This is a genomic window from Pseudomonas sp. 1176_21 (genome assembly GCF_052850635.1).
The window spans coordinates 457,094-511,883 of sequence record NZ_VXCV01000003.1 but is presented as its reverse complement, the minus strand read 5'-3'; the positions used below and the strand labels follow the sequence as shown (position 1 = coordinate 511,883).

The following is a 54,790-nucleotide window of genomic DNA, read 5'->3' as shown; positions in this document are numbered from 1 at the left end:
GCACCCGCACGTTGCGACCCAGCGTGCTGCGATCCAGGCCCATGGACTCGGCCAGCACCGAGATGCTGGGCTGATCGAGACGCTGCAGATGCCGCAGCAGGGAAAACTGGGCGACATTGATGCCGAAGCCCACAAGGGCTTCGTCATAGTGCCGGCTGACCCCACGGGCGGCCCGGCGCAGATGAGTACAGATGCAATGGCTCTTCAACATAGATGCGTGTATATACCCGTAGTTATCAGGATGCAAGCGTTCAGTGGGGTACGCCATTGAGGGCAAGGCGTTTTCGAATCGGTTCCAACAGGCTGGAGGGCGTGCGCTTGAGCGGGTCCGGCAGGCCCTTTTCGATCGCCTGCCAATAAGCCCACGGCACTTTGGCGCTGCCCAGCTCGTAGTCCATCCCGTCCCAACTGTCTTCGCGAAAGCTGTAGAAGGCCCAGTGCACCTGCTGGCGATCGAGGGTGCCCAGTACATCCTCCAGATAGGCGGTACAGCCCGCCCAGCGGCGCATGCAGCCGAACTCGCCGGCCACCAGGCGATTGGCCGGCACCGCGTGCCTGCCGGCCCAGTCCAGCGGGCGCTGCAGATACTGCTGCACCCGGGCCTTGTTCCATTGCGCAACGCTGCCGCCAAAGGGCGCGGGCCCAGGGTAGGCATAGGGCGTGGCGCGCTCCAGGTTGGGCGCGCTGGTGGCCGCGTAGGGTTCGTACATGTGAAAGCTGTAGAGCAGGCGCTGGTCGTCGAGCGCGCCAGGCCAGTACTCGAAGGCATCGGCTGCGGCGTGCCAGCCGGCATCGAGCATGATCGGGGTAAGTGGATCGACTTCGCGTATCGCCGCCACCAACTGGCGATACAGCGCCGGCAGGTCGCGGGTGCTGCCCTGCTGCTGTCGGTACCAGGCGCGCATCTGCTCGGCGCTGGCGTGCTCGGCCAGGCCGCCGAGTTTCTCGGGCGCCGGTTCGTTGATCAGGTTGTAGGCCGCCACGGCAGGATGGTCCTTGAGCGCCCGCGCCAGGTCACGCCAGAAGTCGGCGGCCTGGGCCCAGTAGGCCTTGTCCTGCCAGAGCCGGTCATCGAACTGGCCGGCGTTGTTCTGTGCCCAGCGCATGCCGGGCAGTGAGAGGGGCGTGATAACGACCTTGAGGCCTGCGGCGTGCGCGCGGTCCAGGGTGGCCTTGAGCGTGGCAAGGTCGGCGGCCGGCAGCCCTTGGTAGGTATCGGCATTACCGAGCAGAAAATCACGCTGCGCCGCTTGCCACTTGTCATAGGACAACCGCACCCAGCTCGCCCCGTAGCCGTGCAGCGCCTCGAAATAGGCCTGGTCGGGCGGCAGGCGGTTGAAGCTGTTGCCGCCATGGCGCGGCGTGTTCCAGAAGTCGATCAGGTCGGCGGCGTGGGCCGGCAGGGACGAACAGGCGACAAGGCAGGCCAGCAGTTGGTTGCGCATCGGGGCACCCCGCAAAGACAGAGGGACGTAAGGCTAGCGCTTGCGAAGGCTGACCACGCGCTGCATTCAGTTGCAAAACACTACGGATTCATGACCGCAGCGAAGAGCTCCTGATGGCCCCTTCAGAGTGCCAGGCTTACCACCACCGCCAGCTCCAGCAGCTCCAGCAACGCCCCTGCTGTATCCCCGGTGGTGCCCCCCAGGCGCTTGAGCATCACCTGGCGCAGCAGCGCGAACACCAGCAGCGCCACGCCCACGGCCAGGATACCGTTCCATCCCGCCAGCACCAGGCACCCCAAACCGGTCGCCAGCAACACCGCCTTGGCTTCGCCACGTGGCAGATGCTCGGCCAGCGCCTGTCCCAGGCCGCCTGCGCGCACATACGGCGTGCACAGGAACAACCCCAGCATCGCCGCCCGCCCCAGTACCGGTGCCAGTAGCAGGCCCACCGCCTGCCCGCTGTCGACCAGCGCGAGCATCGCGCAGAACTTGAGCAGCAGCACCAGTACCAGCGTCACCACCGCAATCGGCCCGCTGCGCGGGTCCTTCATGATCGTCAGGGTGCGTTCGCGATCGCCGAACCCGCCCAGCCAGGCATCGGCGCTGTCGGCCAGGCCATCCAGGTGCAACGCACCGCTCAACCACACCCAGATGCACAGCAGCAGGGCCGCCTGCAGCATCGGCGGGCTGTCCGCCAGCAGCGCGCTGGCCGCCCACAGCACCCCGCCGAACAACAGCCCCACCAGCGGGTAGCACAGCAGGGAGCGCCCCATCTGCTCGGGCGCGGGCATGCCCGCCAGGCGCACCGGCAGGCTGCTGAGAAACTGCAGGGCAATCCAGAACGCCTGCATCAGGCGGCTTCCGTGAAACGACCGTCGGCCGCGCAATGCAGACGGTGCACCGCGCCGTGCCCGACCACCACCTGCAGCAGCTGCTCGCGCGGCAGGCCGCGGGCACGGGCCAGCAGCAGGCGCATCACGCCGCCGTGGGTCACCAGCAGCACGCGCTCGCCGGCGTGGGCCTGATACGCCCGCGCCATGGCCGCCAGCACCCGCTCGGCAAACGCCGTGACCGGCTCGCCACCCGGCGGCGTGAAGGCATAAGGGTCGGCCCAGAACAGCCCCAGGCCCTGTTCGTCGGTAAGCATGAGGTCGGCGGTGCTGCGCCCCTCCCAGTCGCCGAAGTGCAGCTCCTGCAGGCCGGCCTCCAGTTGCATGGGCACGCCCACCTGACCGGCAAGTTCTTCGGCAAATCGCGCGCAGCGCTGCAGCGGCGAGCTGATGATCCGCGTCCACGGCCCGCCCTCGACCACAGCCGCACGCATCTGCGCCCAGCCAAGTTCGGTCAGCGCGTCGTCCAGGCTGCCGCGCAGCCCACCGCCCAGTTCGGTTTCACCATGACGCAGCAGGTCGACGATCATGTATCGCGGTCCGCCACCGCCGCCTCGGCGAAGGTCGCCATCTGCCCGTGCAGGTCGCAGGCCATGCGCAGCAGCGGTACCGCCAGCGCCGCCCCGCTGCCCTCGCCCAGGCGCAGGCCCAGCTCCAGCAGCGGTTGCGCCTGCAACGCTTCGAGCACCCGCTGGTGTCCGGGCTCGGCGCCGCGATGACCGAACAGCAGCCAGGCCCGGCAACCGGGGTTGATGCGCGTTGCAACCAGCGCCGCCACGGTGCAGATAAAACCGTCCACCAGCACCACGATGCCTTGCTGCGCGCACGCCAGGTACGCCCCCACCAGCGCGGCAATCTCGAAGCCGCCAAAGCACAACAGCTGCTCCAATGGGTCGTCGGCCAGCGCCGCGTGGGTGAGCAGCGCGCGCTCGATCACGCGGGTCTTGTGTTCGACACCGGCAGCATTCAGGCCAGTGCCGGGGCCGGTCAGCTCGCCAGGGGTGCATTTGAGCAATGCACTGGCCACCGCACTGGCAGAGGCCGTGTTGCCGATGCCCATTTCGCCGCCGATGAACAGTTGCGCCCCGGCGTCACGCGCACGCAAGGCGCTCTCGCGCCCGGCCTGCAGCGCCAGGCGCCCCTGCTCGGCGGTCATTGCCGGCACCTGGGCGAAGTTGGCGGTGCCCGCCCCGATGCGCAGATGGCGTACACCGGCAAGTTCCAGGGTCAGGTCGACCGTCCCCAGGTCGACCACCTCCAGCTGCGCACCCAACTGGCGGGCCAGCACGCTGATGGCTGCGCCGCCGCCGACGAAGTTCTGCAGCATCTGCCGCGTGACCACCTGCGGATAGGCCGAAACCCCCTCGGCCACCACGCCGTGATCGCCCGCGAAAATCGCGATCCATACCTGCCGCACGCCAGGCTTGAGCTTGCCCTGCAAGCCGGCCAGCTCCACCGCAACCTGCTCCAGCCGGCCCAGTGAGCCGGCTGGCTTGGTCAGCTCGCGCTGGCGCTCCAGCGCCTGTTCGCGCACAGCCAGGTTGATCGGCTGACACGCGTTCTGCCACCAGTTTTGACTCATGTTCAGGCTCCCTTGAGCGTAAGTGGCAGGCCGGCAACGGTCAGCACCACGTGCTGGCAACGTTCGGCAATGGCCTGATGCAGCCAGCCGGCTTCATCGACGTAACGACGGGTCAGCTCGCCCATGGGCACCACGCCCAGGCCGGTCTCGTTGCTGACCAGGATGATTTCACCCGGCAACTGCGCCAGGCAGTCCAGCAGTGCATCGCGCTCGGCGGCCAGGCGCTCGGGGTCCTCGAGCATCAGCAGGTTGGTCAGCCACAGGGTCAGGCAGTCCACCAGCAGGCAACGCTCGGGCGCGGCGGTTTCGCGCAGCACCTGCGCCAGCGCCAGCGGCTCCTCGATCAGCGCCCACTCGGCAGGGCGACGCGCACGGTGCAGTTGCACGCGAGCATTCATTTCACCGTCCAGCGGCTCGCTGGTGGCGATATAGGTCACCGCCAGCGCGCTGTCGACGGCGTATTGTTCGGCCAGGCGGCTCTTGCCCGATCGGGCGCCGCCAAGAATCAGCTTGAGCATGTCAGTCCAGCCCGCAGAGTTGACGAAGCCGGGCGCCGTCCAGGTGCGTGTCCACCAGGTCGGCCAGGCGTTCGATGTCCAGTTCACGCAGAGCATGGTAGTCCACCTGCTGCACATCGTTCAGGCCAGCCCAGCGCAGCAGCGCCGTGCACGAATGCGGCGACTCGAACAGGCCGTGCAGGTAGGTGGCCAGGATCTGCCCGTCGGCGCTGACCGCGCCATCGCTGCGACCGTCGGCCAACTGTACGGCGGGCTGCGCCAGCGCCGGCCCGCGGGTGACCCCGGCATGGATCTCGTAGCCACTGACGGGCGCCTGCTCCAGGTTCAGCGTGCCGCTGACATTGCGCAGCTGCTTCTCGGCCTCCAGCTGCGTGCTGTAGTCCAGCCAGCCCAGGCCCGCGCTGCTGCCGGCGGCGCCTTCAAGGCCCAGTGGGTCATGCACGTAGGTCCCGAGCATCTGCAGGCCACCACAGATGCCCAGCAGTTTGCCGCCGTAGCGCAGGTGGCGGGTTATCGCCTCTTCCCAGCCGCGCTCGCGCAGGTGCGCCAGGTCGCTGCGCACGCTCTTGGAGCCCGGCAGGATGATCAGGTCGGCCGGCGGTATCGCGTCGCCCGGCCCGATGAACTGCAGATCCACCTGCGGATGCAGGCGCAGCGGGTCGAAGTCGGTATGGTTGCTGATGCGCGGCAGCACCGGCACGATCACCTTGAGCACCTGCGCGGCTTTCTGGCCCTGGCGCCGGTCCAGGCCATCCTCGGCTTCCAGATGCAGGTCCAGCACATACGGCAGCACGCCCAGCACCGGCTTGCCGGTACGCGCCTCGAGCCAGTCCAGGCCGGGCTGCAGCAGGGCGATGTCGCCACGAAAGCGGTTGATCACGAAGCCCTTGACCCGCGCCTGCTCGCTGGGCGACAGCAGCTCCAGGGTGCCGACCAGGTGTGCGAACACCCCGCCGCGGTTGATATCGGCGATCAGGATCACCGGGCAGTCGACCGCCTCGGCAAACCCCATGTTGGCGATGTCCCCGGCCCGCAGGTTGATTTCGGCCGGCGAGCCCGCGCCCTCCACCATCACCACCGGGTAGGCGTCGCTCAGGCGCTGGTGCGAGGCCAGTACCGCCTGCATGGCGATGGCCTTGTAGTCGTGATAGGCCACCGCGTTCATGCTGGTGACCGCGCGGCCATGCACGATCACCTGGGCTCCGGTCTCGCTGTTGGGCTTGAGCAGTACCGGGTTCATGTCGGTATGCGGCGCCAGCCCGGCGGCCTGGGCCTGCACCGCCTGGGCACGGCCGATTTCGCCGCCGTCGGCCGTCACCGCACTGTTGAGTGCCATGTTCTGCGGCTTGAACGGCACGACACCCACGCCCTGGCGCGCCAGCCAGCGGCACAGCGCGGTCACCAGGGTGCTCTTGCCGGCATCGGAGGTGGTGCCTTGCACCATCAGGGTGGTCATGGGTGTTCCTTGCGGTAGTCGTCCAGCGCCTGGACCAGGCGCTGCCAATCGGTGTCGGTGGCCGGCAGGCCGAAACGCAGGCTGCCCAGGTGCTCGAACAGGCGCAGCAGGATGCCGCGCCGCGCCATGAACTGGTGCAACTGCGCGGCGTGGGCAAGCTCCAGGTACTGGAACAGGTCGCAGCCGCCGGCCGGCGTGAAGCCGGCAGCATCGAGTACCTGCGCCAGGCGTGTGCTGGCCTCGGCGCAGCGGGTGATCTGGCGCTGCTGGGCGCCATGGTCGAGCAGGCAGGCCTGGCCCAGCATCCGCGTGGGCCCGGCGATCGACCAGGGCCCCAGTTGTTCGGCCAGCAGCTGCAGCAGTTGGCGTTCGGCCAGCACGAAGCCCAGGCGTACACCGGCCAGGCCGAAGAACTTGCCGAACGAGCGCAGCACGATCAGCCCGTTGCGCCAGGTTTCGGCGGCGATGCTGTGTTGCGGGGTGTTGTCCATGAACGCTTCATCCACCACCAGCCAGCCACCGCGCTGGGCCAGGCGGGCGTGCCAGCCCAGCAGGCGCTCGGCGCTCAACAGGCGCCCGGTGGGGTTGTTGGGGTTGACCACCACCAGCACATCGAGGCTGTCGAGAAAGAACTCCACCTCGGCCTCGCCGACTTCACGCACGCGGTGCCCGGCGCGCCGCCAGCCCTCGGCATGTTCGGCGTAGCACGGCGACAGCACACCGACCTTGCCACTGCGACGCAAGCGCGGCAGGGCCTGGATGGCGGCCTGGGACCCGGCCACCGGCAGCAGTTGCGGCACGCCGTAGTACTCGCGGGCCGCCTGCTCCAGGCCATCGTCGGTTTCGGGCAGGCGTGCCCAGGCGCGCAACGGGATCTCGGGGATCGCGAAGGGCCACGGCGCGATGCCGCTGGACAGGTCGACCCAGTCCTGCACTGCGATGCCGTACTCCAGCACCGCCCGTTGCAAACGACCACCGTGTTCAAGCATAGAATTGCGCCCCCACGCACAACAGCAGCAACCACAACCACACGCCCTTGCACACCAGTTGCCAACCACGCTCGATGGCGTCAGCATCGGCCGGCGGGCCTTCGCCCAGTTGCGGGCGCTGGTGCAGCTCGCCGTGGTACACCGCCGCGCCGCCCAGCTCGACACCCAGCGCACCGGCGCCAGCTGCCATCACCGGGCCGGCGTTGGGGCTGTCCCACAACGGCGCCTGACGGCGCCAGCAGCTCAGTGCCAGGCGCGTCCTGCCCAGCACCGCGTAGGTCAGGGCCACCAGCCGCGCCGGAATATAGTTGAGCAGATCGTCGATGCGCGCTGCGGCCCAGCCAAAGCGCTCGAAGCGCTCGTTGCGATAGCCCCACATGGCATCCAGGGTATTGCTCAGGCGATACAGCACCACACCTGGCGCCCCCGCCACCACGAACCAGAACAGGGCGGCGAACACTGCATCACTACCGTTCTCCAGCACCGATTCGGTGGCGGCACGCGCCACGGCGGTGTCATCCAGTTCGTCGGTTTCACGGCTGACCAGGTAGCCCACGCGGCGGCGCGCTTCGTCCAGGTCGCCGCCACGCAGCGCCTCGGCCACGGGCCGTACATGTTCGCCAAGGCTACGCAGGCCCAGCGCGCAGTACAGCGCCAGTATCTCCACCAGCCAGCCGATGTAGGGCAGCCACGACAGCACAGTCACCAGCAAAGTCAGGGGCACCACCGCCAGAAACCACGCGGTGACGCCATGGCTGCGCCAGCCACGACCGCCGGCATTGAAGCGTTGTTCCAGGCGTCCGGCATAACGGCCGAACGCGACCAGCGGGTGCGCACGCCGGGGCTCGCCCAGCAAGGCATCCAGCGCCACCCCGGCCACACTCAGCAAGGCCACACTCATCAACGCTCTCCCCAATGGTTTTCGTAGAGCATCTCGCTCAATGGCCGCTCGCGGGCCCAGCCTTCGAGCACCAGCATGGGCGCCTCGTAGAACGCCTCGACCGGGCCCAGGCACAGTACCGCCAGCGGTTTGGCACCGGCCGGCATGCCCAGCAGGTCGGCCAGTGCCTGCGGTTCGAACAGCGACACCCAGCCCATGCCCAGGCCCTCGGCACGGGCCGCCAGCCACAGGTTCTGGATGGCGCACGACAGCGAGGCCAGGTCCATTTCCGGCAAGGTGCGACGGCCGAAGATGTGCGCCTCGCGCCCGTCCATCAGCGCCGCCACCAGCACCTCGGCGCAATCGTTGATGCCCTCGACCTTGAGCCGCATGAAATCGTCAGAACGCTGCCCCAGTGCCTCGGCGGTGCGCACCCGCTCCTGCTCCACCAGCGCCTGGATCTGCTGGCGCAGCTCGCGACGGGTGATGCGGATGAAACGCCAGGGCTGCATCAGACCCACGCTCGGGGCCTGGTGCGCCGCCTGCAGCAGGCGTGCCAGCAGCTCGGGGGCCACCTCGCCGCCGCTGAAATGGCGCATGTCGCGACGTTCGCCGATGGCGCGGTAGACCGCCGCGCGCTCGGCGTCGTTGAAGGCCTGGTCGCTCATGGTGCCAGCAGCGCCGCCAGCGCAGACGGGTTGGACGGGAAGTAGAAATGCACATACGAGGCCGTCAGCCGGCCGCAACGGTACACCGCCTCGGCGCCGCGCCCGCCGTTGGGGCTTTGCCCGCGGGCGATGGGTTCGAGCGCGGTGCTGGTCAGCGAATGGTGATAGGTATGCCCGCGCAGGGTGCCCTCGGGCAGCTCTACCGCTTGCAGGGCCAGGGCCGCCAGGCGCTTCTGCATCACCGCCTCGCCCGGCAGCAGGCCGGCCAGTTCGGCCCGTTCGCCGGCCACATCGGTCAGTGCATCGAGCAGGTAGAGCATGCCGCCGCATTCGGCCAGCAAGGGCTTGCCGGCCTGGTGATGGGCCCGGATCGCCGCCAGCATCGGCGTGTTGGCGGCCAGCGCATGGTGGTGCAGCTCAGGGTAGCCGCCGGGCAGGTACAGGCTGTCGCAGTCTGGCAGCAGGCGGTCGTGGATCGGCGAGAAGAAGCTCAGCTGTGCGCCCATCTCGCGCAACAGGTCCAGGCTGGCGCCATAGGTGAATGCGAAGGCTTCGTCGCGCGCCACGCCGATCCGCACGCCGGCCAGCAGTGGCTCGATGCTGCGCGGCTGCGGCGCATCGAAGGCCACCGCCGGCGGCAGGGCCGACTCGCAGCTGTCGCCCAGGGCGTTGGCGGCGGCGTCCAGGCGCAGGTCCAGGTCGGTCAGTTCACTGGCCTGCACCAGGCCCAGGTGGCGGCTGGGCAGTTCGATGCCGGTTTCCCGCGACAGCCCGCCGTACCAGCGCAGGCCTTCGGTCAGGCTGCCTTCGAGCAGTTGCGCGTGACGCAGCGAGCCCACACGGTTGGCCAGCACGCCGGCAAACGGCAGGTCGGGCTGGTAGCGCGCCAGGCCCAGGGCCAGCGCGCCGAAGGTCTGGGCCATGGCCGTGCCGTCGATCACCGCCAGCACCGGCACGCCGAAATGCCGCGCCAGGTCGGCGCTGGACGGCGTACCGTCGAACAGCCCCATCACCCCTTCGATCAGGATCAGGTCGGCGTCGGCGGCGGCTTCCCACAGCAGGCGCCGGCTTTCCTCGGCGCCGACCATCCACAGGTCCAGCTGGTACACCGGGGCGCCACTGGCGCGCTCCAGAATCATCGGGTCGAGAAAGTCCGGGCCACACTTGAACACCCGGACCTTGCGCCCCTGGTTGCGGTGCAGGCGCGCCAGTGCGGCCGTCACCGTGGTCTTGCCCTGGCCAGATGCAGGTGCCGCGATCAGCACCGCCGGGCAATGACGGGTTTGCCTCATAGTTCCACGCCCTTCTGGGCACGGATGCCGGCCTGGAAGGCATGCTTGACCATGCCCATCTCGGTCACGGTGTCGGCCAGCTCGATCATCTCGGGCTTGGCGCCGCGGCCGGTGACGATCACATGCTGCATCGGTGGGCGTGCCTGCAGGTCGCCGAGCACCTGATCGAGGTCGAGGTAGCCGTGCTTGAGGGCGATGTTGAGCTCATCGAGCACTACAAAACCGATGGCCGGGTCCTGCAGCAACTGGCGCGAAACCGCCCAGGCAGCCTCGGCGGCGGCGATGTCGCGCTGGCGGTCCTGGGTTTCCCAGGTAAAGCCCTCGCCCATCACGTGGTAGCGCACCTGTTCGGGGAAGCGGCGGAAGAACAGCTCCTCGCCGGTGCTGTTGCGGCCCTTGATGAACTGCACCACGCCACATTGCATGCCGTGGCCCAGGGCCCGCGCCAGCATGCCGAAGGCCGAGCTGCTCTTGCCCTTGCCGTTGCCGCTGAGTACCAGCAGCAGGCCGCATTCGTTGGGCGAGTTGGCAATGCGTTCGTCGATTACCGCTTTTTTGCGCAGCATGCGCGCCAGATGGCGTTCGTCGCGATCGGTGGTGTCGGTCATCGGAGGCTCCGTGGGCAACTGGCGCGCACAGGGACCGGGGGGATCGAGTCGGCGCGACAGCAGGTTGGCGATGGCACACGGAAAACGCGCAGGCCCTGCCACTGGCCGGGAGAACCGCGCATCACCCTCCGTGATGCCGTTGATCTGTGACAGGCCGGTCTCCGGGCTCATGGGCGGGTCTGTTCGACCCGGATCGCGCGCCTTCCCGGGCTGTTGCACCCAGTGGCCCTGCGCGATCCCGACTCATTTACCGTTGCGGGGGCAGCGCCGGAATCGCACGTTGCACGTGCCCACCGGCTTCCCTGTTTCACCCTGCCGGCACCTTGGCCGCAGAGCACCTGAAACAAGTCGCGAAGGTTAGAGGGTTGGGCCATGAGCGTCAATCAAAGGCGCTGCGAAGCGGTCTGGATCAATGGCATTTATGTCATCTTGTGTCACACTCACTGCAGTGATATCACATAGCCATTATCCGCACCTCTCCGATCCACAATAACAATGGAGCACGGCATGCAAGGTCTGATCATCAACAACCCGCGTCTGGAGTTCCTGCGCCCCGCCCTGGAACGTTGGGCCGAGTGCCTGGAGCGCTACAACCAGACCCTGGGCGACAGCGACGCCCCCTACTGGCAAGGCGTGCAAAGCAACCTTGGCGTGCTGGGCGCGGCGGCCTGGCAGGCGGAGCTGGTGACCTTGCAGGGTGCGCAGACCAAGAAGCAGCGCGACGAAGGCGAGCGTGCGGCGCACTGCGACCTGGTGATCGCCAGCAAGGAAGAGACCGCCTACCTGCAAGCCACCCAGCGCTGGCCACGGGTCGGCAAGCTCGACCTCACCGATGCCCTGCAGGAGAGCGTCGCCCAGGCTCGCCTGGTGGGCTATGCCAGCCAGCTCAAGGTTGCCGCGCTGTTCGTCAGCCCGTACAAGGCCGGGCAACACGCCAGCCCCGAAGAGCTTCAGGACCTGGTCGACGACCTGCAAAAGCACAATGCATGCGCCATCGCCTGGGTGTTCCCCTATGGCTACCGCAAGCTGCACGACGACGTGGGTCGCTACCACCCCGGCATCGCGCTGCTGCTCAAGCAGGCCTGAGCCCCTGTCGAGGGAACCTCGTCGACGTGCCCGCCTCTACCTTACTGGGCACGGCCAACTTCGCGAGGGACACCGATCATGGGCAACATGCGCATTGCTGTACTGCTGGCACTCACCACCGGGCTGGTGGCCTGCGGCGAGAACGCCCGCCTGGACGTCACCGATGGCACCGGCCCGTCGCCGCGCCTGCCCGAACCGAACAAGACCCTGATCCCCACGGTAAACATCGCGCCGGCCATCGGCTGGCCAGAGGGCGGCAAACCCAAGGCTGCGGCAGGCACCCAGGTGGTGGCCTTCGCCGACAAGCTCGACCACCCGCGCTGGCTGTACGTGCTGCCCAACGGCGACGTGCTGGTGGCCGAGACCAACGCGCCACCCAAGCCCGATGACGGCAAGGGCATCAAGGGCTGGGTGATGGGCAAGGTGATGGGCCGCGCCGGTGCCGGAGTGCCCAGCCCCAACCGCATCACCCTGCTGCGTGACAGCGACAAGGACGGCGTGGCCGACACCCGCACCACCTTCATCGAGGGGCTGAACTCGCCGTTCGGCATGGCCCTGGTGGGCAACGACTTCTATGTGGCCGACACCGATCGGCTGTTGCGCTTCACCTACGAGCCAGGCGCCACCCGCCTGCAGGGCAGCGGCACCAAGGTGGTCGACCTGCCGGGCGGCACGCTCAACCACCACTGGACCAAGAACGTGATCGCCAGCCCCGACGGCAAGAAGCTGTACGTGACCGTGGGCTCCAACAGCAACGTGGCCGAGAACGGCATGGAGCAGGAGAAAGGCCGCGCCGCGATCTGGGAGGTCGACCCGGCCACCGGCAGCCAGCGCCTGTTCGCCACCGGCCTGCGCAACCCCAACGGCCTGGCCTGGGAACCCCATAGCCAGCAGCTGTGGACGGCGGTGAACGAACGTGACGAGATCGGCAGCGACCTGGTGCCGGACTACATCACGTCGGTGAAGGACGGCGCCTTCTATGGCTGGCCCTACAGCTATTACGGGCAGCATGTGGATGAACGCGTACAACCGCAGGATGCAAAGCTGGTGGCCAGCGCGATTGCGCCGGACTATGCGGTGGGGCCGCACACCGCCTCGCTGGGGCTGGCGTTTACCGTGCCGAACGCCTTGCCGGCGCCATTCGACCAGGGCGCGTTCATCGGCCAGCACGGCTCATGGAACCGCAAGCCGCACAGTGGCTACAAGGTGATCTTCGTGCCGTTCAGCACGGCAGGCAAACCGTCGGGCAAGCCCATTGATCTGCTGACCGGGTTTCTCGACGAGGACGGCAAGGCCATGGGGCGCCCAGTCGGTGTGGTGAACGATCAGCGTGGCGGGGTGCTGGTGGCCGACGATGTGGGCAATGTGATCTGGCGGGTAAGCAAGGCGCAGTAGCACTGCGCTGACGTGTTCGCCGGCAAGGTCGGCTCCTGCTGGAGCCGGCTTTGCAGGCCACGCTGTCAGGGATTGCGCGCCAGGTGCGCCGGCTGCAGCACGCGCTTGGCGTTGAGGTAGGTCTTCTGCCAGTAGCTGTTGGACAGGTAGTCCAGGCGCACCGTACCGCCCGTTGACGGTGCATGCACGAAACGCCCCTCGCCCACGTAGATACCGGCATGGCTTACCTGGGTGCCGCCATTGGTGGCGAAGAACACCAGGTCGCCCGACTGCAACGCACCCTTGTCGATGTCCGGGGCACGAATGCCGATCATCTCGCGGGTTGAGCGCGGCAGGGCGATACCCGCCGCGTCCCGGTACACGTAGCCAATCAGCCCGCTGCAATCGAACCCCGAGTCCGGGGTATTGCCGCCCCAGCGGTAAGGCGTGCCCACCAGGCCCAGGGCCCGGAACAGCACATCCTCGGCCACTGGCGAGAAATACACCTGGGGCGCCATCACCTTCGGCTCGACCACCTGAGGTTTCTGCGGGGCATGGCTGGAGCAGGCACCCAGCAGGGCCGCCAGGGAAAGTACAGCAACGCGCGCGAGTATCGACATAGTCAGAACATCCTGTCTGAAGCCGCCCGACCCCAAGTCGGAAATAGGTGAGAAATTAGATTAGACGTTTTCTGTAAACACGCACGGCGGCGAGCTTTTCAGCTACGCCGCCGTGCGGGACATCACGCGCAGACTCAGTTACGCGACAGGGTAGTCGGTGCCATGGCCAGCGCGCGCTTGGCTTCGATGAAGGTCTTGCTCCAGTAGCGGTCACCGAGATTGTCGATGCGCACGCCACCGCTGCGGCGGCTGCTGGAGTGGATGAACTGATCGTCGCCCAGATAGATGCCGGCGTGGCTGACGCGGCCGCGACCATTGGTGCTGAAGAACAGCAGGTCGCCTGGCTTGAGCTTGTTGCGCGCAACCAGCGGGGCTTTCACGTTGATCATTTCGCGGGTGGAGCGCGGCAGGTTCATGCCGGCCTCTTCGCGGAACAGGTAGCCGATGAAGCCGCTGCAGTCGAAGCCGGATTTCTCCGAGGTGCCGCCGAAACGGTAGCGGGTACCGATCAGGGACATGCCACGTTCGAGAATGTTGTCGGCCAGGGCTGGCAGTTCGTAGGGCTTGGTGCTGGAGGAGAACGCTTCCAGGTCCTGCTCGGTGGCCAGCTCTTCTTCGAACACCGACGCGGCGGTGGAAGGCTTGGCGGCAGCCTGGGCAGCAACTGGAGCGGGAGCCTGCTGGTGGGTGACGGGACCGGTGGTCGCGCAGCCGAACAGCAAGGTCACAAGTGCGAGGGGCACGAGGGGTGCGAAGCGATTTAGCATGGGCACGACCGTGGCTTGAATTTGATGAAGCCGAGACTATGCCTTCTATCGGATCGATTTGCAAATTCAATCGAAAAAAATGTGACTTTTATGTGCCGAGGCTCTGGGCCGGCCCTACCAGCCCAATGTCTCTTTCAAAAACGGGATGGTCAGCTTGCGCTGCGCCTGCAGTGAAGCCTGGTCGAGGCGTTCGAGCAGGTCGAACAGTGCGCTCATGCTGCGCGTGCCTCGGGTCAGGATGAAATGCCCGACTTCGTCGGTGAGGTGCAGGCCCCGGCGCGAGGCGCGCAATTGCAGGGCACGCAGCTTGTCTTCATCCGACAGGGCGCGCATCTGGAAGATCAGCGCCAGGGTCAGGCGCGACTTCAGGTCGGCCAGCTTGATCGGCAATTCCCGTGGGGAGCTGGACGCTGCCAGCAGCAAGCGGCGGCCGCTGTCGCGCAGGCGGTTGAACAGGTGGAACATGGCCTCTTCCCAGTCCGGCTTGCCGGCAATCACATGCAGGTCGTCCAGGCACACCAGTTCGTACTGTTCCAGGTTGTCGAGCAGTTCCACGCCGCGATCGAGCAGTTGCGCCAGAGGCAGGTACACCGCAGGCTCGCCCAGTTGCTCGAAGCGCAGGCACGCGGCCTGCAGCAGGTGGGTACGCCCTACGCCCTGCTTGCCCCACAGGTAGATCAGGCTTTCGGTCCAGCCGGCGTCGGCTTCGCAGAGTCGCTCGACGTAGCCCAATGCGGCGGCGTTGGCACCCGGATAGTAGTTGATGAAGGTGGCGTCATCACGCAGACGCACACCCAGGGGCAACTGGATCGGTTTCATGCTGGCTGGGCAGTCCCGAGGAACCGCAAGGGGCCTTTGGTGAAAAGTCCGCAAAGTCTATACCCGTGACGCCAACCGCACAATGCGTTAGCAAAATCAAAGGCTTGCGCGGCATATGGGGCAGGCATGGGTCAATCCTCCAGCAGTTCCTCTGCACTCAGGCGAAACAGCTCCACGGTGTTGATGCTCGCCCCTTCGAGCGAGCCTTCCTTATCCAGTACCTGGTTGGCCGCGTTCATCTCCGAACTGCGCCCGGCAACGCGCTGGAAGGTGCTGCGCGGTAGTGCGGCGCTCCAGCCATTCTCGAAGGTGTTGTAGGCCAGGGTCAGCGCCGCGGTGAAGTAGTGCTGATTGGCGACCGGGATCCGCACCGCATTGTCGTCCTGGTCATAGGCCGTGAAATGACTGGGCAGCGCCTTGAGCCCCAGACGCTTGAGCACCACCCAGGAAAATGCCGAGGGTACGAACATCGTGAGCTTCTCGGCCCCGTGCCGCGAGTAGCCCTGCTGCTGCAGGGCCGCTGCCACCTCATCCTCGTCGAGGTCATCGGCCAGCAGCGGCAATGCATCCATCACGCCTGCCAATGCACAGGCGTGGTCGGTTTCATGTTCCATCACTCAGGGTGTCCTTCAAAGGTCCGGGTCGATTTCACCAGCATACATGTCCGACTCTTTATAGAGGTCGTGCATGTGCCGCAGCAACACCATGATCACCGCCGCCACCGGCAGCGCCAGCAGCACCCCGGTGAACCCGAACAGCTCGCCGCCGGCCAGGATCGCGAAGATCACCGCCACCGGGTGCAGACCGATGCGGTCGCCCACCAGCAACGGCGTGAGCACCATGCCTTCAAGCGCCTGGCCCACCATGAACACCGCGACGATGCCCAGCATCGGGTACAGGTCGCCGCCGAACTGGAACATGCCGGCGATCAATGCCGCGCCGATGCCGATGATGAAACCCATGTACGGCACGATGGCCGCAAGCCCGGCCATGATACCGATCAGCAGGCCCAGTTCGAGGCCCACCAGCATCAACCCGGCGGCGTAGATCACCCCCAGCGCCAGCATCACCAGCAACTGCCCGCGCACGAACGCACCGAGCACCTCGTGGCATTCCAGGGCCAGCGACACCACCTGCTCTTCGCGCTGGCGCGGCAACAGGCGGCGCAGCTTGGCCATCATCAGGTCCCAGTCGCGCAGCAGGTAGAAGCCCACCACCGGGATCAGCACCATGTTGGCCAACCAGCCGATCAGCGCCAGCCCGGACGCGGTAGCCTGGCTGAGCACGATGCCGACGATGTCGGTGGTCTGGCCCATGTGCTCGCTGATCGCCGACTTGATCTTGTCGAACTTCCAAAAGCCATCGGCCAGCCCCAGGCGCGTCTGCACCCACGGCAGCGCCACGTGCTGCAACCAGTCGAGCATCTGTGGTGCCAGCTCGTACAGGCGCACCAACTGCTTGGCCAGCATCGGGATCAGCACCAGCAGCATCGCCATGAACACCAGGGTGAACAGGGCGAACACCACCACCACGCCCCAGGTGCGTGACAGCCCGGCGCGCTCCAGCCGGTCCACCAGCGGGTCGGCCAGGTACGCCAGGCCGATACCTATAAGGAAGGGCGAGAGGATCCCGTGCAAGAAGTACAGCAGCGTGCCGATTACCAGCACTCCCAACACCCATACCCAACGGCGTGTATCCATCATTCAGTCACGCTCCCTGCCAACGAAACCGCAAACCGGTGAACGGTGCGGGCGCAGCCACCTGGGCCTCGCCTGGGGCTGCGGGTGCGACCGGCGCAGGGGCGGCGGCCTCTGCCGGCACCTCCTGCAGCCTGGCCAGGCCCAGTTGCGCACGCACCTGTTCGGGGGTGCCGCTGACGGTGTAGGTCAGGGTATCGCCGTCCACATAGGTCAGGCGCCCGCCCAGCGGCTCAAGGGTCTGCAAAAGCTGCGCATAGCGCTCCAGGGTCATGCCCTGCACCTGTATCTGGTTTTCGCCACCGGTGCCCGGCCGCGCGACAAAGCGCGGCGCCAGGCGCGTGCTGACGGCCAGCATCACCGCGTCGGCCAGGGCGGCCTGATCGGCGCCTTCGACCTTGCCCTGCTCACGCTGGTCGCCCAGCCACAGGCGCCAGGTGCCCTGCCATTTGCCCTCGCCCTCGGTGGCATGCACCGCCAGCAACGCATCGGCCGCGTAGCGCTCGGAGGCCTCGCGCAGGGGCGCGGGGTCGGTGCCTTCGAGGTTCTTGGCAGTGGCCACCAGTTGCTCGTTCAGGTCGCCCATGGGCAGGCGCAGCGGCAAGCCACGGTGTTGCGCGGCGCGGCGCAGCGGTTCAGCGCTGCTCTGGCCATCGCCCACCAGGCTCGAACCGCCCACGCTGTCGTTCAACCACCAGCCGAGGATGGCCGGCCGGTTGCTGCCCCACAGGGCCAGCCCGGCCTGGCGCAGCGCCCGGTCGGTGCTGCCGGGGTCGAAATCCACCAGCACGGTTTCCGGCGGGCCGGCCTCGAAACCGAACTGGCTGATGATTTGCTGCGGGTCCTTGCGTAGCCCTGCCAGGCCCGCACTCTGCGGCGCCTTGGGGTCGCCCGTGAGGCGCACCACCAGGGTACTCAGGGCATTCTGGGTGGCCTGGGCGCGGGGTTCGGTGCCCTCGCCGCTGACCGGCTCGCGCACCTGATAAAGGCCAGTGAGGGTTTCGGCCTGAACGCTCAGGCCAAACAGGGCAAGGCAGCCAACGGCCAGGTATGAACGCAAACGCATGGAGGATTCCTGTCCAGGTAAATAGAAAGCGCGGTCAGTGAAAAGTGAAGCTCTGACCACCCCCGCGGGTAAAACATTCAGCCCTGCGGTCAAATTTCATTACCTATACCTTATACAGCCCATGGCGCGGCAACCAGCGGCCATACCGAATCAATGTTTTTATGTCGAATGAGGCCCTGCCCGTCGGCCTGAGGATGGCCGCTACCGGGTAACCCTGATAAAATCGCGCGCCTTCGCAGACCGGCGACGCTCAGGCAGCAGGAAAACCCTCGCAATGCCTGGCAGGTGCCGGTCGATTCCCCCGAATCCCTCCCCCTAAAGGCCTGGATCATGAGCAAGCAACCCTCCCTGAGCTACAAGGACGCCGGTGTAGACATCGACGCCGGTGAAGCATTGGTCGAACGCATCAAAGGCGTCGCCAAGCGCACGGCGCGCCCGGAAGTCATGGGCGGCCTGGGGGGCTTCGGCGCCCTCTGCGAAATTCCGGCCGGCTACAAGCAGCCGGTGCTGGTTTCGGGCACCGACGGCGTGGGCACCAAGCTGCGCCTGGCACTGAACCTGAACAAGCACGACACCATCGGCCAGGACCTGGTCGCCATGTGCGTCAACGACCTGGTGGTGTGCGGCGCCGAGCCGCTGTTCTTCCTCGACTACTACGCCACCGGCAAGCTCAACGTCGACACCGCGGCTGACGTGGTCACCGGCATCGGCGCCGGCTGCGAACTGGCAGGCTGCTCGCTGGTAGGCGGCGAAACCGCTGAAATGCCGGGCATGTACGAAGGCGAAGACTACGACCTGGCCGGCTTCTGCGTCGGCGTGGTGGAAAAGGCCGAGATCATCGACGGCTCCAAGGTGGCTGCCGGTGACGCCCTGATCGCCCTGCCATCGTCGGGCCCGCACTCCAACGGTTACTCGCTGATCCGCAAGATCATCGAAGTGGCCGGCGCCGACATCCAGAACGTCCAGCTCGACGGCAAGCCGCTGACCGAACTGCTGATGGCCCCGACCCGCATCTACGTCAAGCCGCTGCTCAAGCTGATCAAGGACACCGGCGCGGTCAAGGCCATGGCCCACATCACCGGTGGCGGCCTGCTCGACAACATCCCGCGCGTGCTGCCAAAAGGCGCCCAGGCCGTGGTCGACGTGGCCAGCTGGCAGCGCCCGGCGGTATTCGACTGGCTGCAGCAGCAGGGCAACGTCGACGAGACCGAAATGCACCGCGTACTCAACTGCGGCGTGGGCATGGTGATCTGCGTGGGTCAGGATCAGGTCGACAACGCCCTGAACGTGTTGCGCGAAGCCGGCGAGCAGCCTTGGGTGATCGGCCAGATCGCCACCGCTGCCGAAGGCGCCGCCCAGGTCGAGCTGAAGAACCTCAAGGCGCACTGATGCCGAGCACGTCTTGTGATGTAGTGGTGCTGCTTTCCGGCACCGGCAGCAACCTGCAGGCCCTGATCGACAGTACCCGCACCGGCGACAGCCCGGTGCGGATCCGCGCGGTGATCTCCAACCGCGCCGATGCCTACGGCCTGCAGCGCGCCCGCGATGCGGGCATCGACACCGCCGTGCTCGACCACAAGGCCTTCGACGGCCGCGAGGCCTTCGACGCGGCGCTGGTCGAGCTGATCGACGGCTTTGCCCCGCAGCTGGTGGTGCTGGCCGGCTTCATGCGTATCCTCAGTGCCGGTTTCGTGCGCCATTACCACGGCCGCCTGCTCAATATCCACCCTTCCCTGCTGCCCAAGTACAAGGGCCTGCATACCCACCAGCGGGCGCTGGAAGCCGGGGATGCCGAGCATGGCTGCAGTGTGCACTTCGTCACCGAGGAACTCGATGGCGGGCCACTGGTCGTACAGGCTGTGATACCGGTAGTCTCGGATGACACGCCGGCGCAACTGGCCCAGAGGGTTCACAGCCAGGAACACCTGATTTATCCGCTGGCGGTGCGCTGGTTCGCCGAAGGCCGTTTGCGCCTTGGCGAGCACGGTGCTCTACTGGATGGCCAGCCCTTGGCGGCCAGCGGCCACTTGATTCGACCCTAGGAGATTTTATGCGTCGTGCCCTGCTCTTCGCACTTGCCGTGCTTGCACTGCCGCTTCAGGCAGCCGATCTGAAGCCTTTTTCGGCCAGCTACACCGCCGACTGGAAGCAACTGCCCATGAGCGGCACCGCCGAGCGCAGCCTGGCCAAGAACGCCAACGGGACCTGGAGCCTCAACTTCAAGGCCTCGATGATGATTGCCAGCCTGACCGAACAAAGTACCCTGCGCCTGGACAAGGACACCCTGCTCCCGCAGACCTACCACTTCGAACGTGGCGGCCTGGGCAAGGCCAAGAAGGTCGACCTGGACTTCGACTGGTCGAGCAAGAAGATCACCGGCTCCGACCGTGGCGACGCGGTCAACCTGCCGCTCAACCGCGGCGTGCTGGACAAGTCGTCCTACCAGCTGGCCCTGCAGCATGACGTGGCAGCCGGCAAGAAGAGCATGACCTACCAGGTGGTGGATGGCGACGAGATCGACACCTACGACTTCCGCGTGCTGGGTACCGAGAAGGTCAGCACCAAGACCGGCCAGGTCGATGCGATCAAGGTCGAGCGCGTGCGCGACCCGAGCCAGAGCAAGCGCGTCACCGAGCTGTGGTTCGCCAAGGACTGGGACTACCTGCTGGTGCAACTGCGCCAGGTCGAGACCGACGGCAAGGAGTACGTGATCGTGCTGCAGGACGGCACGGTCGACGGCAAGTCGGTCAAGGGCAGCTGACAGGCCGCTAGCGTGCATTACCCGAAACCCCGCCTTGTGCGGGGTTTTGTTTTTGTGGCGTGGCCCTCCCTGCAGACACCAGCCTTGCTGGCGAAGGAGTCGCCTCGACCGTGCGGCATGAAAGATGTTTCATGCGCCAAGCATTTACTTAGGCTGCTAACAAATTCTATAAAAGAGACCTGCGACACGGTGCCGCAGTTAACTGGATTTGGAGTTAGCAGATGACTGTCAAAGTAACTGAGCGCGATGAATCGAAACTGTCCCACGAAGGCCTGGCCGCAGGCGTGCGTATCTGGGATGTGCATCAGCAGGACCAGCTGGTCGGCATGTTCCACAACGAACAGGAAGCCCACAGCTACCGGATCGAACTGGAGTACCTCGAAGCCAAGCGCCAACCCCAGTAATTCCCCGTCTTCAGAAACAGCAAACCCCGCCGAGGCGGGGTTTGTCGTGTCTAGCCCAGCAGGCTTACCACATCAGGTCATCCGGGATGACGTAGGCGGCGTACGGGTCGTCCGCATCCGGCGCTTCGACCTGGGTGTTGAGCAGCACGATGCGCTGCGGGTCGCGCTCCTGGATCTTCAGCGCGGCCTCGCGCGGGATCACCTCGTAGCCACCGCCATGCTGCACGATCGCCAGCGAGCCGCTGCTCAGCTTGCTGCGCATCAACGCGTTGACCGACAGGCGCTTGACCTTCTTGTCGTCGACGAAGTTGTAGTAGTCCTCGGTGGTCAGCTTGGGCAGGCGCGACACCTCGATCAACTGCTTGACCTGGGCGGCACGGGCCTTCTGCTCGGCCTTTTCCTGCTGCTGGCGGTTGAGCTCCTGGTCACGCTTGGCCTTCTCGGCCATGGCTTCCTTGGCCAGGCGCTGCTGGGTGTCGTCGACTTCGACCTGGCCTTTGTGCTCCAGGCGTTTCTGTTTCTTCTGTTCTTTGCTGACCTGCTTGACCTGCTTCTGGTTGACCAGGCCGGCTTTGAGCAGTTGGTCACGAAGGGAAAGGCTCATCGGTGTTCACTCACTTATGCAACAGCTCAGCCGCAGCTGGGCAGGTTCTTTTCCTGACGTTTGGCTTCGCCCCAGAGCGCGTCCAAGTCTTCGAGGGTGCAATCTTCAATCGGACGCCCCATGTCGCGCAATGCCTGTTCGATAAAACGGAAACGTCGTTCGAACTTGCGATTGGCACCACGCAGGGCGTTTTCCGGGTCCAGCTTGAGGTGACGGGCCAGGTTGACGGTGGCGAACAGCAAATCGCCCACCTCGTCGGCCAGCGCCGCCGGGTCGTTGTCGGCCATGGCCTGGAGTACTTCGTCCAGCTCCTCGCGCACCTTGTCCAGCACCGGCAACGGGTCGTCCCAGTCGAATCCGACCTGGGCCGCACGCTTTTGCAGTTTGGCCGCACGCGACAGGGCCGGCAAGGCCGCCGGCACGTCGTCGAGCAGCGACAGTTGTTCGGGCTCGCCCTTTTCGGCGCGCTCCTGGGCCTTGATCTCTTCCCAGCGCTGCTTGACCTGTTCTTCATCGAGCCGTGGCAGGTCCAGCGGCGCATGGAGCTCGCCGGTGGGGAATACGTGCGGGTGGCGACGGATCAGCTTGCGGGTGATGCTGTCGATCACCCCGGCGAATTCGAAACGGCCCTCTTCACGGGCCAGCTGGGCGTAATACACCACCTGGAACAGCAGGTCGCCCAGTTCGCCCTGCAAGTGTTCGAAGTCGCTGCGCTCGATGGCGTCGGCCACCTCGTAGGCTTCTTCGAGGGTGTGCGGGATGATCGTGGCGTAGGTCTGCCTGAGGTCCCACGGGCAGCCGTACTGCGGGTCGCGCAGGCGGGCCATGAGGTGGAGCAGGTCGTCTAGGGTGTACATCGTGTGCTCTCTGTTCGGCAGGTCTGGCCTCATCGCGGGTCAAGCCCGCTCCCACAAGGATCCTGCAGGAGCGGGCCTGCCCGCAATGGCGCCCTCAAGGCGTACGGTTGCGCCGCGTCTCGATGATGTTGGGCAACTGCGAAATGCGCCCCAGCAAGCGCCCCAGGGCGTCCAGGCCCGGGATCTCGATGGTCAGCGACATCAGCGCGGTGTTGTCCTCCTTGTTCGAACGGGTATTCACCGCCAGCACGTTGATGCGCTCGTTGAGCAGCACCTGCGACACGTCACGCAGCAGGCCCGGGCGGTCATACGCACGCACGATGATGTCCACCGGGTAGGTCTGCACCGGCACCGGGCCCCAGCTGACCTGGATGATGCGCTCCGGCTCGCGACCGGCCAGTTGCAGCACCGAGGCGCAGTCCTGGCGGTGAATGGTCACCCCACGACCCACGGTGATGTAGCCGACGATGGCATCGCCCGGCAGCGGCTGGCAGCACCCGGCCATCTGCGTCAGCAGGTTGCCAACGCCCTGGATCTGGATATCCCCGCGCTTGCCCGGCTTGTAGCCGGTGGCCTTGCGCGGCACCAGCTCGATGTGGTCGATGCGGTCCGGCTCCACCAGTTGCTGCGCGGCGTTGACCAGGTGCGCCAGGCGCAGGTCGCCGGCGCCCAGCGAGGCGAACATGTCTTCGGCAGTCTTGAGGTTGGCCTTTTCGGCCAGGCGCTCGAAGTCCACCTGCGGCAGGCCCAGACGGTTGAGTTCGCGCTCGAGCAGGGTCTTGCCGGCGGCGACGTTCTGGTCGCGGGCCTGCAGCTTGAACCAGTGCACGATCTTGGCCCGCGCCCGCGAGGTGGTGACGTAGCCCAGGTTCGAGTTCAGCCAGTCGCGGCTCGGGTTGCCGTGCTTGCTGGTGATGATCTCCACCTGCTCGCCGGTCTGCAGGCTGTAGTTGAGCGGCACGATGCGCCCGTTGATCTTGGCGCCCCGGCAGTTGTGGCCGATCTCGGTGTGCACGCGGTAGGCGAAGTCCAGCGGCGTGGCGCCCTTGGGCAGGTCGATGGCGTGGCCGTCGGGGGTGAACACGTACACCCGGTCCGGCTCGATATCCACGCGCAGCTGTTCGGCCAGGCCGCCGATGTCCCCCAGTTCCTCGTGCCATTCCAGCACCTGGCGCAGCCACGAGATCTTCTCCTCGTAGTGGTTGGAGCTGGGCTTGACGTCGGTGCCCTTGTAGCGCCAGTGCGCGCAAACGCCCAGTTCGGCCTCCTCGTGCATGGCATGGGTGCGGATCTGCACCTCCAGCACCTTGCCCTCGGGGCCGATCACCGCGGTGTGCAGCGAGCGGTAGCCGTTCTCCTTGGGGTTGGCGATGTAGTCGTCGAACTCCTTGGGGATGTGCCGCCACAGGGTATGCACGATGCCCAGCGCGGTGTAGCAGTCGCGCATCTCGGGCACCAGCACGCGCACGGCGCGCACGTCGTAGATCTGGCTGAACTCCAGGCCCTTGCGCTGCATCTTGCGCCAGATCGAATAGATATGTTTGGCCCGGCCGCTGATATCGGCCTTGACGCCCGTGGCCAGCAGCTCGTTCTGCAGCTGGTTCATCACGTCGCTGATGAAGCGCTCGCGGTCGAGCCGGCGCTCGTGCAGCAGCTTGGCGATCTGTTTGTACTGATCGGGTTCCAGGTAGCGGAACGAGAGGTCTTCGAGCTCCCATTTGATGTGGCCGATGCCCAGGCGGTGGGCCAGCGGCGCGTAGATGTCGAACACCTCGCGGGCCACGCGGTTGCGCTTCTCGTCGTCGGCGCCCTTCACCGCACGAATGGCGCAGGTTCGTTCGGCCAGCTTGATCAGCGCCACGCGCACGTCGTCGACCATCGCCACGAGCATCTTGCGCAGGTTCTCGACCTGCGCCTGCGAGCCCAGCACCAGCGAATGGCGCGGGCTGAGGCTGGCACTGATGGCCGCCATGCGCAGCACGCCGTCGATCAGCTTGGACACCACCGGGCCGAAACGCTGGCCCACCTCGGCCAGGGTCACCTTGCCTTCACGCACCGCACGGTAGATGACCGCCGCCACGAGGGAGTCCTGGTCGAGCTTGAGGTCGGCGAGAATCTCGGCGATCTCCAGGCCCGCCTGGAAGCTCGAGGTACCGTCGGCCCAGGAATGCTTGGCCGGGTTACCTTTTTTCTCTATATCCTGAGCGAACTCGCAGGCCGCCTTGAGGGCTTCCCGGTCCAGCGCCAGGTCGACGCTGACCACATGATCCAGCCATGCTTCGAGATTGATACTGCCGTCGGTGTTGACCGGCTGGTGCACTCTCACCTGTACCATCTTTGTTTACCTTTCCCTACAGCGCATGCTCATGCGCTTGAAAACACGGGTGTCGCCCCTGCCAGATCGAAGGGGCTACACCGGGCGGGCCAGCGTCGCTAACCCACCTCGAATAACGCCATGGCCTCGACATGCGCAGTCTGCGGAAACATGTCGAGGATCCCGGCACATTTTAACCGGTACCCCTGCTTGACCAGCTCGACGGTGTCGCGGGCCAGCGTCGCCGGGTTGCACGACACGTAGACCAGACGTCGGGCGCCAAGTGCGGCGATGTTGCGCACCACCTCGAAGGCACCGTCGCGCGGTGGGTCCAAGAGTACCGCACAAAAGCCTCCTGCCGCCCAGCCTGAAGTCGCCAGAGGCTGGGATAAATCGGCCTGAAAAAACTGCGTGTTATGCAGTTTGTTGCGTTGGGCATTGGCCGCGGCCCGATCGACCATGGCCTGCACCCCTTCCACCGCCACCACTTCGCGGGCCTGCCGGGCCAGCGGCAGGGCAAAGTTGCCAAGGCCGCAGAACAGGTCCAGTACACGCTCGTCGGCCTGTGGCGCAAGCCATGCCAGGGCCTGCTCGATCATCGCGGTGTTGACCTGGGCATTGACCTGCACGAAGTCACCTGGCCTGTAGGCCAATTCCAGATTCCACGGTTCCAGGGTAAACCCTAGCGTGTCCGCTGGATTGGCCGGGGCCGGTTGCCCCTCACCTTGTAACCAGAGTTGTACACCCGCCTCGCTGCAGAACGCCTGCAAACGTGCCAGGTCGGCCTCGACCAGTGGCGCGGTATGGCGCAGCAGCAGTGCCAGGGCGGTGCCGCTGAACAGCTCCACGTGCCCCACCACCTGTGGCTTGCTCAGGCTCTGCAACAGCAGCGGCAGGTGACGCAGTATCGACTGCAAGGGTTGTACCAGCACCGGGCAGTCGTCGATGGCGACGATGTCCTGGCTGGCTTCGGCGCGAAAGCCCACGTCGAGCTTCCGGGCCTTGGCGTCCCAGCGCACCGCCACGCGGGCGCGCCGGCGGTAACCGAATTCGGGGCCGGACAACGGCGCGGCCCACTGCTCGGGCACCACGCCGGCGACCCGCTGCAACTGCTCGGCCAGCAGGCGCTGCTTGAGTTCGAGCTGAGCGGCATGGGGCAGGTGCTGCAGGTTGCAGCCGCCACAGCGATCGAAGTGCTTGCACGGCGCCGGGCGCCGCGCCTCGCTGGCGCTGAACACACGCTCCAGGCGTGCCTCGACCACCTTGCCGTGGGCATTGAGTACCCGTGCCTCGACCTCTTCACCGGCCAGGGCGCCGCTAACGAACCAGGTGCGCCCTTCGAAGAAGGCGATGCCGCGGCCGTCACCGGCCAGGCGCTCGATGCTCAGGCGCTGCTTCTTGCCCGTTGGCACCTGGGGCGCACGGGTACCACCGGTCGGCTGGAAGCGCAGACCGCCATTGCGTTTGGCCTTGGACATCAGTTGGCCGCGTCGAAGATGCCGGTCGACAGGTAACGGTCGCCACGGTCACAGATGATCGCCACCATTACCGCGTTTTCCAGCTCGCGCGACAGGCGCAGCATGGCCGCCACCGCACCACCGGAGGACACGCCACAGAAAATGCCCTCTTCGCGGGCCAGCCGGCGGGTGGTTTCTTCGGCTTCGCTCTGGGCCATGTCGACCACACGGTCGACGCGGCTGGCGTCAAAGATCTTCGGCAGGTACTCGTGGGGCCAGCGGCGGATCCCGGGGATCGCCGAGCCTTCCATCGGTTGCAGGCCGACGATCTGCACGTTGGGGTTCTGCTCCTTGAGGTAGCGCGAGCAGCCCATGATGGTGCCCGTGGTGCCCATGGAGCTGACGAAATGGGTGATGCTGCCGCCGGTCTGCTGCCAGATTTCCGGGCCGGTGCTGACGTAGTGGGCTTCGGGGTTGTCACCGTTGCCGAACTGGTCGAGCACCTGGCCACGGCCTTCGGCCTGCAGGCGCTCGGCGAGGTCGCGGGCGCCCTCCATGCCTTCTTCCTTGCTGACCAGGATCAGCTCGGCGCCGTAGGCGGTCATGGCAGCCTTGCGTTCGGCGCTGGAGTTGTCGGGCATGATCAGGATCATCTTGTAGCCCTTGATCGCCGCTGCCATCGCCAGGGCGATACCGGTGTTGCCGGAGGTCGCCTCGATCAGCGTGGCGCCTGGCTTGATCTGCCCGCGCAGTTCGGCACGGGTGATCATCGACAACGCCGGCCGGTCCTTGACCGAGCCTGCCGGATTGTTGCCTTCGAGCTTGAGCAGGAGGGTATTGCTGGTCTCGCCGGCCATGCGCTGCAGGCGAACCAGGGGCGTGTTGCCGACGCAATCGGCGATGGTAGGGTACTGCAAGGTCATGGCGTATTTCGCAATCCAGACTGCGGGGGCGCCTATCATACCGGCAAACGGCTTTGGCCCATATCACGCAATGGTTGAGGGTTATAGCCGAGGGATATAAGCAGCCCGCGCGCAGCAACTTGAAACGGTGGTGGTGCATTGGCCGGCAAGGCCGGCACCTACAGCCGCAGCGGTGCTAGATCACCGCCGGCAGCTGCATGTTCACCCGCAAGCCCTTGGCGTTGTTCTGCGCCCACAGCTGCCCGCTCTGACGCTGCAGGGCATTGCGCGCAATGCTCAGGCCCAGGCCGAAGCCGCCGTTCCCCGGCCGCGAGTCGTCCAGGCGGGTGAACGGCGCGAAGATGTGTTCCAGCTGCGCCTCGTCCACGCCTCCGCCTTCGTCCTCCAGCCACAGCAGCCACTGGCCCCCCTGGCGGCTTCCCGCCAGGCGTATCACCCCGCCCGGCGGCGAGTGGCGAATGGCATTGCGCAGAATGTTCTCCAACGCCTGGGCCAGGCTGTTGAGGTTGCCCTGCACCCAGCAGTCGGCCCCCAGCGTGCACACCAGTTGCTCCCGCGGCCAGCCACTTTCGAAGCAGGCATCCTCCGCCAGCATCTCCCACAACGCCTGCACCTGGATCGGTTCGCTGACCAACTGCGTGCGCTCGGCGTCCAGCCAGGCCAGTTGCAGGGCGTCTTCCACCAGGCGCTGCATGTTGTCCACTTCCCGGCCCAGGCGTTCGCGCAGCGCCTCCAGGTCGGTCTCGCCCTCGCTGGCCACCCGCAGGCGGCTCAGCGGCGTGCGCATTTCATGGGACAGGTCGCGCAGCAACTGCTGCTGCAGGGCCACCGTGCCCTGCAGGCGCTCGGCCATGTCGTCGAAGGCGCGCCCCAGCTCGCCGAACTCGTCCTTGCGGCTGGTGGTGTCGCTGGCCACCCGCGCGGTGAGCCGGTCGGCGCGCCAGGCATTGGCCTGCTCGCGCAACTGGCTCAGCGGGCGAATCAGCATGCGATACAGGCCCACGCAGAACACCAGGGTCAGCAAGCCGGGGATCAGGCCGTTGGTGACCATTCGCCAGAACAGCATGTTCAGGCGCCCCGGCATCAGCCGCTGCGGCAGTTCGATCACCAGGCTGCCCAGGCTGGAGTCGTCCGGGAACGGCACGAGCATCCATGGCGAGCGCGCCGAATGCCGGCTTACCGGCCAGTCGGTGCCGCGCAGAAACGTCAGGCGCTGGCTCTGGGCGTCGGTCAGCGGCACGCTGCCCAGCGATTGCAGGTCGCTGCCGATCACGCCCACGAAACCGCGCTCGCGCTCGTGCATCTGCGTCAGCCACGCATCCACGCCGGCCTGCCCGCCGCGGCGCACGGCGTTTTCGGCCTCGCGGGCGTAGTCTTCCAGGGTGGCGCGCGCCTTGGGCGACAGGTAGGCGTTGCGGATCTCCATGTGCCGGCCCCACTGCCAGCTCAGGGCAATCATCAGCAGGCAGAACACCACCAGCAGCAAGGCCAGCTTCCAGAACAGGGAATGACGGCTGAGCACCTACAGGTCCTCGCTGGCGCTGAGCACATAGCCCTTGCCCCACACCGTGCGCACCTGGCGCTCCAGGTAACCGATGGCCTTGAGCTTGCGGCGGATCTGGCTCACGTGCATGTCCAGGCTGCGGTCATGCCGGGCATAGCCGCGCTGCAATACGTGCTGATAAAGGAATGCCTTGCTCAACACCTCTTCATGGCTGCGGTGCAGGGTGTCGAGCAGGCGGTACTCGCTTAAGGTCAGGCCGGCCCGCTGCTGCCCGTGGAGCACATCGCAGGCCAGTTCATCGAACACCAGTTCGCCCGCGGGCGTGCCCTCCCCCGGCTGGTGCCGGCGCTCCAGCGCCACCCGCCGCAGGATCGCCTCGATGCGCACGCGCAGCTCGACCATGCTGAACGGTTTGGGCAGGTAGTCGTCGGCGCCGCGCTGGAAGCCGGTGATGCGATCGCCTTCGGCGCCCAGCGCCGACATCAGGATCACCGGTATCGAGCTCTTCTCGCGCAGCCGCGCCAGGGCATCCAGCCCGTTCAGGCCGGGCAGCAGGATATCCATCAGCACCACATCGAAGCTGCGCTGGCGAGCCATCTGCAGCCCTTCGCGGCCATCGCGGCACCAGGTCACCAGAAACCCGCTGCGCTCGAGCTGCTCGTGCAGGTGGGCACCCAGGACCGGATCGTCCTCGATGGCAAGTATGTTTGAGGCGTTAATGGCGACGGGATTCATTGGCGGGTGCTAGCAATTCTCAATCGCTCGATTATTGAGCATTCCCCCCATGCAAGCAACACGCGCCGACAAAAGCACCTGCGCCTCCTACAATCGACAAAAACAGATACAAATGAGTGCATTAGATACACAGTCGCGGTAATTTTCAGAGTTGGGTCGTCGGAACATGCCGACGAAGGTCCTACAGCGCTAACCGAGCACAGGAGAGTGGGCGTGCTGAATCGATTGGGAATCAGAAGCCGCGTACTGCTGCTCGCCCTGCTCCCGGCCAGCATGATGGCACTGGTGCTGGGTGGTTACTTCACCTGGTTGCAGCAAAGCGAACTGCAGGCCCAGCTGCTGCAACGCGGTCGCATGATCGCCGAGCAACTGGCGCCCCTGGTGGCCCCGGTGCTGGCCCGCAACGATTCGGCGCAGCTCGAGCGCATCGCCGCCGAGGCGCTGGAGCAGGCCGACGTGCGCGCCGTGTCGTTTCTGCACCCCGACCGCAGCCACCTGGCCCACGCCGGCCCGAGCATGCTCAACCAGCAGCCCAGCGGTGGCGGCACCCAGTTGCTGCAACGCAGCGGCAACGATGCCACGCGCTACCTGTTGCCGGTGTTCGGCCGCCATCGCGAGCTGGCCGGCGAACGGGTTCCCGGTGAAGCCGACCGCCTGCTGGGCTGGGTCGAGATCGAGCTGTCCCACGATGGCACGCTGCTGCGCGGCTACCGCAGCCTGTTCGCCAGCCTGCTGCTGATTCTGGTGGGCCTGGGCGCGACCGCCCTGCTGGCGCTGCGCATGAGCCGCACCATCAACGGCCCCATCGGGCAGATCAAGTTCGCGGTCAACCAGCTCAAGGACGGCAACCTCGAACAGCGCCTGCCGAGCCTGGGCAGCCATGAGCTGGATGAACTGGCCAATGGCATCAACCGCATGGCCGAAACCCTGCACAACGCCCATGAAGAGCTGCAGCACAGCATCGACCAGGCCACCGAGGACGTGCGCCAGAACCTTGAGACCATCGAGATCCAGAACATCGAGCTGGACATGGCGCGCAAGGAAGCCCTGGAAGCCAGCCGCATCAAGTCCGAATTCCTGGCCAACATGAGCCACGAGATCCGCACGCCGCTCAACGGCATCCTGGGCTTTACCCACCTGCTGCAGAAAAGCGAACTGACCCCGCGCCAGCTCGACTACCTGGGTACCATCGAAAAATCCGCCGACAGCCTGCTGGGCATCATCAACGAGATCCTCGACTTCTCCAAGATCGAGGCAGGCAAGCTGGTGCTCGACAGCATCCCGTTCAACCTGCGCGACCTGATCCAGGACACCCTGACCATCCTCGCCCCGGCGGCCCACGCCAAGCAGCTCGAACTGGTCAGCCTGGTGTACCGCGACACCCCGCTGTCGCTGGTGGGCGACCCGCTGCGGCTCAAGCAGATCCTCACCAACCTGGTGAGCAACGCGATCAAGTTCACCCGCGAAGGCACCATCGTTGCCCGCGCCATGCTCGATGACGAGACCGAAGACAGCGTGCAGTTGCGCATCTGCGTGCAGGACACCGGCATCGGCCTGTCCAGCCAGGATGTGCGTGCCCTGTTCCAGGCCTTCAGTCAGGCCGACAACTCGCTGTCGCGCCAGCCCGGCGGCACCGGCCTGGGGCTGGTGATCTCCAAGCGCCTGATCGAACAGATGGGCGGCGAGATCGGCGTCGACAGTACCCCGGGCGAGGGGTCGCAGTTCTGGATCAGCCTCAACCTGCCCAAGGCCCGCGACGACGCCGAGGACCTGCCACCCCAGGCGCTGCAAGGCCGGCGCATGGCAATCGTGGACGACCACGAGCTGGCCCGCCAGGCATTGGCGCACCAGATGCAGGACTGCGGCCTGGACGTGACCACCTTCACCACCAGCGAGCAGCTGCTCAAGGGCATCGAGGCCGCCTTCCTTGCCGGCCAGCCGTTCGAGCTGGCGATCATGGGGGTCAACCTGCAATCGCTGGCGCCCGAGCGCCTGGGCCAGTACATCCAGCGCCTGGAGCACTTTGCCTGTCAGGCACTGGTGCTGTGCCCCACCACCGAACAGGCGCTGTACCACCCGCACCTGCCCAATGCCCACGGCCAGCTGCACGCCAAGCCTGCGTGTACGCGCAAGGTGCGCCGGGCCCTGCTCGAGCTGGTGCAGCCCAGGCGCACCAGCGGCGAATACAAGATGCCCAGCGGCCAGCGCCAGCCCCGCGTGCTGTGCGTGGACGACAACCCGGCCAACCTGCTGCTGGTGCAGACCCTGCTCGAAGACCTCGGCGCCGATGTGCTGGCGGTGGACAGCGGCCATGCGGCGATCAGCGCAGTGCAGGACGAGCACTTCGACCTGGTGCTGATGGACGTACAGATGCCGGTGATGGACGGGCGCGAATGCACCGAACAGATCCGCCAGTGGGAGGCCACGCGCAGCGCCCCGGCCTTGCCGATCGTGGCCTTGACCGCGCATGCCATGGCCAACGAGAAGCGCGCCCTGCTGCACAGCGGCATGGACGACTACCTGACCAAGCCGATCAGTGAGCGCCAGCTGGCCCAGGTGGTGCTGAAGTGGACCGGCCTGCAACTGGGCAGCCCGACCAACGAGCGCGGCGCCGAACTGCCGGTCGACGGCAACGACCTGAAGGTGCTGGACCCTGAGGAAGGCCTGCGCCTGGCGGCAGGCAAGCCGGACCTGGCCGCCGACATGCTGGCCATGCTGCTGGCTTCGCTGGATGCCGACCGCGACGCGATCCGCTGCGCCCGCGAGGCCGACGACCGCCACGCCACCATCGAGCGCGTGCACCGCCTCAATGGCGCCACGCGCTATTGCGGCGTACCGCAGCTGCGCGCCGCCTGCCAGCGCAGCGAAACCCTGCTCAAGCAGGACGACCCCGAGGCCCAGCGTGCCCTCGACGAACTGGACCAGGCCATCAACCGCCTGACGACCGTGGCCCGCCAGAGCGCCTGATCTCTGGCAAGGCCCGGGCCTTGCCGGTTGGTTACACTGACGGCATCCGACCCTTGGGAACCATGCCATGCAAGCCTTGCTCTTCAGCAGCCAACACTATGACCAGGACAGCTTCAGCAGCGCGCCAGGGGCCACGCAACTGGCGCTGCACTTTCAAGGCGCGCGCCTGACCGAAGACACTGCGGCACTGGCCGAAGGCTACGAGGTAGTGTGCGCGTTCATCAACGACGACCTCTCGGCGCCGGTGCTGAGCCGCCTCAAGGCCGGCGGCACGCGCCTGATCGCGCTGCGCTCGGCCGGCTACAACCATGTCGACCTGGCCGCCGCCAAGCGCCTTGGGCTGACGGTGGTGCGGGTGCCGGCCTACTCGCCGCATGCGGTGGCCGAACACGCCGTGGCACTGATTCTTGCCCTCAATCGCCGCCTGCACCGTGCCTACAACCGCACCCGCGAGGGCGATTTCAGCCTGCACGGGCTGACCGGTTTCGACCTGCACGGCAAGACCGTCGGCGTGGTCGGCACCGGCCAGATCGGCCTGGCGTTTGCGCGGATCATGGCAGGCTTCGGCTGCCAGCTGCTGGCGTACGACCCCTACCCCAACCCCGAGGTGGAGGCGCTGGGTGCACGTTACCTGGACCTGCCGGAGCTGCTGCGCGAATCGCGCATCATCAGCCTGCACTGCCCGCTCACGCCGCAGACCCGGCACCTGATCAACCCGCAGAGCCTGGCCAGCCTGCAGCCGGGCGCCATGCTGATCAATACCGGGCGCGGCGCGCTGGTCGACACACCGGCGCTGATCGACGCGCTCAAGAGCGGCCAGCTCGGCTACCTGGGGCTGGACGTGTACGAGGAGGAGGCGCAGATCTTTTTCGAGGACCGCTCCGACCTGCCGTTGCAGGACGACGTGCTGGCGCGGCTGCTGACCTTCCCCAACGTGATCGTGACCGCGCACCAGGCCTTCCTGACCCGCGAGGCACTGGCGGCGATCGCCGCCACCACGCTGGAGAACATTGCCCGCTGGGCGGCAGGCAATCCGCAGAATCTGGTCGAGGGATGATGCTAGGATACGCGCCATATTTGGAGGACCCATGGTCGAACACGATTTCCGCTACACCCTGTTCAATCCGCAACACACCCTGATCGAATGCCGCTCGCTGGTACCCGGTCGCTATCAGGTCACCGGCAACGGTGGCTCGATCCAGAAAGGCGACGTACTGCTGGTGACCCTCAAGGGCAGCAAGACCCTGTCGATGCGCCTGACGGTCGAGACCGTGCGCCACCTGATCAACCCCACCGGCCAGTGGGTGGCGGTAGCGGCGGGCCCGGTGTTCGGCGAGCTGGCGATTCATGCATGGCAGGTCAACTGCGATGGCTGCCAGGCCACCCTGGACTTCGAATTCGCCGTGGATGCCAAACTGGGCACCAAGGCGCAGAAGCCGGCGGCCGTGGCGCGCATCGCCGAATTGGGTTGGCGCACACAGGGCGACAAGCACCTGTGCCCGAAATGCCAGGAGGCTGCAAAGTGAAACCCGTGATGGTCTGTGCAGCGGTGGTCGCGACCCTGGCCGGTTGCGCAGCCGAGCCGATGAAGCTGCAACAGGAACAGAGCTACGTGCTGGAGTGGATTGGCGAACGTCCGCTGATCGACTACAGCCACCTGACCCTGACGCTGGCCGAGGATGGCAGGGCGTATGGCAATGCCGGCTGCAACCACTGGTTTGCGCCGTATACGCTGGACGGCGAGAAACTCAGCTTTGGCCCGGTGGGCAGCACGCGCAAGCAGTGCGCGCCGGCGCTGATGGAGCAGGAAAAGCGCTTTCTGAAGGCGCTGGAGACCGTGCAACGCTGGGACATCTCGCCGATCGAGCAGGTGCGCTTCTGGCCCGAACAGGGCAAGCCGCTGCGCTTCTGGCCTGAGGAAGGCTGACAGCCCGCATCGCCTGCATCGCGGCCCAGGCCCGCCCCCACAGCGCTGTGGGAGCGGGCTTGACCCGCGATGGGCGCACCGCCGATCAGGCGCCCTTGAGCACCTTGATCTTCTCGGCCAGCCCCTCGGCCGTCTGCTCGCCCATCAACTGCTCACGCACCTTGCCCTTGTCGTCGATGATGTAGGTCACCGGCAGCGCCTCGCTGCGCGGCAGGTCGTAGCGCTCGGCCGGGTCGTCGGCGAGCACGGTGAAGTCGATGCCCAGCGCCTGGCTGGCCTTTTTCAGCTCATCGCCGCGCAAGCCGTCGAAATTCACCCCCAGTACGGTGATCCCCTGCGCCTGCCAGTCCTTGGCGGCTGCGTTCAGTTCGGGGATCTCGGTGCGGCACGGCCCGCACCATTCGGCCCAGTAGTTGAGCACCACCCAGCGCCCTTCGATCTGCTCGGCTTTCACCGCATTGCCGTTCTGGTCGAGGCCGTAGTCCACACCGCATCCGCCGAGCAACAGGCTCGCGGTGATGGCCAGGGCTGCTGCCAATCGCCTTGTCATGGGTCAATCCTTCTTCAAGATTCAGGCAAAATGCCAATTCGCTGCGGTTAGAATAGCCGCCACCCCCTGCCGGATGCGACCCCGAACATGACCGAACTGACCCTGTATCACAACCCGCGCTGCTCCAAGTCCCGTGGCGCGCTGGAATTGCTCGAAGCCCGTGGCCTGACCCCGGAGGTGGTGCGCTACCTGGAAACCCCACCCGACGCCGCCACCCTCAAGGCCCTGCTCGCCAAGCTGGGCATCGGCGCACGCCAGCTGCTGCGCAGTGGCGAAGACGAATACAAGACCCTGGGCCTGGCCGACCCGGCCCTGAGCGACGACCAGTTGATCGACGCCATGGCCCGGCACCCCAAGCTGATCGAACGCCCGATCCTGGTGGCGGGCGACAACGCCGTGATTGGCCGGCCGCCCGAGAAGGTGCTGGAGATTCTGCCGTGAGCGCGCCCTATATCCTGATCCTGTTCTACAGCCGCCACGGCTCCACCAGCGAAATGGCCCGGCAGATTGCCCGTGGCGTCGAACTGGGTGGGCTGGAGGCGCGCCTGCGCACGGTGCCGGCGATTTCCACCGAGTGTGAAGCGGTGGCCCCCGACATCCCCGAGAACGGCGCGCTGTATGCCACCCTCGACGACCTGCGCCATTGCTCGGGCCTGGCCCTGGGCAGCCCGACGCGCTTCGGCAACATGGCCGCGCCGCTCAAGTATTTCATCGACGGCACCAGCAGCCTGTGGCTGAGCGGCGGCCTGGTGGGCAAGCCGGCGGCGGCGTTCACCTCCACGGCCAGCCTGCATGGCGGCCAGGAGTCGACCCTGCTGTCGATGCTGCTGCCGCTGATGCACCACGGCATGCTGATCATGGGGCTGCCCTACAGCGAATCGGCGTTGCTCGACACCCGGGGCGGCGGCACGCCGTATGGCGCCAGCCACCATGCCGGGGCCGATGGCAAGCGCGACCTGGACGCCGACGAGATCGCCCTGTGCCGTGCCCTGGGCCAGCGCCTGGCGAGCACTGCCAAACTGCTGGAGAACGGCCGTGGCTAAGAAGCCCAAGGTGCTGCCGCCGCTGGAGTGGCTGGAGCCACGTGCGCGCGCTACCCGGGTGCTGAGCCTGGTGGCGTTTTTCAGCCTGATGGCGTTGCTGACGGTGAACAACCTGTGGTTCGCCAACCTGCACGGCGCGCGCGTGGGGGTGATCCTGGCCATCGAGCTGGTGCCGTTGCTGCTGGTGCTGCCGGGCATGCTGATGGGCAGTGCACGGGCCCATGCGTGGACGTGCTTTGTGGTGAACCTGTACTTCATCAAGGGCGTGCTGGCCGCGTTCGACCCGGCGCGGGCGCTGCTGGGGTGGCTGGAAGTGGGGATCAGCCTGGTGCTGTTCGTGAGTGCGCTGCTGTTTGTGCGCTGGCGCTTTCAGTATGAGCGGCGGGTGGCAATGTAGGAGCCGGCATTGCCGGCGAAGGGCTGCAACGCAGCCCTGTAGCATCAGACTGAATCGCGTTGCGGCCTTCGCTGGCAAGGCCAGCTCCTACAGGCGATTGCGACACCGTCGTTCTCAATGGTTGACGGTATACGCCAGCATCATCGACAACTGGCACATCGGCCGCCCGCTCTGGGCATGCCACTGGTTGAACGCCTGCTGCACGGTGGCCAGGTCGCGCTGGCTGGTCGGCTGCCGGCCGATCACATCCTGCGCCACCAGCGCCGCCACCACGTCATTGCTCGGCACGAAGGTGTCCTTGCCGACCATGCGCAGAAAACGCGGCGCCGACAGCCCGCCCATCTGGTTGCCCTGCTTGGCCAGGTACTTCCACAGGCCGACGATGTCGGTCACCGGCCAGTCGGCGATCAACGCACCGAAACTGCCCTTCTCCCTGGCCACGTCGAGCATGAACTGCGCATTGCGCGGCACGCTCTTGAGCTTGCCCAGGTGGCGGATGATGCGGGTGTCCTGCATCAGCCGCTCCAGGTGCTCGGCGCCCATCAGCACCACCTTCTCTGGGTCGAAGCCGAAGAACACCTGCTCGAACGCCGGCCACTTGGCGTCCACCAGGCTGTGCTTGAGCCCGGCGCGAAACACCCGCAGGGCCATGGTCGAGAGGTAGCGGTCGTCGCTGATCTGGCGCAGCTGCGCCGGGCTCAACGGCTCGGGCAGGTGCGCCTCGAGCGCCGCCGCCGAACCGAAGCGGTTCAGGCAGAATTCATGCAGCCACTGATAATCGCGCATGCCGGTCAGAGGTTCAGCACATCGACAAACCGCGGGGTGGCGGTTTCGTCGATGCGCAGGTTGGTGAAGTCGAACAGGTTGCGGTCCGCCAGCTGCGACGGCACCACGTTCTGCAGGCCGCGGAAGATGCTCTCGGTGCGGCCCGGGGTCTTGCGCTCCCACTCCACCAGCATGTCCTTGACCACCTGGCGCTGCAGGTTTTCCTGCGAGCCGCACAGGTTGCACGGGATGATCGGGAATTGCTTCATGTCCGAGTAGGCCTGGATGTCCTTCTCGGCGCAGTAGGCCAGCGGACGGATCACCACGTTGCGACCGTCGTCGGCGCGCAGCTTGGGCGGCATGGCCTTGAGCGTGCCGTTGAAGAACATGTTGAGAAAGAAGGTCTCGACGATATCGTCGCGGTGATGCCCCAGGGCCATCTTGGTCGCACCGATCTCGTCGGCGAAGGTGTACAGCGTGCCGCGACGCAGGCGCGAGCACAGCGAGCAGGTGGTCTTGCCTTCCGGGATCAGTTCCTTGACCACCGAATAGGTGTCTTTCTCGACGATGTGGTACTCGATGCCCAGGGTCGCGAGGTAGGCCGGCAGGATGTGCTCGGGGAAGCCTGGCTGCTTCTGGTCCATGTTGACCGCGACGATGTCGAACTTGATTGGCGCCACTTTCTGCAGGTGCAGCAGAACATCGAGCATGGTGTAGCTGTCTTTGCCGCCCGACAGGCAGACCATGACCTTGTCGCCCTCTTCGATCATGTTGAAGTCGGCGACGGCTTCGCCGGCAAGGCGACGCAGGCGTTTTTGCAGTTTGTTCTGGTTGACCGAAAGGGTGCCCATGGCGATTGAATCCGCAAGGTGTGACAAAAGCGGCACATTTTACGCACAAACCTGACGCTCGCGTAGCCCATCCGATAAAGACTGCAAGGAAATGAAGCGCCGCGCTTACAGCGCAATTTGCTCTAAAAAAGCGGATTTGTGCAGCGAACCCCTTCCTATACTGCGTCATAAGGCCACAGCAAGCGTGACCTGATCCCGTCAGGCCCAGCCACTGGGCCGCGCAAGCGCTCCGCTGGGGGGCGATGGCAACAACGAGGGAGTGACTGGCATGATCCATCACGTTCTGGGGCTGTTCACCCATCCTGACCAGGAATGGAAAGAAATCCGTGGCGAAGACGAAACCATCAGCCACATGTACCTGACCCACACCTTGATACTGGCGGCGATACCCGCCGTTTCCGCGTTCATCGGCACCACCCAGGTGGGCTGGGTGATCGGCAACCGCGCACCGGTCATGCTCACCGTCGACAGTGCGATCTGGATGACCGTGATGTCCTACCTGGCCATGCTGGGCGGCGTCGCGGTGATGGGCGCCTTCATCCACTGGATGGCGCGCACCTACGACGCCACCCCGAGCATGGCCCAGTGCATCGCGTTCGCCACCTACACCGCCACCCCGCTGTTCATCGGCGGCCTGGCGGCGCTGTACCCGCACCTGTGGCTGGGAATGATCGTCGGCACGGCAGCCATCTGCTACACGGTGTACCTGCTGTACGTGGGCCTGCCGACCTTCATGAACATCCCGTCCGACGAGGGCTTTCTGTTCTCGAGTTCGGTGCTGGCGGTGGGGCTGGTGGTGCTGGTTGCCATCATGGCCTTCACCGTGATCGTCTGGGGACTGGGCGTGGGGCCCGTCTATACCAGCTAGACAATACGCCAACCTAGGGGCTGTACCCATCAGGCCGCCGCAAGGCGGCTTGATGCTGTGCGGACCAGCGGTCTCGGCAGCGCCGCCCGGGTTGCGGCATAATTGCCGGCCAGGAGTGTCCAACCGATATGCCAGAGCTGCTCAATTCCCGCGTCGAAAGCTGTTACCAGCAAGCCGAAAGTTTTTTCAAGCGCCCCTTCCTGCGTCCCGAGGTGAGCTTCAAGCTGCGCGGGCAGAAGGCCGGTGTCGCGCACCTGCACGAAAACCTGCTGCGCTTCAACCTGCAGCTGTACCGCGAGAACAGTGAAGACTTCCTGCGCCAGACCGTACCCCACGAAGTCGCGCACCTGGTGGCGCATCAACTGTTCGGCGACCGCATCCAGCCCCATGGCGAGGAGTGGCAGCTGATCATGCGCGGGGTGTACGAGCTGCCACCCAACCGCTGCCACAACTATGCAGTCAAGCGCCGCAGCGTGACCCGCTACATCTACAAGTGCCCATGTGCGGGCAGTGACTTTCCGTTCTCGGCGCAGCGCCACGGGCTGGTGCGTCAGGGGCGGCGGTATCTGTGCCGGCGGTGTCGGCAGACGCTGGTGTTCACCGGCGAGACGCGGGTGGAGTAGACGCTTCGCCGGCAAGCCAGCGCCCTGCAGGAGCCGGCCTTGCGGCGAAGACGCCTGCACAGGCACAAAAAAAAGCCCATCCGAAGATGGGCTTTTTGCGTTTGGCTAACCTCAGCCCTGGCGTACCGCACCTTCGGCGACACCCAGGTCGTCGGTAGGACGGGTGTCGACCAGCGGCGAACCACCCGAAGCCAGCTCGGCTTGCAGCTTGTCTTCGTCCAGCTCGTTGACCCACTTGGCCACCACCACGGTTGCCACCGCGTTGCCGATCAGGTTGGTCAGGGCGCGGGCTTCGGACATGAAGCGGTCGATACCCAGGATCAGCGCCAGGCCGGCAACCGGCAGGTGGCCGACCGCCGACAGGGTCGCGGCCAGCACGATGAAGCCGCTGCCGGTAACGCCTGCAGCCCCCTTGGAGGCCACCAGCAGCACCAGCAGCAGGGTGATCTGGTGGGTGATGTCCATGGTGGTGTCGGTGGCCTGGGCGATGAACACCGCAGCCATGGTCAGGTAGATCGAGGTGCCGTCCAGGTTGAACGAGTAGCCGGTCGGGATCACCAGGCCAACCACCGATTTCTTCGCGCCCAGACGCTCCATCTTGGCCAGCATGCGTGGCAGGGCCGACTCGGACGACGAGGTGCCGAGCACGATCATCAGCTCTTCACGGATGTAGCGGATCAGCTTGAGTACGCTGAAGCCGTGGGCACGGGCGATACCGCCCAGAATCACCAGGATGAACAGCAGGCAGGTGATGTAGAAGCAGGCCATCAGGTAGCCAAGCTGCACCAGCGAACCCACGCCGTACTGGCCGATGGTGAAGGCCATGGCACCGAAGGCACCGATCGGAGCCAGCTTCATGATCATGTTGATGATGTTGAACATGACGTGGGCGAAGCGGTCGATCAGGTCCAGCAGCGGCTTGCCGTAGGCACCCAGGCGGTGCAGGGCGAAACCGAAGATCACCGAGAACATCAGCACCTGCAGGATGTCGCCGTTGGCGAAGGCACCGACCACGGTGTTGGGGATGATGTTGAGCAGGAAGCCGACGGTGGTCTGCTGCGCACCGGCGGCGGCATAGGCAGCCACGCTGCTGGCGTTGAGGGTGGTCACGTCGATGTGCATGCCGGCACCCGGCTTGACCACGTTGACCACGACCAGGCCGATGATCAGCGCGATGGTCGAGACGATTTCGAAGTAGAGCAGCGCGTAGCCGCCGGTCTTGCCGACCGATTTCATGCTCTGCATGCCGGCGATGCCGCTGACCACGGTGCAGAAGATGATGGGGGCGATGACCATCTTGATCAGTTTGACGAAACCGTCACCCAGCGGCTTGAGCGCCACACCGGTGTCGGGATAGAAGTGACCCAGCAAGATACCGATGGTGATGGCGATGATCACCTGGATATACAGCGATTTGTACAGCGGCTGACGCGTCGTCATGGCTATTTTCCTCAATGTGCCGGCCCATCCTTCCCAGGAGGCGATCGGCACCTAAAGCGCGAACCCTCCTGCATTGGAGGGATTTGTTGTGTCGAGCTGCGTGGCAATGCTCTGCGGAGTCAATAGCAAGGCTGATGCCAGGATGTGCCAAGGCGGTGCAAACACCCTGTTTCAGGGCATTTCGTGCACCGCAAGGCAGCAAGGCAGGACGCGCCAGTTGGCGGATTTCCGCCCGGCACTCAAAGAATAGACCCGATGATGGCGGTAATCCGCCCACTGGGCGGAATGTGGCAGGCGCTCAGTCGAGCGGAAAGCGGATACGGAAGGCAGCGCCGCCCAGGGGCGAATCGTCGAGAGTGAGGGTGGCGTCGTAGCTCTCGATGATGTCCTTGACCACCGCCAGGCCGATGCCCTGCCCCGGGTACTGGCGATCGAGGCGCTCGCCCCGCTGCAGGATACGTTCGCGCTGGTGCACCGGTACGCCGGGGCCGTCGTCCTCGACACACAGCTCCAGCGCCGTGTCGCAGACCCGCAGGCTGATGCGGATCTGCCCCAGGCACAGACGGTAGGCGTTTTCCAGCAGGTTGCCGAGCAGTTCGAGCAATGCGCCCTGCTCCATGGGTACCAGTGCCTGGTCGGGCACTGCATAGGTGATGTGCACCTGCTTGTCGCGGTAGACCTTGGCCAGGGTGCTGCACAGGCTGTCGAGCAGCGGGTGCAAGGCCACCTGGTGGCGCACCAGGCCGCTCTTGCGCAGGCTGGCGCGCTGCAACTGGTAGTCGATCTGCTGGCTCATGCGCTCGATCTGGCTCTGCAGCACCCGCGCCTGCTCGCGCTCGCCTTCGCGCTGGGCCATGCTTTCGCTGACCCCTTGCAGCACCGCCAGCGGGGTCTTGAGGCTGTGCGCCAGGTCATCCAGCGAGTCGCGGTAGCGCCCGCGCTGCTCGCGCTCGCTGCGCAGCAGGCGGTTGAGCGAGCCGGTCAGGCGCAACAGCTCGCGCGGGTGTTCGGCACTGAGGCCCTCGCGGGCGCCGGACTCCACGTCGTCCAGCTCCACGCTCATGCGCCGCAGCGAGCGCAGGCCCCAGGTCAGCCCGGCCCAGAGCAGCAGCATCAGGGCCAGCAGCGCCGCGCCAAAGCCCAGGTAGAGCTTCTCTTGCAGGCCGTTGAGGGTTTGCTGGTACTCGCGCACCGGTTGCAGGGCAACGATGCTGAAGGCCGCGCTCTTGCCGCCCAGCAGCTTGACCTCCACGTCATAGACGAAGAACTCCTCGCCGTGGTCCTGGCGGATGCGCGCGAACTCGTTGCCGCGCCCGTCGTAGCGGGGTGTGTAGTTGATGTTCTCGTCGTTGGTGGCACGCGAACGCCACACCAGGTTGCCCTGGCGGTCGTAGATGTAGCCGAGCAGGCGGCTGTCGGGCAGGTTGAATTTCTCGTCCGGCAGCAGATCGGGCATCTGCAGCTTGCCGCCATCTATGCGCGCCGCCGAGATCAGCGTGGTCACGTCCGAGGCCAGGCGCTGCTCGATGGACTCCTGCAGGGCCAGGCTGAAGGCCTTCTGCAGGGCCGGCAACAGGGCCAGCATGAACAGCAGCGCCAGCACCGCTGCGGCCAGCATCAGGCGCAGGCGCAGCGAACGAATCACAGGCAGCGCTCGGTGAACAGGTAGCCCAGGCCACGTACCGTGTCGATGGGCTTGAAGCCGTTGTCGCCCTCGAGCTTGCGGCGCAGGCGGCCGATCAGCACTTCTATCACGTTGGGGTCACGCTCGCCGTCGTCGGGGTACAGCTGCTCCATCAGACGGTCCTTGGCCACCACCTGCTGGTGATGGCGCATCAGGTATTCGAGGATTCGGTATTCGTAGGCGGTCAATGCCAGGGGCTGGTCATCGAGCAGCGCCTGCTTGCGGTTGAGGTCCAGGCGCAGGGGGCCTGCGATGATGGTCGACTGGGTGAAGCCGCTGGAGCGGCGCAGCAGCGCATTCAGGCGCGCCTCCAGCTCTTCGAACTGGAACGGCTTGACCACGTAGTCGTCGGCACCGGCGGCCAGGCCTTCGACCTTGTCCTGCCAGTTGCCACGGGCGGTGAGAATCAGGATAGGAAATGTCTTGCCCTGACTGCGCAGTTGGCGGATCAGGTCCAGCCCGCTCATGCCCGGCAGGCCCAGGTCGACGATGGCCAGGTCGTGATTGAACTGTTCGGCCTGGTACAGCGCCTCCTCGGCATTGGCCACCGCTTCGACCACATGCCCGCTTTCGCTCAGACGGCTGAACAGGTGATGCCGCAACAGGGCTTCATCCTCGACCACCAGCAGTTTCATACGCTCCTCCATAACCAGGCCCGGCCTGCTTGGCCGGGCATCTCGCTACATAACGGCAGAATAACAGCGAACCGGCCAGAGTGAAGGCCGGTTCGGGTATTGCGCGGGGGTTCAGAACAGGTAGTTGGCCGACAGGTAGGTTTGCGCGCTGCTTTTCAGGCGCAGGGCACCGAGCTTGTCGCCGTCGTGCTCGGACAGTTCGGTGGTGGCGTTGCTGCGCAGGTAGCGGTAGCCCAGCTCGACCGAAGCATTGCTGCTGACCTGTTGCAGTACGCCGGCCTGCAGGCCGTAGGCGTAGCCGGTGTCGGTGTCGCGGCTGTAGCCGGAGGATTCCTGGCTGAGCTTGGTCACGCCCAGGCTCGCACCGCCGAATGCCTTGGTGCTGCTACCCAGCGGATAGAACACGTCGTAGCTGCCCAGCAGGTTTTCCTGGCGCATTTTCAGGCCGCTGTGGTTGTTGGAGACGTTGTCATAGGTGAGGTAGTAGCGGCCCTGGTCGTTCTGCTGACCAATGCGCGCACCCCAGGTGCCGTCCTTGCTGATGATGCCGTCGGTGTTGAGGTGGTCGGTGTTGCTGCTGAGCAGGCCGGACTTCTTGATCTTGTCGCTGGTCTGGCCGTAGGTGAGGCCGGCGAAGGTGGTGTCAGCAGCCTGTACCAGGGAGCTGGCACCCAGCATGGTGATGGCGATCAGTACGGTATTGAGGCTTTTCATGAGTGTGTACTCCAGAGTGATGCGCGGTGTTTGTGTGGGAGCTAGAGTAAGCAGGGCGCCCTGAACCGCCGCTGAATGCTGGCTGAACCCCGGCTGAACGAGCGGGCATCAACGGAAAAAAGGAGACTGACCATGCGTTACCTGCTCGCACTTGCCCTGATCGGCGCCACTGGCCTGGCCCAGGCTGCGGTGCAAACCCGCCAGATCGACTACCAGGACGCCGACGGCAAGCGCCTGGTGGGCTACTACGCCTATGACGACGCCGTGAAGGGCGAACGTCCCGGGGTGGTGGTGGTGCACGAATGGTGGGGGCTGAACGACTATGCCAAGCGCCGCGCCCGCGACCTGGCCGGGCTGGGCTACAGCGCGCTGGCCATCGACATGTATGGCGACGGCAAGAACACCGAGCACCCGGCCGATGCGCAGGCGTTCATGGCGGCGGCCCTGAAAAACCCGAAGACGGCGGCAACACGCTTCGATGCCGGGGTCGAGTTGCTGAAGATCCAGCCGCAGACCAACCCCGACAAGATCGCCGCCATCGGCTACTGCTTCGGCGGCAAGGTGGTGCTGGACGCTGCGCGGCGCAGTGAGCCGCTGGCGGGGGTGGCGAGCTTTCACGGAGCGCTGGTGACGGCCACGCCGGCAACCAGCGGCAGTGTGAAGGCGCCGTTGCTGGTGGAGCATGGCGCCAGCGACAGCATGGTCACGCCCGAGCAGGTGGCTGCGTTCAGGAAGGAGATGGAGGCAGCCGGCGCCGACCTGAAGTTCGTGAGCATCCCGGGTGCCAAGCATGGCTTCACCAACCCGGATGCCGACCGCCTGAGCCACGGCGAGCACGGCGGGCCGGATATCGGCTATGACAAGGCCGCCGATGAAAGCTCGTGGGCAGACCTGCAGGTGTTCTTGAAGAAGGTGTTTGACTGAAGCCCGCCTGGCGGCAACGCTGGCTCCTGCGGCAGGCCGCGTGAACCTGTAGGTGCCAGCGTTGCTGGCGAAGGCTCGTGGGCCACGGCACAATAGCGCCCATGAATCGACTCCCGCACTGCTGCGCCCCGCTCCAGCACCACTGGCCCCTGCCCCACCCGATCCCCGGTGCGGTGCTGGTCAGCTGCGCCTTCGACCCGGCCAACCTCGCCGCCGATGACTTCCGGCGCGCCGCCATCGAACCCACCCCCAGCCTGCAACGCTCGGTGGCCAAGCGCCAGGCCGAGTACCTGGCCGGCCGCGTGTGCGCCCGCGCCGCCCTGCAGCGCCTGGACGGGCGCGACTACCTGCCCGCCACCGGCGACGACCGCGCCCCCCTATGGCCGGCCGGCATCAGCGGCTCGATCACCCACGGCAAGGGCTGGGCGGCCGCCGTGGTGGCCCGCAGCAGCGACTGCCAGGGCCTGGGCCTGGACCAGGAAAACCTGCTGGAGACCGAACGCGCCGAACGCCTGATGGGCGAAATCCTCACTGCCGATGAGCTGCAGCGCATGGACCGCAGCCAGCTGAGCCTGACCACCACGCTGACCTTCTCCCTCAAGGAAAGCCTGTTCAAGGCGCTGTACCCCATCGTGCACAAGCGCTTCTATTTCGAGCACGCCGAACTGCTGGAATGGTCCGCCGATGGCCACGCCCGCCTGCGCCTGCTCACCGACCTGTCGCCGCTGTGGTGCCACGGCCGGGAAATCCAGGGGCAGTTCAGCCTGCAGGGCGATCAGCTGCTGAGCCTGGTCAGCGTGTGAGCCGCAGGCTTACAGCGGGCACTGCGCGCAGCGCCCAACCCACTCGACCTTGTAGCTCAGGCAACAGGTGCGCCTGACCCGCCGCCCGTCAGGGGTGTAGCGCACCGCGCCGTACAGCGGGTTGCCGGGCGTATCCAGCAACCGCTGGACCTCGGGCCGCTCACCTGCAATCTGCTCCAGGCAGTCACCGGCATTGCCCCACAACACCGCCGCCGGCACGCTGCCCAGCACGGCCAGTTGCTCGACGATGGCTGGCAGGTGCCGTTCCAGTACCGCCACCACACCGCCCACCGCCGCGGACGTCGACAGGTCGGTTGGCAGGCCGCGCCCATCCAGCGTCACCGCCAGCGCCTGAACCTGCAACGGGGCGCGCCCGACCAGGGCCGCACGCCACAGCACGGCGAAGTAGTACTTGGACCATTGCGACACCAGCACCGGCCGTTGCGCCGGCATCAGCTCGGGGCCGTACAGCCCCAGCAGCAGGGCATCGAAGGCGTCGGGGCGCAACAGCTCAGCGAGCCTCAAGGCCGTCCTCCTGCGCCTGCTCCGCGTCATGCGCGCGTGGCCAGCTCAGGCTGAAGCAGGCACCACCCAGGCGCTCGCTCTTGCCGATCAGGGCGCGCCCGGCATGCCAGTAGATGATCCGCCGCACGATCGACAAGCCCAGCCCGTGCCCGCCAGAGGCGCGGGTACGGCTGTCGTCCAGGCGGGTAAAGGGCGTGAAGATGCGCGACCAGGCGCTTTGTGGCACCCCCGGCCCATCGTCCTCGACGTCGATGCGACAGCGCTGGGCGCCCAGTTGATAGCTCAGGCTGACCTGCGACTCGGCGTGGCGCATCGCATTGCTCACCAGGTTCTGCAGGGCGCGGTGCAGGTAGCGCGGCTCGGCCTCGACCCACGCCCCCTGCTCGCCGCCCTGGCACGGCCCGCGCAGCACCCGCACCTCGCGGCGCAGCGGCGCCAGTTCGGCAATCACCTGGTCGAGCAAGGCGTCCAGGTCGATACGCTGGAAGTTCAGGGCCGGCGCCCCTTGCTCAAGACGTGCGTAGGTGAGCATCTCGTCGACCAGTCGGTCGAGGTCCTGAATGTCGTTGTCCATGCCCAGCAGGTATTTCTCGCGGGCGTGCTCGCTGCTGGCGTTCTCGACCATCTCCAGGCCAAAGCGCAGGCGCGCCACCGGGGTGCGCAGCTCATGGGACACCGCCCGCACCAGTTCGCGCTGCATGTTCAGCGATTGCTGCAGGTGCCCGGCCATATGGTTGAACGCCGCGGCCAGGCGCCCCACCGAGTCGGCGTCGTCCGCTGCCACCCGCACGTCCAGGCTACCCTGGGCAATCTGCGTGGCTGCCGCCTCCAGGCCCGACAGACGCCGCTCCAGCTGGCGTACCAGCAGGTACACGATCAGGCCGATCAGGCACAGCCCCAGCGCCGCGATCACCAGCAGCATCTGCGGTGGATACGGGTTCATCTGATACAGCGGCCCGATCTCCAGCACCCAGGGCGTGGCCACCATGCCGGCGAACACGCGGATCGAGTTGCCGTCCTTGCCCAGCGCCATCACGGTGTCGCCTTCGTCGACGCGACGGCGCTGGTCGCCGTCCATGTCGGTCTGGTCGAGGCTGAGCAGGCGCAGGTCGAAGCCGAACCCCTTGCTCTGCTTGAGTTCGGCCAGGCGCTGCGGCTGCTCGCCCACCGGGTAGCGCACCAGTTCGTCGGCCAGCAGGTAGATGGTGGCGCGGGCCAGTTGCTCGCTGATCTGCTGCACCTCGCCGGTCAGCAACAGGTTCTGCCCGCGCACCTGGCGCAGCACCCGCGCCGCATGGGGGCCGGTGCGCTGCACCAGCACATGCCCGCGTTGCAGGCGGGTGCGCTGGCTGCCGTCGAGGGCGGCCTGATCGATCGAGGCGAGGGCCAGCGGAATGCCCAGCAGGCGCCCCCATATCGCCAGCGCCCGGGTACGCTCCACATCGCTCATGGGGGCCAGGTTGTCGGCCATCAGGGTAAAGGTGCCGTGGGCCAGGCGCTCGCGGTACTGCTCGGCACGCACCTCGTTGAGCAGGTGCAGGCTGAGCGCGCCCAGCAACGCCACCAGCACCAGGGCGGCCAGCATGCCGCCGTAGATGCGCAGGAAGATCGAGTTCATTCAACCAGGCCCAGCGCCTGGGCAGCCTCGCCCACGAACAGGTAGCCTTTGCTGCGCACCGTCTTGATCATGCGCGGGTGGTCGGGGTCGTCGCCTATCTTGGGGCGGATGCGCGAGATGCGCACATCGATGGAGCGGTCCTGGCCGTCATAGCCCACCCCGCGCAGGGAGGTAAAGATCTCTTCGCGGGACAGGATGCGCCCCGCGTTGCTCACCAGCAGCCACAGCAGGTCGAACTCGGCAGCGGTCAGCTCGATGCCGTTGTCGCCAAGCCAGGCTTCGCGCAGGGTGTTGTCCACCCGCAGCGGGCCGAACTGCAGGCTCTGGCGCTCGCCCGTGGTGGCCGGCACCTCGGTGCGACGCAGCAAGGCGTTGATCCGCGCCAGCAACAGGCGCGGGCGCACCGGCTTGCACACGTAATCGTCGGCGCCCAGGTCCAGGCCCTGCACCTGGTCCAGGTCCTCGCTGCGCGCGGTGAGCATCAGGATGACCCCGTTGTACTGCGTGCGCACCTTGCGGCAGATGCTCAGGCCGTCCTCGCCGGGCAGCATCAGGTCGAGGATCACCAGGTCTGGCTGCTCGGCCACGATGCGCGCCGCCGCCTTCGCCCCATCGCCCTCCACCGCCACGTCGAAGCCATTGGCTTGCAGGTAGTCACGGGTCAGCTCGGCTAGACGCTCGTCATCCTCGACGATCAACACCTGACTGTTGGGCTGCTGCACGGATCACCTCGGCTGGGCTTTTTATTGTTGGAGTGAAGCCCTTCAATAAAGGGCAACATTGGCCCGCGATACTACCACTGCCGGGCGCCGGAAAAAGCCGCGCCAAAGTCGCTGGACAAGTGCGCTTTTTGTGATAGGGTTCGCGCCCTCAAAAATGCCCCTGCGACGCTTTGCCCGGGCAAAAAAAGAGTGACGAGCGGTGGAATGGCGGTGGGACGCGGCCTACAAGGCTTTGCCCATAATCACGCACAATCTACCCACACGTTATCCACAGGCCACTGCCTTGCAATACCCCCGATACCGCATTATCTTGTATCCCCAGCGCGACAAAACACTACATGTTGGGTTTTGAACAAAAATCCAAGCACAAGTGGAGCAGAGAACTCAAGCCTTCAGAGGCGCTTTTTTTGCTTGAACTTTGATTGAAATTCGCAGCCAAACCGCTCCTGCGGAAGGCGACCGGTGCAAGCCCGCGACGGGCCTTGTTTCGGGTACGGGTGTTGCAAGTGCAACCCCGTCAGCAACAGTTTTTGGGCCGTGGCCCAGAACCTTTGACTTCGGCCAGGGAGCGGCAAGCGATTGCCCCTTTTTTTCCTGATCTGTCCCGAAGTCGGTAGACCCTGCCCGGCCAGGCGCGCATGCGCCGGTGGGCAAGTTGGCGAGCTTTCGGACGGAACGGTAGGTGCCCAAAAGGCATCTGAACAAACATAGAGAACGTGGAGACACCCATGCAAACCGACACAACTCGCGAGAACCCGCAGGCGCTGGCGCCGCAGGCCGCTGATTCGAACCAGGATCTGGCTGCCACCGCCCCCGGCCAACTGCGCGTGATCAAGCGTAACGGCACTGTCGTCGCCTACACCGACGACAAGATCACCGTGGCCATCACCAAAGCGTTCCTCGCAGTTGAAGGCGGCACCGCTGCCGCCTCGTCGCGCATCCACGACACCGTCGCCCGCCTGACCGAGCAGGTCACCGCCACCTTCAAGCGTCGCATGCCTTCGGGCGGCACCATCCATATCGAAGAGATCCAGGACCAGGTCGAACTGGCCCTGATGCGCGCCGGCGAGCAGAAAGTCGCCCGTGACTACGTGATCTACCGTGACCAGCGTGCCAAGGAGCGTGCCACCCGCACTCCGGCCGACGCCTCGGTACAGCCGCACCCGAGCATCCGCATCAGCCTGGCCGACGGCAGCTTCGCGCCGCTGGACATGAACCGCCTGAACACCATCATCACCGAGGCCTGCGAAGGCCTGGCCGAAGTCGATGGCGAGCTGATCCAGCGCGAAACCCTGAAGAACCTGTACGACGGCGTGGCCATCAAGGACGTCAACACCGCCCTGGTGATGACCGCCCGTACCCTGGTAGAGCGCGAGCCGAACTACTCGTTCGTCACTGCCCGCCTGCTGATGGACACCCTGCGTGCCGAAGGCCTGAGCTTCCTCGAAGTGGCCGACAGCGCCACCCACCACGAAATGGCCGAGCTGTACGCCAAGGCGCTGCCTGCCTACGTGGCCAAGGGCGTGCAGTTCGAACTGCTCAACCCTGCCCTGGCCGACTTCGACCTGGAGCGTCTGGGCAAGGCGATCAACCACGAGCGCGACCAGCAGTTCACCTACCTGGGCCTGCAGACCCTCTACGACCGCTACTTCATCCACAAGGATGGCGTGCGCTTCGAGCTGCCACAGGTGTTCTTCATGCGCGTGGCCATGGGCCTGGCGCTGGAAGAGAAAGACAAGGAAGCCCGTGCGATCGAGTTCTACAACCTGTTGTCGTCGTTCGACTACATGGCCTCGACCCCGACCCTGTTCAACGCCGGCACCCTGCGTCCGCAGCTGTCGAGCTGCTACCTGACCACCGTGCCGGACGATCTGTCGGGCATCTACCACGCGATCCACGACAACGCCATGCTGTCGAAATTCGCCGGTGGCCTGGGCAACGACTGGACCCCTGTGCGTGCACTGGGCTCCTACATCAAGGGCACCAACGGCAAGTCCCAGGGCGTCGTGCCCTTCCTCAAGGTGGTCAACGACACCGCTGTTGCGGTCAACCAGGGCGGCAAGCGCAAGGGCGCGGTCTGTGCCTACCTGGAAACCTGGCACCTGGATATCGAAGAATTCATCGAGCTGCGCAAGAACACCGGTGATGACCGTCGTCGTACCCACGACATGAACACCGCCAACTGGATCCCCGACCTGTTCATGAAGCGTGTCTTCGATGACGGCAAGTGGACCCTGTTCTCGCCAAGCGAAGTACCAGACCTGCACGACCTGACCGGCAAGGCCTTCGAAGAGCGCTACGAGTACTACGAAGCCCTGACCGAGTACAACAAGATCAAGGTGTTCAAGACCGTCCAGGCCAAAGACCTGTGGCGCAAGATGCTGTCGATGCTGTTCGAGACCGGCCACCCGTGGCTGACCTTCAAGGACCCGTGCAACCTGCGTTCGCCGCAGCAGCACGTGGGCGTGGTCCACAGCTCGAACCTGTGCACCGAGATCACCCTGAACACCAACAAGGACGAGATCGCGGTCTGCAACCTGGGCTCGATCAACCTGCCGAACCACATCGTCGACGGCAAGCTGGACACCGCCAAGCTGCAACGCACCGTGAACACTGCCGTGCGCATGCTCGACAACGTGATCGACATCAACTACTACTCCGTGCCGCAGGCGCGCAACTCGAACCTCAAGCACCGCCCTGTGGGCCTGGGCATCATGGGCTTCCAGGACGCACTGTACCTGCAGCACATCCCGTACGGTTCGGACGCTGCGGTCGAGTTCGCCGACAAGTCGATGGAAGCGGTCAGCTACTACGCGATTCAGGCCTCCTGCGACCTGGCCGATGAGCGTGGCGCCTACGAGACGTTCCAGGGTTCGCTGTGGTCCAAGGGCATCCTGCCGCTGGACTCGCAACAGATCCTGATCGAGCAACGTGGCCAGCAGTACATCGATGTCGACCTGAACGAGAGCCTGGACTGGGCACCGGTACGTGCCCGTGTGCAGAAAGGCATTCGCAACTCGAACATCATGGCCATCGCACCGACCGCGACCATCGCCAACATCACCGGCGTTTCGCAGTCGATCGAGCCGACCTACCAGAACCTGTACGTGAAATCGAACCTGTCGGGCGAGTTCACCGTGATCAACCCGTACCTGGTCCACGACCTGAAGGCCCGCGGCCTGTGGGACTCGGTCATGATCAACGACCTGAAGTACTACGATGGTTCGGTGCAGCAGATCGAGCGTATTCCGCAGGAGCTCAAGGACCTGTACGCCACCGCGTTCGAAGTCGAGACCAAATGGATCGTCGATGCAGCCAGCCGTCGCCAGAAGTGGATCGACCAGGCCCAGTCGCTGAACCTGTACATTGCCGGCGCTTCGGGCAAGAAGCTGGACGTGACCTACCGCATGGCCTGGTACCGTGGCCTGAAAACCACCTACTACCTCCGTGCCCTGGCCGCCACCAGCACCGAGAAGTCGACCATCAGCACCGGCAAGCTCAACGCCGTGTCCAGCGGTGGCGACAGCGCCCCGGTCCAGGCGGCAGCGCCAGCCGGCCCTGCCCCGGTGCCAAAAGCCTGCGCGATCGACGAGCCAGACTGCGAAGCCTGCCAGTAAGGCCTGAAGGCGCCGCTTGCAAGCGGCGCCTTGCGCCTACCCTGTAGGCGCTGGCCTTGCCAGCGAAGAGGTCGGCACAACCACCGGCCTCTATCGCCGAACACCCAGGTGCGGGTCACCCCGCCCTCCCCGAGGGGCTGCGCCCCCGGAAGCATTCCAAGATTTTGCGTGCACACCTTAACCGCGAGCAGCGCAACCCTAGATCCAACCGGCCATACTCTTTCATGGCCCTCAAGCAGGAGACCCATCATGCTGAGCTGGGACGAATTCGAAAACGAAGACGGCGAAGTCGCCGCCAAAGGTCAAACCGCCTCTCAGGTGGCTGAAGCGGGCATCGACAAGCTCGACAGCGCTGGCGGTGTGGCCGCGCAGGAAGCCCGTGCAGTGACCGCCGCCGACTCCGACGCGGTCAAGCGCGCCAAGGCGGCCCTGGACGATCTCGACATCGCCGAAGGCCTGGCCGAGCTGGAAGGCTCTGCTGCCCGTGTAGCGGTCGACGAGAAGCGCATGATCAACTGCCGCGCCGACCTCAACCAGCTGGTACCGTTCAAGTACGACTGGGCCTGGCAGAAGTACCTGGATGGCTGTGCCAACCACTGGATGCCGCAAGAGGTCAACATGACCGCGGACATCGCCCTGTGGAAGACCCCCGAAGGCCTGACCGACGACGAGCGTCGCATCGTCATGCGCAACCTGGGCTTCTTCTCCACCGCCGACTCGCTGGTTGCCAACAACCTGGCACTGGCCGTGTACCGCTTGATCACCAACCCCGAGTGCCGCCAGTACATCCTGCGCCAGGCGTTCGAAGAGGCGATCCACACCCACGCGTACCAGTACTGCATCGAATCGCTGGGCATGGATGAAGGCGAGATCTTCAACATGTACCACGAGATCCCTTCGGTCGCGAAAAAGGCCGCCTGGGGCCTGCGCTACACCCGTGCCATCTCGGACCCGGAGTTCGACACCGGCACCGTCGAGACCGACAAGGAGCTGCTGCGCAACCTGATCGCCTACTACTGCGTACTCGAAGGCATCTTCTTCTACTGCGGCTTCACCCAGATCCTGTCGATGGGTCGTCGCAACAAGATGACCGGCGTTGCCGAGCAGTTCCAGTACATCCTGCGTGACGAGTCGATGCACCTGAACTTCGGTATCGACGTGATCAACCAGATCAAGATCGAAAACCCGCACCTGTGGGATGCCGAGATGAAGGAAGAGGCCTCGCAGATGATCCTGCAGGGTACTCAGCTGGAAATCGAATACGCACGCGACACCATGCCACGCGGCGTGCTGGGCATGAACGCGGCGATGATGGAGGACTACCTCAAGTTCATCGCCAACCGTCGCCTGTCGCAGATCGGCCTGAAGGAAGAGTACCCAGGTACCACCAACCCGTTCCCATGGATGAGCGAAATCATGGACTTGAAGAAAGAGAAGAACTTCTTCGAGACGCGGGTTATCGAGTATCAGACTGGCGGCGCGTTGAGCTGGGATTGATTTCCCGCGCGTGGATGCTGCAAAAAGAGGCTGCCGCAAGGCGGCCTTTTTTGTGCCTGGTTTTTTTCAGAGGTTTTCGCATGCTGTTGGTCGCTGCGCCTGCTGGCGTCAGTCAGCCAGGGTCACGCTGGAACCCGGTAGGAGCCAGCCTTGCTGGCGAAGAGGCCAGCAGACCTTGCGCACTACTACAGTTGATCCGGCAAAAACTGCGGCACCCTGGCCTTCAACAGTTCAACCAACTCCGGCGCCATGAACCCATAGTCGTCCGGGATGCCCAGGCAAACGATACGCTTGTCGCCCAGCACCGAGCGGAATCGCGCCGACAGTTTCTTGCGGTGCGCCTGCTCCATCACGATCACCAGGTCTGCCCACGCCAGCAACTCGTTGCCCACCGGCACGTCCGCATCATTGCCCACACCGGCAGAGGCCGTCTCCACCCCCGGCCAGTCGGCAAACACCTGTTCAGCCGTGGGGCTGCGCAAGCGGTTCTGAGTACACACGAACAGTACATGCAGTGTCATTGATTACCTGGAATTACAACAAGATTAGGGTTGGCAGACAGCCCATCGCGGGGCAAGCCCGCTCCCACAGGAGGGCGCAAACACTTTGTGGGAGCGGGCTTGACCCGCGATGGCGTCGGCAAATCAGAGGGTCGCGCGATGGCTACCCGCGCTGCGAATCGAAAAACCGATACAACGCCCGCAAACCGATCACGACGGCCTCGACCGAAGCCGCATGCTCCTGCGGCTGCAACGCCTCGACTTTTTCGATGTTCTCGTCCAGCCCATGCAGCGCAATCGCCTCCAGGTGCCGTACCTGCACCGGCGGCAGCGCCGGCCAGCGCGCTACCTGCACACCCCGCAAGTAGCCGAAGCACCACTCCTCGACCACCACCTGCGGATCAGGCTCGGACTCGTCTTCGAGAAACAACGGCTCGAAGGCATCACACGCCTCACTGAGCTCGCCCGCCACGTTGTTCATGTAGCGCATCAACAATGCCGAAAACGCCTCGGCCTCGGCCGGCTTCTTGAACCGCGGCGCTCTGCCGCCGGTCACTTCGGGCAGCCATTCGTTGGGCGTCAACAACACGGGCGAACTGGCCAGCGCCACCAGAAAGCCATCCAGCTCCGAGAGCGTGAGGATGGCTTCATCGTTACCGTACTTGAGCAGAAAACCATCAAGACGGGTCATTTCCTTATCGTTCAAAGGCTGTACAAAAGCTGTCATGGCATAGCCTCAAGGCGGGATCCTGCCGTAACACTACATCACCCCGCCCTTCAGCGCTTACCCGGCGCCCGTCAGCC

Annotated in this window: 57 protein-coding genes, 1 pseudogene and 1 riboswitch (2 of these 59 cut by a window edge); of the genes and pseudogenes, 19 read left to right on the top strand and 39 right to left on the bottom strand. The window is 65.6% G+C overall.

Annotated features, from left to right (window positions below; translation table 11 throughout):
- From FW760_RS10515 to cobO, 12 genes are all read right to left on the bottom strand, one after another.
- On the bottom strand, positions 1–211 hold the 5' portion of the coding sequence (locus tag FW760_RS10515; protein WP_043862530.1) for a MarR family winged helix-turn-helix transcriptional regulator. It extends 194 nt beyond the left edge of the window; the window shows 211 of its 405 coding nt (coding positions 1–211); its start codon is at positions 209–211; its stop codon lies off the left edge, out of view.
- A 40-nt stretch (positions 212–251) separates the two neighbouring features.
- Positions 252–1,445, bottom strand: a complete 1,194-nt coding sequence (locus tag FW760_RS10510) for a glycoside hydrolase family 5 protein (RefSeq protein ID WP_446443776.1) — start codon at positions 1,443–1,445, stop codon at positions 252–254.
- A gap of 122 nt (positions 1,446–1,567) precedes the next feature.
- Complete coding sequence (locus FW760_RS10505) at positions 1,568–2,296, bottom strand: adenosylcobinamide-GDP ribazoletransferase (protein WP_327781881.1); 729 nt, start codon at positions 2,294–2,296, stop codon at positions 1,568–1,570.
- Positions 2,296–2,865 (bottom strand): alpha-ribazole phosphatase family protein, encoded by a 570-nt coding sequence (cobC, locus tag FW760_RS10500; RefSeq protein ID WP_123752775.1) that lies wholly within the window; start codon positions 2,863–2,865, stop codon positions 2,296–2,298. Before cobC ends, FW760_RS10505 begins: the two co-directional genes overlap by 1 nt.
- Positions 2,862–3,917, bottom strand: coding sequence for a nicotinate-nucleotide--dimethylbenzimidazole phosphoribosyltransferase (cobT, locus tag FW760_RS10495; protein WP_088514024.1), 1,056 nt, complete (start codon positions 3,915–3,917; stop codon positions 2,862–2,864). The genes cobC and cobT overlap by 4 nt, the downstream gene beginning before the upstream one ends.
- Positions 3,918–3,919: 2 nt before the next feature.
- Positions 3,920–4,435, bottom strand: coding sequence for a bifunctional adenosylcobinamide kinase/adenosylcobinamide-phosphate guanylyltransferase (gene cobU / locus FW760_RS10490; RefSeq protein ID WP_043862535.1), 516 nt, complete (start codon positions 4,433–4,435; stop codon positions 3,920–3,922).
- A gap of 1 nt (position 4,436) precedes the next feature.
- Positions 4,437–5,891 carry a cobyric acid synthase gene (locus FW760_RS10485; protein ID WP_104572055.1) on the bottom strand — a complete coding sequence of 485 codons (1,455 nt, stop codon included), beginning with the start codon at positions 5,889–5,891 and terminating at the stop codon, positions 4,437–4,439.
- Positions 5,888–6,880: a threonine-phosphate decarboxylase CobD gene (cobD, locus tag FW760_RS10480; RefSeq protein WP_116052137.1), complete on the bottom strand. Its 993-nt coding sequence runs from the start codon at positions 6,878–6,880 to the stop codon at positions 5,888–5,890. Before cobD ends, FW760_RS10485 begins: the two co-directional genes overlap by 4 nt.
- Complete coding sequence (gene cbiB / locus FW760_RS10475; protein WP_104572054.1) at positions 6,873–7,781, bottom strand: adenosylcobinamide-phosphate synthase CbiB; 909 nt, start codon at positions 7,779–7,781, stop codon at positions 6,873–6,875. The genes cobD and cbiB overlap by 8 nt, the downstream gene beginning before the upstream one ends.
- The gene (gene bluB, locus FW760_RS10470; protein ID WP_043862539.1) at positions 7,781–8,428 is read right to left on the bottom strand and encodes a 5,6-dimethylbenzimidazole synthase; all 648 of its coding nucleotides are present in this window, start codon (positions 8,426–8,428) and stop codon (positions 7,781–7,783) included. Before bluB ends, cbiB begins: the two co-directional genes overlap by 1 nt.
- A complete protein-coding gene (locus FW760_RS10465) occupies positions 8,425–9,720 on the bottom strand; it encodes a cobyrinate a,c-diamide synthase (protein WP_043862540.1) in 1,296 nt (431 codons plus the stop codon). Before FW760_RS10465 ends, bluB begins: the two co-directional genes overlap by 4 nt.
- Positions 9,717–10,328 (bottom strand): cob(I)yrinic acid a,c-diamide adenosyltransferase, encoded by a 612-nt coding sequence (gene cobO, locus FW760_RS10460; RefSeq protein ID WP_054914693.1) that lies wholly within the window; start codon positions 10,326–10,328, stop codon positions 9,717–9,719. Before cobO ends, FW760_RS10465 begins: the two co-directional genes overlap by 4 nt.
- 135 nt (positions 10,329–10,463) lie before the next feature.
- Positions 10,464–10,685, bottom strand: a riboswitch (cobalamin riboswitch).
- 150 nt (positions 10,686–10,835) lie between these two features.
- Between cobO and FW760_RS10455 the strand changes: the two genes are divergently transcribed.
- Together FW760_RS10455 and FW760_RS10450 are read left to right on the top strand one after the other, a co-directional pair.
- The gene (locus FW760_RS10455; RefSeq protein ID WP_043862542.1) at positions 10,836–11,414 is read left to right on the top strand and encodes a hypothetical protein; all 579 of its coding nucleotides are present in this window, start codon (positions 10,836–10,838) and stop codon (positions 11,412–11,414) included.
- A gap of 78 nt (positions 11,415–11,492) precedes the next feature.
- The gene (locus FW760_RS10450) at positions 11,493–12,809 is read left to right on the top strand and encodes a PQQ-dependent sugar dehydrogenase (RefSeq protein ID WP_058541004.1); all 1,317 of its coding nucleotides are present in this window, start codon (positions 11,493–11,495) and stop codon (positions 12,807–12,809) included.
- A gap of 65 nt (positions 12,810–12,874) precedes the next feature.
- Here FW760_RS10450 and FW760_RS10445 read toward each other — a convergent pair whose 3' ends face one another.
- The 6 genes from FW760_RS10445 to FW760_RS10420 all read right to left on the bottom strand — a co-directional run bounded on the left by FW760_RS10445 (position 12,875) and on the right by FW760_RS10420 (position 17,757).
- Positions 12,875–13,408, bottom strand: a complete 534-nt coding sequence (locus FW760_RS10445) for a C40 family peptidase (protein ID WP_054914695.1) — start codon at positions 13,406–13,408, stop codon at positions 12,875–12,877.
- Between the two features lie 134 nt (positions 13,409–13,542).
- Positions 13,543–14,175: a C40 family peptidase gene (locus FW760_RS10440; protein ID WP_043862545.1), complete on the bottom strand. Its 633-nt coding sequence runs from the start codon at positions 14,173–14,175 to the stop codon at positions 13,543–13,545.
- A gap of 114 nt (positions 14,176–14,289) precedes the next feature.
- Positions 14,290–14,994 carry a DnaA regulatory inactivator Hda gene (gene hda, locus FW760_RS10435; RefSeq protein WP_043862546.1) on the bottom strand — a complete coding sequence of 235 codons (705 nt, stop codon included), beginning with the start codon at positions 14,992–14,994 and terminating at the stop codon, positions 14,290–14,292.
- Positions 14,995–15,125: 131 nt separating this feature from the next.
- A complete protein-coding gene (locus tag FW760_RS10430) occupies positions 15,126–15,608 on the bottom strand; it encodes a hypothetical protein (RefSeq protein WP_446443775.1) in 483 nt (160 codons plus the stop codon).
- A gap of 15 nt (positions 15,609–15,623) precedes the next feature.
- A complete protein-coding gene (locus FW760_RS10425) occupies positions 15,624–16,697 on the bottom strand; it encodes an AI-2E family transporter (RefSeq protein WP_043862548.1) in 1,074 nt (357 codons plus the stop codon).
- A 4-nt stretch (positions 16,698–16,701) separates the two neighbouring features.
- Entirely contained in the window at positions 16,702–17,757 is a 1,056-nt protein-coding gene (locus tag FW760_RS10420; protein ID WP_446443774.1) for a DUF2066 domain-containing protein, read from the bottom strand.
- 330 nt (positions 17,758–18,087) lie between these two features.
- On the opposite strand from FW760_RS10420, the gene purM reads away from it, so the two are divergent.
- The 4 genes from purM (at position 18,088) to FW760_RS10400 (ending at position 20,922) form a co-directional block, all read left to right on the top strand.
- Positions 18,088–19,146, top strand: a complete 1,059-nt coding sequence (purM, locus tag FW760_RS10415) for a phosphoribosylformylglycinamidine cyclo-ligase (protein WP_043862550.1) — start codon at positions 18,088–18,090, stop codon at positions 19,144–19,146.
- A complete protein-coding gene (gene purN / locus FW760_RS10410) occupies positions 19,146–19,799 on the top strand; it encodes a phosphoribosylglycinamide formyltransferase (protein WP_054914698.1) in 654 nt (217 codons plus the stop codon). Before purM ends, purN begins: the two co-directional genes overlap by 1 nt.
- 8 nt (positions 19,800–19,807) lie before the next feature.
- Positions 19,808–20,518 carry a DUF3108 domain-containing protein gene (locus FW760_RS10405; protein ID WP_043862552.1) on the top strand — a complete coding sequence of 237 codons (711 nt, stop codon included), beginning with the start codon at positions 19,808–19,810 and terminating at the stop codon, positions 20,516–20,518.
- 221 nt (positions 20,519–20,739) lie between these two features.
- A complete protein-coding gene (locus tag FW760_RS10400) occupies positions 20,740–20,922 on the top strand; it encodes a hypothetical protein (RefSeq protein ID WP_043862553.1) in 183 nt (60 codons plus the stop codon).
- A 64-nt stretch (positions 20,923–20,986) separates the two neighbouring features.
- Here FW760_RS10400 and FW760_RS10395 read toward each other — a convergent pair whose 3' ends face one another.
- The 7 genes from FW760_RS10395 to FW760_RS10365 all read right to left on the bottom strand — a co-directional run bounded on the left by FW760_RS10395 (position 20,987) and on the right by FW760_RS10365 (position 29,316).
- Positions 20,987–21,526 carry a DUF2058 domain-containing protein gene (locus tag FW760_RS10395; protein WP_043862554.1) on the bottom strand — a complete coding sequence of 180 codons (540 nt, stop codon included), beginning with the start codon at positions 21,524–21,526 and terminating at the stop codon, positions 20,987–20,989.
- 26 nt (positions 21,527–21,552) lie between these two features.
- Positions 21,553–22,383 (bottom strand): nucleoside triphosphate pyrophosphohydrolase, encoded by an 831-nt coding sequence (gene mazG, locus FW760_RS10390; protein WP_043862555.1) that lies wholly within the window; start codon positions 22,381–22,383, stop codon positions 21,553–21,555.
- 94 nt (positions 22,384–22,477) lie between these two features.
- Positions 22,478–24,718 carry a GTP diphosphokinase gene (relA, locus tag FW760_RS10385; protein WP_054914700.1) on the bottom strand — a complete coding sequence of 747 codons (2,241 nt, stop codon included), beginning with the start codon at positions 24,716–24,718 and terminating at the stop codon, positions 22,478–22,480.
- 98 nt (positions 24,719–24,816) lie between these two features.
- On the bottom strand, positions 24,817–26,175 hold the full coding sequence (gene rlmD, locus FW760_RS10380) for a 23S rRNA (uracil(1939)-C(5))-methyltransferase RlmD (RefSeq protein ID WP_043862557.1): 1,359 nt from the start codon (positions 26,173–26,175) through the stop codon (positions 24,817–24,819).
- Entirely contained in the window at positions 26,175–27,077 is a 903-nt protein-coding gene (gene cysM, locus FW760_RS10375; RefSeq protein ID WP_162484876.1) for a cysteine synthase CysM, read from the bottom strand. The genes rlmD and cysM overlap by 1 nt, the downstream gene beginning before the upstream one ends.
- 175 nt (positions 27,078–27,252) lie before the next feature.
- Entirely contained in the window at positions 27,253–28,536 is a 1,284-nt protein-coding gene (locus tag FW760_RS10370; protein ID WP_078479810.1) for a HAMP domain-containing sensor histidine kinase, read from the bottom strand.
- Positions 28,537–28,599: 63 nt separating this feature from the next.
- Positions 28,600–29,316 carry a response regulator transcription factor gene (locus tag FW760_RS10365; protein ID WP_043862560.1) on the bottom strand — a complete coding sequence of 239 codons (717 nt, stop codon included), beginning with the start codon at positions 29,314–29,316 and terminating at the stop codon, positions 28,600–28,602.
- A gap of 213 nt (positions 29,317–29,529) precedes the next feature.
- Between FW760_RS10365 and FW760_RS10360 the strand changes: the two genes are divergently transcribed.
- The 4 genes from FW760_RS10360 to FW760_RS10345 all read left to right on the top strand — a co-directional run bounded on the left by FW760_RS10360 (position 29,530) and on the right by FW760_RS10345 (position 34,210).
- The gene (locus FW760_RS10360; protein ID WP_116052139.1) at positions 29,530–32,283 is read left to right on the top strand and encodes a response regulator; all 2,754 of its coding nucleotides are present in this window, start codon (positions 29,530–29,532) and stop codon (positions 32,281–32,283) included.
- A 67-nt stretch (positions 32,284–32,350) separates the two neighbouring features.
- On the top strand, positions 32,351–33,340 hold the full coding sequence (locus tag FW760_RS10355) for a 2-hydroxyacid dehydrogenase (RefSeq protein WP_043862562.1): 990 nt from the start codon (positions 32,351–32,353) through the stop codon (positions 33,338–33,340).
- A gap of 31 nt (positions 33,341–33,371) precedes the next feature.
- On the top strand, positions 33,372–33,809 hold the full coding sequence (locus FW760_RS10350; RefSeq protein WP_043862563.1) for a hypothetical protein: 438 nt from the start codon (positions 33,372–33,374) through the stop codon (positions 33,807–33,809).
- A gap of 8 nt (positions 33,810–33,817) precedes the next feature.
- Positions 33,818–34,210: an META domain-containing protein gene (locus FW760_RS10345; RefSeq protein WP_078479811.1), complete on the top strand. Its 393-nt coding sequence runs from the start codon at positions 33,818–33,820 to the stop codon at positions 34,208–34,210.
- An 85-nt stretch (positions 34,211–34,295) separates the two neighbouring features.
- Here FW760_RS10345 and FW760_RS10340 read toward each other — a convergent pair whose 3' ends face one another.
- Positions 34,296–34,760 carry a TlpA disulfide reductase family protein gene (locus FW760_RS10340; RefSeq protein WP_043862565.1) on the bottom strand — a complete coding sequence of 155 codons (465 nt, stop codon included), beginning with the start codon at positions 34,758–34,760 and terminating at the stop codon, positions 34,296–34,298.
- An 87-nt stretch (positions 34,761–34,847) separates the two neighbouring features.
- Here FW760_RS10340 and arsC point away from each other — a divergent pair, with 87 nt between their 5' ends.
- The 3 genes from arsC to FW760_RS10325 are packed head-to-tail and all read left to right on the top strand — an operon-like array spanning position 34,848 to position 36,200.
- A complete protein-coding gene (arsC, locus tag FW760_RS10335) occupies positions 34,848–35,201 on the top strand; it encodes an arsenate reductase (glutaredoxin) (RefSeq protein WP_446443773.1) in 354 nt (117 codons plus the stop codon).
- Positions 35,198–35,803 (top strand): NAD(P)H:quinone oxidoreductase, encoded by a 606-nt coding sequence (gene wrbA / locus FW760_RS10330; RefSeq protein ID WP_043862567.1) that lies wholly within the window; start codon positions 35,198–35,200, stop codon positions 35,801–35,803. Before arsC ends, wrbA begins: the two co-directional genes overlap by 4 nt.
- A complete protein-coding gene (locus tag FW760_RS10325) occupies positions 35,796–36,200 on the top strand; it encodes a DUF2069 domain-containing protein (RefSeq protein ID WP_446443772.1) in 405 nt (134 codons plus the stop codon). The genes wrbA and FW760_RS10325 overlap by 8 nt, the downstream gene beginning before the upstream one ends.
- 114 nt (positions 36,201–36,314) lie before the next feature.
- On the opposite strand, the gene FW760_RS10320 is transcribed toward FW760_RS10325, so the two are convergent.
- Together FW760_RS10320 and ttcA are read right to left on the bottom strand one after the other, a co-directional pair.
- Complete coding sequence (locus tag FW760_RS10320) at positions 36,315–36,986, bottom strand: DNA-3-methyladenine glycosylase I (protein ID WP_446443771.1); 672 nt, start codon at positions 36,984–36,986, stop codon at positions 36,315–36,317.
- 5 nt (positions 36,987–36,991) lie between these two features.
- Positions 36,992–37,816, bottom strand: a complete 825-nt coding sequence (gene ttcA / locus FW760_RS10315; protein ID WP_054914704.1) for a tRNA 2-thiocytidine(32) synthetase TtcA — start codon at positions 37,814–37,816, stop codon at positions 36,992–36,994.
- Between the two features lie 268 nt (positions 37,817–38,084).
- On the opposite strand from ttcA, the gene FW760_RS10310 reads away from it, so the two are divergent.
- Together FW760_RS10310 and FW760_RS10305 are read left to right on the top strand one after the other, a co-directional pair.
- Positions 38,085–38,684 (top strand): Yip1 family protein, encoded by a 600-nt coding sequence (locus tag FW760_RS10310; RefSeq protein WP_043862571.1) that lies wholly within the window; start codon positions 38,085–38,087, stop codon positions 38,682–38,684.
- A 128-nt stretch (positions 38,685–38,812) separates the two neighbouring features.
- Positions 38,813–39,307, top strand: a complete 495-nt coding sequence (locus tag FW760_RS10305) for a SprT family zinc-dependent metalloprotease (RefSeq protein WP_043862572.1) — start codon at positions 38,813–38,815, stop codon at positions 39,305–39,307.
- Positions 39,308–39,418: 111 nt separating this feature from the next.
- Here FW760_RS10305 and FW760_RS10300 read toward each other — a convergent pair whose 3' ends face one another.
- The 4 genes from FW760_RS10300 to FW760_RS10285 form a co-directional block, all read right to left on the bottom strand.
- Positions 39,419–40,747 carry a dicarboxylate/amino acid:cation symporter gene (locus tag FW760_RS10300; RefSeq protein ID WP_054914705.1) on the bottom strand — a complete coding sequence of 443 codons (1,329 nt, stop codon included), beginning with the start codon at positions 40,745–40,747 and terminating at the stop codon, positions 39,419–39,421.
- Between the two features lie 298 nt (positions 40,748–41,045).
- Positions 41,046–42,392, bottom strand: coding sequence for an ATP-binding protein (locus FW760_RS10295; protein WP_446443770.1), 1,347 nt, complete (start codon positions 42,390–42,392; stop codon positions 41,046–41,048).
- Complete coding sequence (locus FW760_RS10290; protein ID WP_043862575.1) at positions 42,389–43,066, bottom strand: response regulator; 678 nt, start codon at positions 43,064–43,066, stop codon at positions 42,389–42,391. The genes FW760_RS10295 and FW760_RS10290 overlap by 4 nt, the downstream gene beginning before the upstream one ends.
- Before the next feature lie 111 nt (positions 43,067–43,177).
- Positions 43,178–43,780: a membrane protein gene (locus FW760_RS10285; RefSeq protein WP_043862576.1), complete on the bottom strand. Its 603-nt coding sequence runs from the start codon at positions 43,778–43,780 to the stop codon at positions 43,178–43,180.
- Between the two features lie 132 nt (positions 43,781–43,912).
- On the opposite strand from FW760_RS10285, the gene FW760_RS10280 reads away from it, so the two are divergent.
- Both FW760_RS10280 and FW760_RS10275 read left to right on the top strand, forming a co-directional pair.
- Positions 43,913–44,704, top strand: coding sequence for a dienelactone hydrolase family protein (locus FW760_RS10280; protein WP_100633638.1), 792 nt, complete (start codon positions 43,913–43,915; stop codon positions 44,702–44,704).
- 101 nt (positions 44,705–44,805) lie between these two features.
- Positions 44,806–45,507 (top strand): 4'-phosphopantetheinyl transferase family protein, encoded by a 702-nt coding sequence (locus FW760_RS10275; protein WP_315405865.1) that lies wholly within the window; start codon positions 44,806–44,808, stop codon positions 45,505–45,507.
- Positions 45,508–45,516: 9 nt separating this feature from the next.
- On the opposite strand, the gene FW760_RS10270 is transcribed toward FW760_RS10275, so the two are convergent.
- The 4 genes and pseudogenes from FW760_RS10270 to FW760_RS10255 all read right to left on the bottom strand — a co-directional run bounded on the left by FW760_RS10270 (position 45,517) and on the right by FW760_RS10255 (position 48,372).
- Entirely contained in the window at positions 45,517–45,906 is a 390-nt protein-coding gene (locus FW760_RS10270; protein WP_446443787.1) for a (2Fe-2S)-binding protein, read from the bottom strand.
- 2 nt (positions 45,907–45,908) lie between these two features.
- Positions 45,909–46,026 (bottom strand): annotated as a pseudogene (locus FW760_RS10265) (siderophore-iron reductase FhuF); the annotation flags it as partial.
- Positions 46,019–47,650, bottom strand: coding sequence for an ATP-binding protein (locus FW760_RS10260; RefSeq protein WP_054914710.1), 1,632 nt, complete (start codon positions 47,648–47,650; stop codon positions 46,019–46,021). The pseudogene FW760_RS10265 and the gene FW760_RS10260, both read right to left, overlap by 8 nt.
- The gene (locus tag FW760_RS10255; RefSeq protein WP_054914711.1) at positions 47,647–48,372 is read right to left on the bottom strand and encodes a response regulator transcription factor; all 726 of its coding nucleotides are present in this window, start codon (positions 48,370–48,372) and stop codon (positions 47,647–47,649) included. Before FW760_RS10255 ends, FW760_RS10260 begins: the two co-directional genes overlap by 4 nt.
- Before the next feature lie 728 nt (positions 48,373–49,100).
- Between FW760_RS10255 and FW760_RS10250 the strand changes: the two genes are divergently transcribed.
- Positions 49,101–51,989, top strand: coding sequence for a ribonucleoside-diphosphate reductase subunit alpha (locus FW760_RS10250; protein WP_043862582.1), 2,889 nt, complete (start codon positions 49,101–49,103; stop codon positions 51,987–51,989).
- 249 nt (positions 51,990–52,238) lie between these two features.
- Positions 52,239–53,486 (top strand): ribonucleotide-diphosphate reductase subunit beta, encoded by a 1,248-nt coding sequence (locus tag FW760_RS10245; protein ID WP_043862583.1) that lies wholly within the window; start codon positions 52,239–52,241, stop codon positions 53,484–53,486.
- A 185-nt stretch (positions 53,487–53,671) separates the two neighbouring features.
- On the opposite strand, the gene FW760_RS10240 is transcribed toward FW760_RS10245, so the two are convergent.
- The 3 genes from FW760_RS10240 to FW760_RS10230 form a co-directional block, all read right to left on the bottom strand.
- A complete protein-coding gene (locus tag FW760_RS10240; protein ID WP_043862584.1) occupies positions 53,672–54,007 on the bottom strand; it encodes a low molecular weight protein tyrosine phosphatase family protein in 336 nt (111 codons plus the stop codon).
- Between the two features lie 142 nt (positions 54,008–54,149).
- Positions 54,150–54,713, bottom strand: coding sequence for a UPF0149 family protein (locus FW760_RS10235; protein WP_116052140.1), 564 nt, complete (start codon positions 54,711–54,713; stop codon positions 54,150–54,152).
- A gap of 57 nt (positions 54,714–54,770) precedes the next feature.
- A protein-coding gene (locus FW760_RS10230; protein WP_434547945.1) for a hypothetical protein crosses the window boundary here: on the bottom strand, positions 54,771–54,790 show its 3' end. 1,177 nt of this gene lie beyond the right edge of the window; 20 of the gene's 1,197 nt are visible here — the last part of the coding sequence; the start codon falls outside the window, past its right edge; it ends in the stop codon at positions 54,771–54,773.

Excerpts from the sequence above, each read along its gene's own strand:
- FW760_RS10510 (WP_446443776.1), bottom strand. The coding sequence starts at position 1,445 with ATGCGCAACCAACTGCTGGCCTGCCTTGTCGCCTGTTCGTCCCTGCCG.
- FW760_RS10505 (WP_327781881.1), bottom strand. The coding sequence starts at position 2,296 with ATGCAGGCGTTCTGGATTGCCCTGCAGTTTCTCAGCAGCCTGCCGGTG.
- cobC (WP_123752775.1), bottom strand. The coding sequence starts at position 2,865 with ATGATCGTCGACCTGCTGCGTCATGGTGAAACCGAACTGGGCGGTGGG.
- cobT (WP_088514024.1), bottom strand. The coding sequence starts at position 3,917 with ATGAGTCAAAACTGGTGGCAGAACGCGTGTCAGCCGATCAACCTGGCT.
- cobU (WP_043862535.1), bottom strand. The coding sequence starts at position 4,435 with ATGCTCAAGCTGATTCTTGGCGGCGCCCGATCGGGCAAGAGCCGCCTG.
- FW760_RS10485 (WP_104572055.1), bottom strand. The coding sequence starts at position 5,891 with ATGACCACCCTGATGGTGCAAGGCACCACCTCCGATGCCGGCAAGAGC.
- cobD (WP_116052137.1), bottom strand. The coding sequence starts at position 6,880 with ATGCTTGAACACGGTGGTCGTTTGCAACGGGCGGTGCTGGAGTACGGC.
- cbiB (WP_104572054.1), bottom strand. The coding sequence starts at position 7,781 with ATGAGTGTGGCCTTGCTGAGTGTGGCCGGGGTGGCGCTGGATGCCTTG.
- bluB (WP_043862539.1), bottom strand. The coding sequence starts at position 8,428 with ATGAGCGACCAGGCCTTCAACGACGCCGAGCGCGCGGCGGTCTACCGC.
- FW760_RS10465 (WP_043862540.1), bottom strand. The coding sequence starts at position 9,720 with ATGAGGCAAACCCGTCATTGCCCGGCGGTGCTGATCGCGGCACCTGCA.
- cobO (WP_054914693.1), bottom strand. The coding sequence starts at position 10,328 with ATGACCGACACCACCGATCGCGACGAACGCCATCTGGCGCGCATGCTG.
- FW760_RS10455 (WP_043862542.1), top strand. The coding sequence starts at position 10,836 with ATGCAAGGTCTGATCATCAACAACCCGCGTCTGGAGTTCCTGCGCCCC.
- FW760_RS10450 (WP_058541004.1), top strand. The coding sequence starts at position 11,493 with ATGGGCAACATGCGCATTGCTGTACTGCTGGCACTCACCACCGGGCTG.
- FW760_RS10445 (WP_054914695.1), bottom strand. The coding sequence starts at position 13,408 with ATGTCGATACTCGCGCGCGTTGCTGTACTTTCCCTGGCGGCCCTGCTG.
- FW760_RS10440 (WP_043862545.1), bottom strand. The coding sequence starts at position 14,175 with ATGCTAAATCGCTTCGCACCCCTCGTGCCCCTCGCACTTGTGACCTTG.
- hda (WP_043862546.1), bottom strand. The coding sequence starts at position 14,994 with ATGAAACCGATCCAGTTGCCCCTGGGTGTGCGTCTGCGTGATGACGCC.
- FW760_RS10430 (WP_446443775.1), bottom strand. The coding sequence starts at position 15,608 with ATGGAACATGAAACCGACCACGCCTGTGCATTGGCAGGCGTGATGGAT.
- FW760_RS10425 (WP_043862548.1), bottom strand. The coding sequence starts at position 16,697 with ATGATGGATACACGCCGTTGGGTATGGGTGTTGGGAGTGCTGGTAATC.
- FW760_RS10420 (WP_446443774.1), bottom strand. The coding sequence starts at position 17,757 with ATGCGTTTGCGTTCATACCTGGCCGTTGGCTGCCTTGCCCTGTTTGGC.
- purM (WP_043862550.1), top strand. The coding sequence starts at position 18,088 with ATGAGCAAGCAACCCTCCCTGAGCTACAAGGACGCCGGTGTAGACATC.
- purN (WP_054914698.1), top strand. The coding sequence starts at position 19,146 with ATGCCGAGCACGTCTTGTGATGTAGTGGTGCTGCTTTCCGGCACCGGC.
- FW760_RS10405 (WP_043862552.1), top strand. The coding sequence starts at position 19,808 with ATGCGTCGTGCCCTGCTCTTCGCACTTGCCGTGCTTGCACTGCCGCTT.
- FW760_RS10400 (WP_043862553.1), top strand. The coding sequence starts at position 20,740 with ATGACTGTCAAAGTAACTGAGCGCGATGAATCGAAACTGTCCCACGAA.
- FW760_RS10395 (WP_043862554.1), bottom strand. The coding sequence starts at position 21,526 with ATGAGCCTTTCCCTTCGTGACCAACTGCTCAAAGCCGGCCTGGTCAAC.
- mazG (WP_043862555.1), bottom strand. The coding sequence starts at position 22,383 with ATGTACACCCTAGACGACCTGCTCCACCTCATGGCCCGCCTGCGCGAC.
- relA (WP_054914700.1), bottom strand. The coding sequence starts at position 24,718 with ATGGTACAGGTGAGAGTGCACCAGCCGGTCAACACCGACGGCAGTATC.
- rlmD (WP_043862557.1), bottom strand. The coding sequence starts at position 26,175 with ATGTCCAAGGCCAAACGCAATGGCGGTCTGCGCTTCCAGCCGACCGGT.
- cysM (WP_162484876.1), bottom strand. The coding sequence starts at position 27,077 with ATGACCTTGCAGTACCCTACCATCGCCGATTGCGTCGGCAACACGCCC.
- FW760_RS10370 (WP_078479810.1), bottom strand. The coding sequence starts at position 28,536 with ATGATTGCCCTGAGCTGGCAGTGGGGCCGGCACATGGAGATCCGCAAC.
- FW760_RS10365 (WP_043862560.1), bottom strand. The coding sequence starts at position 29,316 with ATGAATCCCGTCGCCATTAACGCCTCAAACATACTTGCCATCGAGGAC.
- FW760_RS10355 (WP_043862562.1), top strand. The coding sequence starts at position 32,351 with ATGCAAGCCTTGCTCTTCAGCAGCCAACACTATGACCAGGACAGCTTC.
- FW760_RS10350 (WP_043862563.1), top strand. The coding sequence starts at position 33,372 with ATGGTCGAACACGATTTCCGCTACACCCTGTTCAATCCGCAACACACC.
- FW760_RS10345 (WP_078479811.1), top strand. The coding sequence starts at position 33,818 with ATGGTCTGTGCAGCGGTGGTCGCGACCCTGGCCGGTTGCGCAGCCGAG.
- FW760_RS10340 (WP_043862565.1), bottom strand. The coding sequence starts at position 34,760 with ATGACAAGGCGATTGGCAGCAGCCCTGGCCATCACCGCGAGCCTGTTG.
- arsC (WP_446443773.1), top strand. The coding sequence starts at position 34,848 with ATGACCGAACTGACCCTGTATCACAACCCGCGCTGCTCCAAGTCCCGT.
- FW760_RS10320 (WP_446443771.1), bottom strand. The coding sequence starts at position 36,986 with ATGCGCGATTATCAGTGGCTGCATGAATTCTGCCTGAACCGCTTCGGT.
- ttcA (WP_054914704.1), bottom strand. The coding sequence starts at position 37,816 with ATGGGCACCCTTTCGGTCAACCAGAACAAACTGCAAAAACGCCTGCGT.
- FW760_RS10310 (WP_043862571.1), top strand. The coding sequence starts at position 38,085 with ATGATCCATCACGTTCTGGGGCTGTTCACCCATCCTGACCAGGAATGG.
- FW760_RS10305 (WP_043862572.1), top strand. The coding sequence starts at position 38,813 with ATGCCAGAGCTGCTCAATTCCCGCGTCGAAAGCTGTTACCAGCAAGCC.
- FW760_RS10300 (WP_054914705.1), bottom strand. The coding sequence starts at position 40,747 with ATGACGACGCGTCAGCCGCTGTACAAATCGCTGTATATCCAGGTGATC.
- FW760_RS10290 (WP_043862575.1), bottom strand. The coding sequence starts at position 43,066 with ATGAAACTGCTGGTGGTCGAGGATGAAGCCCTGTTGCGGCATCACCTG.
- FW760_RS10285 (WP_043862576.1), bottom strand. The coding sequence starts at position 43,780 with ATGAAAAGCCTCAATACCGTACTGATCGCCATCACCATGCTGGGTGCC.
- FW760_RS10280 (WP_100633638.1), top strand. The coding sequence starts at position 43,913 with ATGCGTTACCTGCTCGCACTTGCCCTGATCGGCGCCACTGGCCTGGCC.
- FW760_RS10275 (WP_315405865.1), top strand. The coding sequence starts at position 44,806 with ATGAATCGACTCCCGCACTGCTGCGCCCCGCTCCAGCACCACTGGCCC.
- FW760_RS10260 (WP_054914710.1), bottom strand. The coding sequence starts at position 47,650 with ATGAACTCGATCTTCCTGCGCATCTACGGCGGCATGCTGGCCGCCCTG.
- FW760_RS10250 (WP_043862582.1), top strand. The coding sequence starts at position 49,101 with ATGCAAACCGACACAACTCGCGAGAACCCGCAGGCGCTGGCGCCGCAG.
- FW760_RS10245 (WP_043862583.1), top strand. The coding sequence starts at position 52,239 with ATGCTGAGCTGGGACGAATTCGAAAACGAAGACGGCGAAGTCGCCGCC.
- FW760_RS10240 (WP_043862584.1), bottom strand. The coding sequence starts at position 54,007 with ATGACACTGCATGTACTGTTCGTGTGTACTCAGAACCGCTTGCGCAGC.
- FW760_RS10235 (WP_116052140.1), bottom strand. The coding sequence starts at position 54,713 with ATGACAGCTTTTGTACAGCCTTTGAACGATAAGGAAATGACCCGTCTT.